The following is a 57,671-nucleotide window of genomic DNA, read 5'->3' on the forward strand; positions in this document are numbered from 1 at the left end:
CAATAGAGCGTCAATATCGTATTTTGAATGATGAAATTTTTCCAAAATTACGTGAAGAAGATATCTGCTTCTTACGTCGTGGAGAGTTGACACCTGCTCAATCCCAATGGATTAAAAAATATTTTCAGGAACAAGTTGCGCCAGTACTTACTCCAATTAGTTTAGATCCAGCACATCCATTCCCGCGTTTAGTCAACAAATCACTCAACTTTATCGTCACGCTAGAAGGCAAAGATGCTTTCGGACGACAGATTGATTTAGCTGTTGTTCCTGCGCCACGTTCTTTACCACGTGTGGTTCGTTTACCTGACGAGTTAACTGATGGTAAAGAACACCACGTGATGCTGTCAGCGATTATTCATGAGCATGTCTCTGATTTATTCCCAGGAATGACTGCGACAGGTTGCTATCAATTCCGTGTGACGCGAAATGCAGATTTAGCCCTTAATGAAGATGTCGAAGATTTGGCAAAAGCTTTAAAAGGGGAGTTAAACTCTCGTCGATTCGGACGTGCTGTCCGTTTAGAAGTGACAGAAAATTGTCCAAAACATATTTATGATTATCTTCTCAACGAATTCGACTTACATGAAGAACAATTATATAAAGTTGATGGACCTGTGAACTTGGCACGTTTAGTGTCTAATTTTAAACGTCCGCATTTGAGATATGACTCCCATACGCCGGTCATTCCTAAAGTATTAAAAAAGTCTGAAAATGTTTTTTCTGCAATGAAGAAACAAGACATCCTTTTACATCATCCATTCGAATCATTTGCCCCAGTTATTAATTTATTACGTGAGGCAGCACGAGATCCACAAGTTTTAGCGATTAAGCAAACATTATATCGAAGTGGGCCTGATTCTGAGATTGTTCAAGTTTTGGCTGAAGCTGCACGCAATGGTAAAGAAGTCACAGCTGTCATTGAACTTCGAGCGCGATTCGATGAAGAGTCAAATATTGCGGTAGCAAATGTTTTGCAAGAGGCTGGTGCTGTGGTGGTTTATGGCATCGTAGGCTATAAAACACATGCAAAAATGATTCTCGTTGTGCGCCGTGAAAATAATAAATTGGTTCGTTATGTGCACTTAGGTACAGGGAATTACCATGCAACCAATGCCCGTATCTATACCGATTACGGATTGATGACAACGGACAAAGAGCTTTGTGAAGATGTGCATCGTATATTCCAAGAGTTGACTGGAATGGGCAAAATGGCAAAATTGAAGAAATTACTTCATGCACCATTTACGTTACATACGCAGTTAATTAGTTATATTGATGAAGAGATTGCTCACGCTAAAGCGGGTAAGCCAGCTCAGATTATTGTGAAAGTGAATGCGCTGACTGAAGTGCAACTGATTAATAAACTTTATGAAGCATCACAAGCTGGTGTGCAGATTGATTTAATCATACGTTCAATTTGTTGTTTAAGACCAGGTTTGCCAGGGCTTTCTGAGAATATCCGTGTGCGCTCTATCGTTGGACGATTCTTAGAGCACACACGTGTGTATTATTTTGGAAATGCAGGGCAACCACGACTGTATTGTTCAAGCGCAGACTGGATGGATCGTAATTTATTTAATCGTGTTGAAGTTTGTTTCCCTGTTGAGGATCCAACTTTGAGAAAGCACATTTATCAACATGGTTTATTGAATTATATGAAAGATAATCAACAAGCTTGGTTGTTAAATGGTGATGGAACTTGGTCACGTGCGCAATGCGATGAAGGTGAGACTCCTCATAATGCGCAACATAAATTGCTTGAACTCTTTAAATCTTAAATGATTTTTATAAAAAAAGGAGCCAAATGGCTCCTTTTTTGTGATGACTTATTAGCAAATATCAGCAGTAATGCGCTGTAGAATTTGTAAAAGGACATCAAATTCGCTTTGCAATGGCGTACTTTTACGCGTCACTAATGACAGAATGCGTGAAGGGGCATTCTCAATTGGTCGGATCACCAATTGATCATTATTTTTCAGCATATGTGTATTTACCGCAATCTGAGGTAGTAATGTAAAGCCCAGATTAGAACTCACCATTTCAACCAAGGTTGGTAATGAGCTCGCTTTAAGGCGATGATCATTCTTGCGTTCACCGATAGGGCATACACTTAAAGTATGGTCTCTTAAGCAATGACCTTCTTCAAGCAACATGAGGTGTGTCAAATCAAGGTCTTCTAGAGATTTAGCTTGCGCCGTTTTGTGGTCAGCTTTGTTTGCAACTAAGTACAAACTCTCTTTCGCAACTTCAGCGACTTTTAAGCCACGTGTGTCGAATGGGAGCGCTAACATGATCATGTCTAAATTGCCATGTTCTAGCTTTTCAACCAAATGTTCACTCTGTGCTTCATGAAGATGTAGTTGAATTTTAGGCAGCTCTTTATGAACTTCTTCTAACAATTGCGACAAAATAAACGGTGCAATCGTTGGAATAATTCCTAAATGAAGATCACCAGTAAGTGGTTCGCTCATCTCACGGCTCAGTCGCATGAGATCTTGAGCATCAGCAAGAAGGACACGTGCTCGTGCAACCACTTGCTCACCGAGAGGGGTTAAACGTACATTTTGGCGATCACGTTCAACGAGAACGCCACCCAATAAACGCTCGAGCTCCATAATCCCGCCAGAAAGCGTAGACTGAGTAACGAATGAGCGACGTGCTGCTTCTGTAAAATGCAACGTCTCAGACAGAGTCACGAGATATGACAGCTGTCTTAGGGATGGTAATGCAGCCATAGTGTCCTAGTGTTTATCATTTAAAATGTTTTGCAAACAAACCACTCAGTTGTGGGATGAAATGCGCAGGAATATCATGCCCCATTCCTTCGATTAATTCAAACTTTGCGCCTGATATTGCTTTTGATACTGCCTTGCCGTGGCTAAAAGGGAGTAGACGATCCTTTGAGCCATGTACAACCAGTGTTGGCTTTTGAATTTGCTTATCGATAGAAACTAATGAGCCTGTACATAATATTGCTAAAAACTGTTGAAGTACACCCGCTGGATGATAACTACGCTTATATAATTTACGCGCGTTTTGAATAACTTCCAATTGATTGACGTAACCAGGTGAACCAATCGTCTGAATGACTTTAATACTATGATTTACAATACCATCTTCATCATTCGATGCAGGGCGACCAATAAGACTAAATAATTGTTTTGGAAATGGTGGCGGAAGAAATGGCTGATTATTACTGGTAAATAATAATCCTAGTTTATCCACTTTTTCTGGATATTTTGCTGCCAATATCTGAGCGATCATTCCCCCCATTGATGCACCAATAATATGCGCTTTTTCAAGACCTAATCGTTCAATTAGTAACGCTACATCTTCAGCCATATCATATAAATTGTAAGGAGAGCCTTGATTTCCTAGACCAAAAGCAAATCGACCCATAAGTTTAAATGTATTGAGGCGAGGTCCCTTGTGCTTAATTTTTGTTGAGAGGCCAATATCTCGGTTATCGAAACGAATGACTCTGAAACCTTGGTCTATTAAAGATTTGCAAAAAAAATCTGGCCAAAAAAGCATCTGCGCACCCAGTCCCATGATGAGAATAATCGTAGGATGTTCAGCCTTGCCTCCAACTTCAATATGAAGGTCGATCCCATTGCCTAGACTCACTTTACTTTCTTGCATGAATGGAGCATAAGGTGAAACTTGATATTCTAGTGCGTTATTCATTTTTATTGTGTCCAAACTAAAAGGGTACTTTCATTTGAAAATACCCTAAATCTTTGAATAATTAAACGGCAGCTGGAATTAAATCTGGGACCAGTTTGGTCAATGTTAAACGTTGCTTCGCTGCTGTTGGTCCAAGTAGCACAAATCCACGAAGCGTTGATTCTTGGTCAAGTGCTTTAGCAATCATTCCGTCATCGAGTTCTTCAGTTTCCCAAGTTGCCTCTACACCTTGAGGTACAGGTAATACAGTCAGTGGTGCAGCAGGAGTTTTCACTGCGACTGGCATCGCTGGATAATGAACTTGTGTATTTTCACCAGACAATGTTTTAGCTAAAGCACGTGCTTGTTGCATAATTGGCATGACATACGGAAGCAGTAAACCATTCACTTCTGCACAATCACCTAATGCATAAATCTCGGTTTTATTGGTTTCCATTAAAGTGTTAGTCACAATTCCACGGCTGGTATGGATTCCTGCTTCTTGTGCAACTGATGTATTGGGTTGGAGGCCAACAGCGGAAAGAACAACGTCAGCTGTAAAGCTCTGTCCATTTGTAAGCGTTACGGTATAGCTTTCGTCTGAGTTTTTACTTACACGATCTACGGTGGTGCTTAATGCAAACTGAATACCTGTTTCTTCAAGATTTTGCTGGAAAGCATGTGCGACGTGTTCTGGTAGAAGACGACCTAAAGGTTGTGGAGCAAGATCAATCACAGTCGCTTGATGACCTGTGTTCTGTAAATCGTTGGCAAATTCACACCCAATGAGGCCTGCACCTAAAATGACAACACGCTTGTCTTGTTTAAGGTCGAGCTTAGAGCGAAATTCACGATAATCAATCAGTGAGTTAACTACATGAATATCATCAGCGCCATCACCTGAAATGGCTAAACGAATAGGGTTCGCACCTACAGCTAATATTAACTTGCTGTATATAAGGTTTTCAGCTTGTCCATCTTTTGTGTAGGTCAATTGATGTTGATCTGCAGAAATTGAAGTTACAGTCGCATGATGAATAATTTGCATATTCAATTGCGCAGACATTTTCTCAGCATCACCTAAGGCAATTTGTTCTGGCGCTTTTTTACCAACAAGTGCATTAGATAAAGTTGGTTTTGCATAGTTCACCGCATCATCTGAGCAAATCATAACAAGTGCTTGTTCAGCATTCAGTTTGCGAAACTCTCGCGCTAATGTGTAACCTGCCATGCCAGAGCCAACAATGATGATCGGTTGCATAGTACTCTCCAATACTGATAATTTTTTTAATAAATAAGAAAAAAGACCATATCAAAATGGTCTTTAAAGGAAATCTGTATTAGATTTCAATCATTTCAAAATCTGCTTTTGATACGCCGCAATCTGGGCAAGTCCAATCATCTGGAATATCTTCCCATTTAGTGCCTGCAGCAATGCCATCTTGTGGCCAGCCTTCTGCTTCGTCATAAATCCATCCACAAACGATGCATTGATATTTTTTCATTTGATTCTCCAAAAATACTGACAATTCCATTTATTGGTGTCAGCCAAAATCTTTCTCACACCTAGACTCAAGTGATATGAATTTTTATCGTTCATATTCAAGCAAATTTTTACGCAGTTCGAGGTGGAAAGTAAAGTAAATAACGGAGTTTAGCTGACTAAAAGAGAAGCTGAATGGCAGATTAGGACAAAACGCATGCTAATTATGCTAATGCATGATAAGACTGAGCATTAAATCTTTGAAATATTTGCCAAAATTATATTCATTATGATTTAAAAAAAATTGTCAGACTTTTGTCGCGTATAGATTTACCAGCTATTCATATAAAATTTATACTGTTTGTGTTTTATACTTGTTATTTAATTAAAAAATGGTTTATTAAAAATCAATAAGTTATATTGGTTGGTGTTTTTGCTTGGCTCAGGTTTGCTATATTTTTTGTCAATAATTCGTTAAAATTCACGCATTCTTTTGTTTAATTCTTATCTCCTATGTCTACTTCTTTGTCTACATCATTGTGGTCACACATTCGTACGGTCCAAGATTTTCCAAAACCAGGAATTTGTTTCTTTGATTTAACTCCTTTGTTCATGCAGAGCATTGCACCTTTAACTGATGCCTTAATCGAAAGTATTCCTGCGGAACAATTGGCAGAGGTAGAGAGTTTCGTTGCTGTTGAAGCACGTGGGTTTGTTTTGGCGAGTTTGTTGGCGCAACGTACTGGCAAGGGGTTGTTGTTGGTTCGTAAAGCTGGAAAATTACCACCACCAGTAATTGGTGTGGGCTATAGCCTTGAGTATGGCATGGACCGTTTAGAAATGTCTGCGGATGTACAGGCTCAAAAAGTGATTATTGTTGATGATGTATTGGCCACAGGTGGTACATTAAAAGCAGTTAAGCAATTGATGGATAAATGTCAGCACACTGTTTTAGGGGCGAGTATTTTTCTTGATTTACCAGACTTACACGCGGATTTAGGAATGAATATTTGGTCTGTTTTGGACGATAAATCAAAACCTCAAATTTAAGTCGAAATGCCTTGTGATTCACAAGGCTTTTTTAATGTGATTGATGATTTGAGTGGCTGACTAATCCGATCAGGTAATTCAGGCGATCAGGGTTTTCCAGTTGATGACGACCACCAATAATACTTTCAACGTACATGTATGGCTCTAATAAGTCAGAGGTACTATGCATATCAATCAGTTCATCACCAAGTTCGATATAAGCGATTTGAGATGAGGTTTTGGATTGAAGCTCCTCAATTGTAATCGCTGGATAATCAGGATCAAAAGATGGCATTAGGCTCGGATTTGCAATCACAGCAGGAAGTTGAAATCGATTTGACATCTTTAATGCCCAGTAACCACCTAGACTATGTCCTACTAAAATGTCTGGTTTAATTTTCTCGATCATATCGATATAAAAACGTTCAACAGCAGCGTATTTTAAATTTCGATAATCAACATTAATGCAATATTTATTTTTAGAAAGAATTGCCTGAAACTTGGTAGATTCTCTTGAAGAATCTAATCCATGCATAAACAATACTTTAGGCTCTTGAGTGTTCATAAGTCATCATTAAATCCATTCTATTTTTTATGATTGTTGAAAGTATACTTTTCCACAATTTATAGGATGATTGTAGAGTGCTGTATTGAAAGTACAACTTAGCTTTTGGTCTAAGAAATGTTCAGACCTAGACTTTAGTAGATGAAATTAAGCGTTTTTCAAATGGCTGATTATTTTTTCTAATGCTCAAGTACTTTGAATTCTGCTATGCTATGCAACTTCTTTTTTAAATAAAATTACGAGGCAGAGATGACGCAACAAAACGCTCAATCGACTTCTGAACAAGCCATTTCCGAAAACGATTTAATCGCACAGCGTCATGCCAAGTTAAAACAGATTCAAGATAAGGCTCAAGAGCAGGGTACTAGCCCTTGGCCAAACACGTTTAAGCGTGAACATTATGCACAAGACCTTCAGGATCAGTTTGCTGATAAATCAAAAGAAGAAATTGAAGGCAGTGAAAAAGTTTATGTCAAAGTTGCGGGTCGAGTGATGTTGAACCGCGGTTCGTTCATGGTGATCCAAGACATGACCGGCCGTATTCAGCTTTATGTTGCACGTAAAGAATTATCTGCAGAGACTTTAGACATTATTAAAGGTCTTGATCTAGGTGATATTATTGCCGTTGAAGGTTACATTGGACGTTCAGGCAAAGGTGATCTTTATGTGCATATTGAACATTTTGAACTCCTCACTAAATCACTCCGTCCTCTTCCAGATAAGTTCCACGGTCTAACAGATACAGAAGTTAAATACCGTAAACGTTATCTTGATCTGATCGTTAACGAAGAAACGCGTAAGACTTTTGAAATTCGAGCAAAAGTAGTTGCTGGTATTCGTAACTTCTTGACTGAAAAACGTTATATGGAAGTTGAAACGCCAATGATGCATGTGATTCCAGGTGGTGCTTCTGCGCGTCCATTTGAAACGCATCACAATGCCTTAGACATGCCATTATTCTTACGTATTGCACCAGAACTTTACTTAAAGCGTTTGGTTGTAGGTGGTTTTGAACGTGTGTTTGAGATTAACCGTAACTTCCGTAATGAAGGTGTGTCTACACGTCACAACCCAGAATTCACTATGATCGAATTCTACCAAGCTTATGCAGACTACAAAGACTTGATGGAACTGACAGAGCAAATGCTAGAAAAACTAGCAATTGATATCTTAGGTTCGACAGATGTACCTTATGGCGAAGAAGTGTATAGCTTCAAAGGTCCATTCAAGAAAATCTCAATGTTTGATGCAATTCTTGAACATAACCCACAATTTACACCTGAAAATGTAAATGATCGCGAGTTCTTAGCTGAGTTTGTTAAGAATGAACTTAAAGAGCAAGTGAAGCCAGGTTTTGGTCTAGGTAAGCTTCAAACGATTGTATTTGAGGAAACTGTTGAAACGAAACTTCGTCAACCGACCTTCATTACTGAATATCCTGCGGAAACCTCTCCATTAGCACGTCGTAACGATGACAACCCGCACATTACTGACCGTTTTGAATTCTTCATTGGTGGTCGTGAGCTTGCAAATGGCTTCTCAGAGTTAAATGACCCAATTGACCAGGCTGAGCGTTTCCAAGCACAGGTAGCTGAAAAAGATGCGGGTGATGATGAAGCAATGCACTATGATGCCGACTTCGTTGAGGCGCTTGAATATGGATTACCTCCTACAGCAGGTGAAGGGATTGGTATTGATCGTCTGGTAATGCTATTTGCCAATGCGCCAAGTATTCGCGATGTGATCTTATTCCCACATATGCGTCACAAAAATGCGTAATAGTGAAATAAAAAAAGCCCTTCTTTGAAGGGCTTTTTTAATTTTTCTTAACATAAAATTAAATTTAAATGTTTTTTAGTGTGAGTGTATTTTGAGGTTTTAATCACAAAATATTTAATTAATGTGATAAAAAATATAGAAAATTATCATTAAGGCTAATCTGTTTAACCAGCTGTATGTTTATCAAAATATTTATACAATGTTATTAAATGTATCTAATTAAATACTTAATGTAAAGTTAATGGATTTATAAATTAAAAATTCAAATAATCAATAAGATATAATCCTAAATTGATTTGTGATGAACCCTAATAGACTTATAAAAATCCTATCATCGAGCTTACTATTTTCTAGTCCACTGGTGTTTGCCAATGGTATTCTCCTCAACGATGAAAACCTGAGAGATGATTTAAATTGGCTGAATCAACAAGGTGTGATTCAAATAAGCACCTCGACATGGCCGCTAAGTGGTGATGAAGTCCAGCGTGCCCTCACCAATGCTAAAATTAACTCCATTGAACAACAAAAGGTTATTCAGGAAGTCGAAAGAGCGATTAAGCAGCAAAATGAAACATTAAAAGTTGATGCTTTCGCGGAGAGTGATCAAAAGAAAATCCCACAATCTTTTGCCGATCATCAAAAAGCACAATATGCGCTTGGTGCAGAGTTAAATCTTGGGGGGCAAAATTGGGATGCGAAGCTCAAAGTTAGAGGTGAAAAAGACCCTCAGATAGACAATGGGCAAGATGTTAACCTAGAAGGCTCATATCTTGCGGGTAAACTTTGGAATCAATGGTTCATTGCTGGTCAGATTCCAACCTACTGGGGATCTGGACACGATGGTAGTTTGATACGTGGAGATGCAAGTCGACCAGTATATGGTTTCACTCTACAGCGTGCTGAACAGTCTGCTTTTGATCATAAATGGCTCTCATGGATCGGGCCTTGGCAATACCAAGCTTTTGGCGGCCAGTTAGATGATTATAAAGCAGTTCCTGATGCTAAAATTATTGGTTTACGTTTGACCGCACAACCACTACCTTATTTAGAGTTCGGTGCATCACGCATTATTCAATGGGGTGGTGAAGGTCGCCCTGAGGATTTAGGAACTCTCTGGGATGCTTGGATTGGTAAAGATAATGTTTACGGGGATACTGTTAATCCATCTAACCAGATTGCTGGATTTGATGCGCGTTTGAATCTAAGCTATTTATTGAACCAGCCAATCGGCGTCTATGCTCAATACGTGGGGGAAGATGAAGCAGGTGGCTTACCTGCTAAGAAAATGTATCAGGCTGGGGTGGATTATTCTTCATCTTTAAAAAAAATGCCTTATCAGGTTTATGCTGAGTGGGTAGACACCACTACAAATGGGAAGGCCCAAGGAATATCTTATAATCACAGTGTTTATACAGATGGATATTATCAACATGGCTATCCTCTTGCACATGCGATTGGGGGAGATGGTGAGATGATTTCTTTGGGTGGAAATATTCGTTTTGATGCCATGAATAGACTTTCAGGTCGCGTATTATTTTCAAAAGTAAATCAATCAAATCGAGATACCAATGCTGCATTTTCCGAAGAAGATGATATCCAAGCATTAGATTTAACTTGGACGCATTTTGTGAAGCCGAATTTGCCATTAAAGATTAATGGTTGGATTGCAGATTCAGATCGTCATGGTAATGATGCAGGTGCTTCTGTTGGTATTGAAATACCTTTAGATGTCAAAAAACTGGGACGTTAATATTCTTAGATTAGCAATTGAAAAAGCCACCTGAAAAGGTGGCTTTTTTTACATGAGACTTGTTTGTATCCGAACTTTCATTTCTAAGCTAAGTTGCGCGATATAATCCTTCATCCATGGGTAATTCTGTCCCATTGGATTTACTTTAGTGGCTGTGTCTAAAAAACTAAGCTCAGGTTGACTGAATAATTGCTTTTCTAAGCAGTCTTTAAATTGCTCAGCGTTCGCATATAAATCTGTTTCAACTACAAAAAAATGTTTTGGGTAATTGTAAAAGGCGTAGCACAAATTAAAAGCTTTTTGATTGCCTTTTAAATGACCAATACTAATTTCACTTCTATGATCTTGATTGCTATGTGTAACGCCAATCAAGAACTTTAGTTTTTGATCAGTATGTTCAACAGCAAACTGTAAGCCAATTTGATCAGCAGTTAACTCGTGCTGAACAAAAATATTTAAAGCAGAACCATTTTCAGTAAACGGTTCTTGTAACACTAGAATTTGATGATGCTGATAAATATGACCAGCAATTTGAGCTCGCTCTAAATGTTGTTTAAGAGATTCAAGGCTAAGCATGGGAGATAAAAATAACTAATTTAGAGATTTTTTATATTGAATGAATCCCGTTTCGGTTGCAACACGATTATACAAAAGTCTAGCATTATCATTGCTTTTATGGGTTAACCAATACACTCTATCATAATTATTTTTACATTCGTCATAACTAAATTCTATTAATTTCCTGGCTAAGCCCTGATTTCTATAATTTGCATCAATAAACAAATCTTGGAGATAACAATAAGGGAGTTTAGTCCAAGTGCTTGCGTGAGAAATGAGATGTACAATTCCGACGACGTTTTGATTTTTTATAATGGCATAGCCAAACATATCGGTTTGCGACGCATCAGATAATCGTTTGAAAGTCAGAGCCGCTTGTTGAGGATTCAATTCGGTCTTGTAGAATTCAAGGTAAGCTGACCAAAGGGCTAACCATTCTTGGTATTTTATATTTGAAAGGCCTGTAATTATTATCATAATTAGATTGTCTCTTTGCTTATATTCTATTTGGGTATATCAATATAAAAAAACGAGATAAAGCTCCGTTGTCTAAATCACTATAATGAATATAAATTTTCAAAAGTGTCATAAGTACACATATTCTAGCTGGTGTTGTCCATGTCATTAAATGAGGAAAGACTTACTCATCTTAAACAGCTTGAAGCTGAGAGTATTCATATCATTCGCGAAGTTGCTGCAGAATTCGAAAATCCAGTCATGCTTTATTCGATTGGTAAGGACTCGGCAGTTATGCTGCATTTAGCGCTTAAAGCATTCTATCCTGCAAAACTCCCTTTTCCACTGTTACATGTAGATACAGGTTGGAAATTTAAGGACATGATTGCTTTCCGCGACAATATGGCTAAGCAACACGGTTTCGATCTTATCGTCCACCAAAATAAAGAAGGTAAGGATGCTGGGATTAACCCATTTGATCATGGTAGTTCGAAATATACTGATATCATGAAAACTCAGGGTTTAAAACAGGCATTAGATAAATACAAGTTCGATGCTGCATTTGGTGGTGCTCGCCGTGATGAAGAAAAATCACGTGCCAAAGAACGTGTGTATTCATTCCGTGATGATAAACATCGTTGGGATCCTAAAAACCAACGTCCAGAACTTTGGAATCTTTACAATGGTAAAGTGAACAAAGGCGAAAGTATCCGTGTGTTCCCATTGTCGAACTGGACTGAGCTTGATATTTGGCAATATATTTACTTAGAAAGTATTCCACTTGTTCCATTGTACTTGGCGGCAGAACGACCTGTTGTTGAGCGTAGTGGTACATTAATTATGGTGGATGATGAGCGTATGCCTTTAAAAGAAGGTGAAGTTCCACAAATGAAATCGGTTCGTTTCCGTACTTTGGGGTGTTACCCATTGACAGGTGCGGTGGAGTCGACTGCTAACACCTTGCCAGAAATTATCCAAGAAATGTTGCTTGCAACCAGTTCTGAGCGCCAAGGTCGAATGATTGACCATGATGAAGCGGGCTCGATGGAAAAGAAAAAGCAAGAAGGTTACTTCTAGAATCTCTCTTGCGCAGCAGCGTTGCTCCTCTCTTTGTAAAAGAGAGGAGTCATCCTCCTTTTTCAAAGGGGGAACGAGGGGGATTCAAATACACCGATTTCAACATATTTGTGGAGCTATGAGCCATGTCTCATCAATCAGATTTGATTAGCCAAGATATCTTGGGTTATTTAAAACAACACGAAAATAAAGACTTATTACGCTTTTTGACTTGCGGTAACGTAGATGATGGTAAATCAACTTTAATTGGTCGTTTACTTTACGATTCAAAATTGATTTATGAAGATCAATTGCAAGCAGTAACACGTGATTCTAAAAAAGTCGGTACAACAGGTGATGCACCTGACTTAGCGTTACTTGTAGATGGTTTACAAGCAGAGCGTGAACAAGGTATTACGATTGATGTAGCTTACCGTTATTTCTCTACAGAAAAACGTAAGTTCATTATTGCCGACACTCCGGGGCATGAACAATACACACGTAACATGGCTACAGGTGCGTCTACGTGTGACCTTGCGATCATTTTAATTGATGCGCGTTACGGTGTTCAGACACAAACACGTCGTCATACGTATATTGCAAGCTTACTTGGTATTAAGAACATTATTGTTGCGATCAACAAAATGGACTTGGTTGAGTTCTCTGAAGCACGCTTTAATGAGATTCAAACAGAATACGCAGGCTTTGTTGCACAATTGGGTGACCGTAAACCATCTAACATCATCTTTACGCCGATTTCTGCGTTAAATGGTGATAACGTTGTAAACAAATCACCAAATACACCTTGGTACACAGGCGAAACTTTGATGGGTACGCTTGAGTCTGTAGAGATTAATCGTACTTCAGCTAAAGCTGACTTCCGCTTCCCTGTACAGTATGTGAACCGTCCTAACCTCGATTTCCGTGGTTTCTGCGGTACGATCGCACTAGGTGATATCAACGTTGGAGATACAATTACTGCGTTGCCATCAGGTAAATCATCTACAGTTAAAGAAATCGTTACTTTTGATGGTAACTTAGAACGTGCAGTTGCTGGTCAAGCAGTGACATTAACGTTAAACGACGAGATTGATATTTCTCGTGGTAACGTACTTGTACGTGCAGACCAAGAAGTACCGGCAATTTCTCGTTCTGTTCAAGCGACTGTTGTATGGATGGCTGACCAACCGCTTGCGATTGGTAAGTTATATAACGTGAAGATTGGTACGCAAACTGTTCCTGCTAAGGTAACAGCAATTAACTTCCGTACAAACGTAAATACGCTTGAAAAAGTTCAAGTTGAAAACTTAGAGCTGAATGCGATTGCGAATGTAACGATTGAATTTGATGCACCAGTCGTATTTGACCGTTATCAAGATAGCCGTTACACAGGTTCATTTATCTTTATTGACCGCTTAAGCAACGTTACAGTTGGTGCAGGTATGGTTGAAGAGGCAGTTGAGTGGACTGCACATAATGAGCCTGTAACATCAGAAGCACGTGCGGCGCGTTTGGGTCAAAAGCCTGCTGCGGTAACTGTATCAAATGCTGCAATTGTGAATGCACAAGTATTAGAAAGCTTATTGATCCAACAAGGTGTTGTCGCGATTGCTAAAGCTGGTTTAACTGCTGAGCAAGTTGCATTATTACGTGAAACTGGAGTGGTGGTCATTACTGATACTGCAACAGGTACGGATGCAAGTTTTGAAGTAGAAGCTGCTGAAGAATTGGCTGAGAAGATTGTGGAATTGGTTCGTCTTTAAGATTAACTGATTTAAAAAAACCCGCCTGATGGCGGGTTTTTTTATTTAAAAGTTAATAACGACCACACTAGTCTTAATGAGCTAAGATAGGGTAAACATTAACGATAAATTCGAGATATGATGAAATAATAGCGTATTTGCTTTTGATGCTCTTAACGGCGTGTGTTAATGCTCCGATACAACAAAAACACCCTAGTAAAGCTTGTTTAGAATACCAACAGATGATGACAGCGCCTATGCCTAGAGAAGCTATGCAAAAACTGAAAAAAAGTGCTTCGAATCTAAAGAATAGAGATTAACGGTAAAATTGAACTAAAAACTTAAAACATTTTCATAGAGTAGAAAAGCTAAAAAATAAAATCATCGTTTAAAGTTAAATATTTTTTTATTGCTCATGAGTCTTGATTAAGATGGAAACTAATCCATTCTATTTAATATACATTTATTAAGAAAAAATATTAAATCATGCCTCAAGGTTCAAAATTTTAACGATATTGGATTAGTTTTGTGTGCTTGAAACTTGAAAAATATAGGAATAGTGATTGCATTGGTGCTAAATTAAATGAGATGAAATGATTAGGCGCTACAATGAATAAAGCACTCCCAAAATTTCACCCCAAACATCTCAATTGGCTGATGCCGTTAATTTTGTCATGTTTGATGAGTGGTTCAATTTCTTTAATTAATATTGTAATGAATCGTGGATTTTTTGATGGGATCTGGGTGGTCTGGATAAAGACGTGGGCAATGTCTTGGTTAATCGCATTTCCATTGATCTTAATATTTTTACCTGTGGTAAGAAAAATCTTAATGCGGTTTGTAAAAACGATACCATAGCCCTTGAAAGAAAGGTTTGATTAGCATTTAAAACAACAATTATAAAATTCTATGATCTTGCAACTGTTAAAAAATCGGGATAATTTTGCAAGTCGATAAAAATTACAACCTAAGGATTGGCATGACATATAACTCAGTATTCAAGGAAAACTTATTTCAGAATCAGGTCATCATTGTGACAGGAGGTGGTTCTGGTATTGGACGTTGTACAGCTCATGAGCTTGCATCATTGGATGCACAAGTGATTATTACAGGGCGTACCCAAGAAAAACTCGATAAAGTTGTTGCTGAAATCATGGAAGATGGTGGTAGAGCCTATGGCATCGCTTGTGATAATCGTGATGAAGCACAAGTGAAAGCCATGATTAGCGAAGTAACTAAAAAATTCGGACGAGTTGATGGCTTGGTGAATAATGCAGGCGGACAATTTCCAGCGCATTTAGAAAAAATCTCAGCCAATGGATTTGATGCTGTCATTCGAAACAATCTACACGCTACATTCTATCTTATGCGCGAAGCTTACAATCAGTGGATGAATAAGCATGGTGGAAGTATTGTCAACATGACTGCTGATATGTGGGGAGGTATGCCGAATATGGGACATTCAGGCGCAGCTCGTGCAGGGGTCGATAATCTGACCAAGACAGCTGCTGTCGAATGGGGTAAATCAGGAGTTCGCGTGAACGCCGTAGCACCTGGATGGATTTTGTCATCAGGTATGGATACATATACTGGTGAAATGGCTGAAAAAGTGATTCCAAGTATGGCGGAGAAAGTTCCTTTGCAACGCATGGGAGCGGAAGCTGAGGTGTCATCAGCGATCGTCTATTTATTGTCTGAAGCATCTAAATTTATATCGGGTGTCACGATACGGATTGATGGCGCAGCTTCTCAAGGCACACGTATATTTCCATTAAGTCCGGCTGAGAATAATCAAGCCTATGATGGATTTCACCGTTCTTTTTTACCCGAAGTGATCCAAAATTTAAAAAAATAAGAAATGCCCAATTGAAGCTTTAAACTTAACAATTGGGCATGTAAATTTAAAGTTTCTTACTGAATCGTGACTGTGACGGGTTTACCGTACAGGGTGTAGCTATAATTCGGAGCAATCGTGTATTGATAGCTCGGCATGACATAGGCTTTGCCTTTTTCACTAAACGTAATCGACTGACCATTTTTACTATATTTGGCAGAACCAGGCAGAACAATCATTGAATTAAAGTTTTGTGCTGAAGCCTTACCTATTTGAGTAACTTTTTCTCCACTAAAAACAACAGGCTGTCCCACTTTCGCAGTAATTTGACCTGGAGTATTGATCTTGACGACTAAATCAGAAGATTCATGAGCATAATCGGTGGTTAAGCCATGTGTTCCTTGTACATACATACGATTAAAATCATCTTTATTGGTACGGAATGTCCAAGGCCAGAAAGTTACGCCACGTAAGCTCGCCATTGACATTAACTCTTTGCTTAATCCTGCAAAAGACGGGTTAAATGTAGAAGAATATTTTTGAGTCGCGTCTAATATTCGACGTGTGTTTACAATATTGCTTTGTGCGTTCGGCGTACTCGTTAAGAAGCCTGTAGAAACACCCGGTAAGGTATTTTTCATCTGTAAGATTTGATCACCATTAAAACTAATAACAATCGATTGATCATAGGCATTATGCTTATCTAAAAGCTCTTTAATCTTCGCTACAATTTCAGGCTTAGCACTTTTAATTTCGATGAAATTGGTCACATGGGGGTATTTTTTGACTGCAGCCAAAACCTCATCCATGGTTGGAACTGGACGACCATTGGGAATCGTACGTAACTGACGAATTTCAGCTAAGGTCAGATCTTCAGTGTTTCTGCTATCACCTGTGGTACGTTTTAGCGTCCCGTCATGCATCAAGAAAACATGTCCATCTTTCGATAGATAAACATCATATTCAACTGCATCAGCACCTACCTCAATAGCTTTGATTGTTCCTTCTAAAGTATTTTCATCCTCTAAAGCTGGAATACCACGATGGCCTGTGATGAGGGGTTTTCTTAACAAGGTATTTGGTGCCATCTGCTTCATAATGTTTTGGAAAACATCTGGCTGTTGAGTATAGATCCCATTAATCCCAGTGCTTAAAATATCAGCTGCTTTGAATGCATCAATGCCATCTTTTTGATCTGGATGAAGTGTGCTTGCCCAGGGTGTTATTAATAAGCGTTGTAGATGAGATACGACTTCTGATTGCACTAAGTGCGGCGGTAAAATGACAATTTTTGATAAAGAAGAGTTGGTATTATGCGCAATTTTTACAATATCTAATTTACTATTGGTTAAACCAGATTGTTTTGAATAGTCGAGTGCTGTACGCAATACAGGGATTTCAACACGAGCTTTACGTAAGAGTTCAGGCTGATCCGACACCAAGGTGATATCAGCGAGATCATAGTTTTCTGTCAACGTTTTCAGATTACGAATTGTTTTTTCTGAATTGATCGTTAATAGCGGAATATGACGTCGTGTTGAATCATTTAAATAATCTTTTAAATGAGTAATTTTCTTTTGATCTTGGTTAAGAAGATTGAGTTGCTCATCCAGTTGGTAGGCAACATGAGTTGCTAATGGAGCTGAGTTCAGTGTAGTTGCGCCAGCAGGCTGAGCGAGTGCTGGTGCCATAGAGACTGGCAATTGCTGATCGATTAGATCTGTAACTCGATTAGACTCTGGTAGGGCTTCAAGTTGCTCAGTCACTTTAATTGAATCTACACGCATCAAAGCGCCAGCTGTAGAAATGCCAATGCCACCCTGATTTAAATTGTAAGGTAGCGTGCTATCGAGTACGAGTTCATCATTAATATAATGGCGTACGCGTTGGCCATGTACAATGACTGTTGCTTTGTAGGTTTTATTTAACTCAAAATTCTCTTTATATGCAGATTTCTGTAAAACATTCCATGTGTTGTTAGGTTGACGCATAGAAAGTTCAAGACCACTTGCAGCGGTTGCATCAACCCGAAATGCGAATTGATAGTATGGAGTAAAAGCTGGATCAGCATATTGATCAGCGGCACGATAGATGATGCTACCCCAACGCCCGCCATTGTTATTTTCTAAGAAAGCAAAATCCATATCGATACGATAATTACGATGTTGCTGTAGTTCGTTTGGCAACATGATGGTCGTCATTTGTGTATCGTGCGCCGTACCATTGATGAATAGTGCTCCATCTTTAACTTCAATATTCCCTGGATTGCTACGAAGTTGAGTCCAATCGTTTGGAATAGCAATTAAAGCATTGAAATTTTCTTCAAAAAGTATTTTGGGTACAGGAACTTCAATTTCTGGTGTTTCAGGTTCTGGAGATGGATTAGGATTTTCTGTTTGATCTGGATTTGATACAGCATTTTTTTGATCATCATCGGAGCAAGCCGTTAAGCTTAATGTTAATAATATTGCTGACGTCAGTGTTGTAAATTTCATCATTAAAAAGTACTCGAAAAGTATGTCCCTAAGCGAGACACAATCTAAGTACATAAAATGACAATTCTATGGATTTGTCATAAAGTAAAAAAAATATTACATATTAAATATTTATGAAATTCATCAGTTTTAAATACTGTCGTGTTTAAGCGGTGAACATCATTAAAAATCCAGTTGAAATCTTATGAAAAGATGAGGGAAAATGCGATTTTCGAAAAAAACCAACTCAGCGAACTGAATTGGTCTCCAAATATCAATGTGATGTGCTTATTGAATGGTCACAGTCACGGGTTTTGCATAGATGGTATAGGTGAAATTGGGTGCTATGGTGTATTGGTAGCTTGGCATGACATAGGCTGTACCACGTTCACTGAAACTCACAGATTGACCATTTAGACTATATTTTGCAGAGCCTGGTAGTACGAGCATCGTATTGAAGCTTTGGTAACTAGATTGACCCAGTTGCGTTAATTTTTGCCCAGCGATTTGTAAAGGTTGACCAACAGTTGCTGTTATTTGTCGTGGAGTTTTAATTTTGACCACAAAATTTGATGCATCTTGTGCATAATCTGTGGTCAACCCATGTGTACCTTGAATGTACATACGATAGAAATCATTTTTTATTAAACGGAACGTCCAAGGCCAGAAGGTTACACCACGTAAACTTGCCAGATACATGACGTCCTGATTCAAACCACTATAATTCGGATTAAATGTTGAAGAAAATTGTCGTGTTGTTTCCAAAATTCTTCGAACGTTTAGAAAAGTAGTTTGTTCCTTTGGTGGATATACCAATAAACCCGTTGATACACCTTTTAGAGTGTTCTTCATTTCAAGAATTTGTTGCCCATCAAAACTTATGACAATCACTTGACCATATGCATCATATTTATCAAGTAAATCTTTAATTTTTGAAATTATTTCGGGTTTTGCACTCTTAATCTCGATAAAATTGGTGACATGTGGGTATTTTTCAACTACTGCAGCCAATACTTCATCCATCGTCGGTATGGCAAGTCGCTGCCCGGTCGTTTTAAGTTTACGAACCTCTTCGAGCGTCATGTTCTCAATATTTTTTGCGATACCCGTTGTGCGTAAAACCGATTTATCATGCATTAAAACGACATGGTCATCTTTCGTCAGATAGACATCATATTCCACGGCATCAGCGCCAACTTCTATCGCTTTAAGAATACCTTCAAGGGTATTTTCATCAACTTGAGATGGAATTCCACGATGACCTGTAATGAGCGGTTTACGAAGTAGGGTGTTGGGCGCCATTGAGCGCATGATGGAATGAAATAATTCAGGCTGAAGCGTATAAATGCCATTCACTCCTGTCGTTAATATCTCAGCAGCTTGATAGGCATCAAGTTTAGGACTGGTCTGTCCAGAAGTATTGTGGGTAAAACCTGCCCAAGGTGTGATCAATAAACGTTGCAAGTGTGCAACCAGATGAGATTGAACCAAATGGGCTGGTAAAATCACAATTTTAGAAAGTGATGTATTGGTTGCCTGTGCAATTTTCACAACACTATTTTGATCTGAAATCAAATTGTACTTTTCAGACCAATCCAATGCTGTACGGATTTCTGGAATCTCCACACGCGCTTTTCTTAATAGATATGGATCATCAGAGACTAGCGTGACATCACTAAAATCATAATCTGAAGACAAAGATCTTAATTCAGCCAGTGTGTTTTCAGAGTCGATATGCAGAAGAGGAAGTGTTCTTTTTGTTTGATCAGAAAGAAGACTTCTGAGGTGCATCGAGGCCTTATTGTCGAAATCTTTTAAAAATAATTGTTCATCAAGTTGGTACGCAATATAAGTGGCGGTATGAGCGTTATCATTTGTTGATGAGTCGGCTGGTTGTGCTAAAGCGGGCGCCATTGCAACTGGATATTTGTGATCAATGACATCTGTGATCCGATCTTGAGTAGGGAGAGTATCAAGTTGTTCAATCACCCGTATTGTGTTGACCTTCATCAGCAATCCTGCTGCTGAAAGTCCAATGGCACCTTGGTTTAGGTTGGTGGGTAATTCACCATCAAAAACCAATTGATCATTTAAGTAATGACGAACACGTTGATTATGAACAACAACTGTAGCCTTATAAGGCGTATTTAGAGCGATGTTTGATTCAAATTTGGATGTATTGATGACATTCCATGTGTTATTCGAACGTCTAAGTGCGAGTTCTAGACCATTATAAGCAGATGCATCTGCACGAATAGCAAATTGGTAGTATGGTGTATATTCAGGTTGAGCAAACACATCTGAAGCTCTATAAATAATACTTCCCCAACGAGTACCGTTATTACGCTCAAGGTATTCAAATTCTAACTCAATTTTATAGTTGCGAAGCTTTTGAAAATCCGAACTTAACATGATGGTGGTGGGTTTGGTTAAATCTTTGCGACCATCAATCAGTAAGGCACCCTCTTTAAATTGAATGCTACCTGGATTTGAAGGCAGAATATTCCAATCAGAAGGTATTGAATAAAGTTCAGTAAAATCCAGATTTAAATAAGTGTTTGGTTGTGGAACATTGATCGGTGTTTCAGGTTCGAGATCTGGTGGTAGGGGTGGTTTTGGATCTTCAGGCTGAATTGGTATGGTTGGCTCAGGAGTATTTGGTAAGGTTGATTTAGCTTGATCTTCCCCAGAGCATCCTGCTAAACCGAGCATGAGCGATAGTGTGACAACTAGAGTCTGCTTTTTCATTTTAAAATTCTCGAGTGTACGATCCATGACGACCTTAAAATCTATGAAATTATGGTTACAATTCCTTTGTAAATCAGAAAAATACGAAGCTTTGTATATATTATTGAGTTATTTTAATATTCGTGTCTGAGGCAAGGTTCAAAATAAAAGATTTAAAACTTGCCATCCACCAATAATGACACGAATGATCCCCAAAGCGACGAACAATATCATTTCAAAAAAACAGAAAACTAAAAAAGTCCAACCTGCTGCACCATCCACTTTGCTCGCATCGTATTCAATGTATAGCAATAACAACACCAGCCCAATTTGGAAGTAGATCATCGCAATTACTGCTGAATCCCATGGAAAACTTAACAAAAAAGTCCAACAGATGATGACCAAGGCAGCAAAACTGCATGGCAAAATAAATTGCAGCAAGTAACGCATATTATTTTCCCCAAAAAATAATGATTCGTTTTCATCCTTATACATAAGTAATACAGGACTTTATCAATGCGATCAACTATGATGAAATTGATTGAAATGAATGAAAAGTATTGTAAATAAAGGATTTGATTATGGCACAAAGCATGCAACATGTGATCATTACTGAACCAGGCGGCGTTGAGAAGTTGGCTTATGAAACGGTTGATATTCCGCAACCTAAAGACAATGAAGTCTTGGTGAAAGTACATGCTTTCGGCATTAACCGTCCTGATATTTTACAGCGCCAAGGTTTATATCCAATGCCTAAAGGGGTCACACCTGTACCTGGGTTAGAGGTATCAGGGGAAGTCGTTGCAGTAGGGGCTGAGGTAAACGCCTATCAGGTGGGGGATCAAGTGTGTGGACTCACCAATGGTGGTGGTTATGCGGAATACTGTGTGGTGCCTGAATCTCAGCTGATTAATATTCCTGCAGGGGTGAGTCATATTCAAGCTGCTGCAATTCCAGAAACATTTTTTACCGTTTGGGCGAATATTTTTCAAATGGGCAAAGCTAAAGCGGGGGAAACGGCTTTAATCCATGGCGGAACCAGTGGGATTGGAACAACAGCATTAATGTTGTGTAAAGCATTTGGCTTAAAAACTTTTGCGACTGTTGGCTCAGATGAGAAAGTAAAAGCAATTCAAGATTTGACGCATGCAATTAATTATAAAACGGAAGACTTTGAACAGGTCATTCAGCAAGCGACGGAAGAAAATGGCGTAGATATTGTCTTAGATATGGTTGGAGCGCCTTATTTAGCCCAAAACTTGAATGTATTACGTCGTGATGGGCGTTTGGTTTATATCGCATTTCTTGGAGGAGCTAAAGCTGACGGCGTAAAATTAGGTCAAATCATGATGAAGCGTTTAACCATTACTGGCTCAACCATGCGTGCACGTACCACAGCAGAAAAAGCCAAAATCGCTCAAGATTTAAAGACACATGTTGCGCCGTTATGGGCAAAAGGTGAATGTCTACCGATGATTTATAAAACTTTTAATTTTGATGAGATTCAAGCGGCTCATTTGGCAATGGATGCAGGTGATCACATTGGTAAAATTGTGGTGAAAGTCTTGGATTAATCTCAACCACCTATGTTCGATTGAGTCAGCGCTGAGGATGAATAATCTGCTTCGTCCCAACAGACTTTAGATTATTCATCTGCTAACCAATTCTTAGACTGTTCATTGCTTGCGTCCAATCTTGGCAAGAACAGCGCGGACAATCTTGAAGTGGTTGTTGAAGTTCAGTACAGAATCCACAATGTGTACACGCATATATTACGCTAGGTTTTACCTTGTATATTGATTGAGCTTGATCTGGAAAAATTGGTAAGCCATATTTAACTTGCTCATCGGGATAAAACAAAATACTGAAATTCCCATCGGACTCTAATAGACCGACTCGAATTTGACCTAAATGCTCAACGGATTGACGACGCATTTCCGAAAAGAACTCATCATGCGACATATTACCTCGCTTGAATGCTTCAAGGACGAGCATGCCATCTTTTACGATGTAACAGGATTTACCTTCGACTAAGTCTTCGAAAGGCTGATATTTCATCATTAACCACGTTGTGGTGCGGTAAAGCAAGATGATCACACTCATGACGACTACGGCTTGAATTAAGGGTAAATCCTCCGTAAACATTGGATCTCCAGCAATCGATCCAAGACAAAGAATAATGGCAACTTCAAAGATGGAGAGTTGTCTAACCCCTCGCTTGCCAGTCAAACGAAGAAAAAGAATGATGAGTAAATACATCACCACACATCGGATTAAAATTTCGAAAACAAATACCCATGTGGTGTCGTAAAAAAAGATAGAAGCAAAATCCATTTGTTCCTCAATTTTCTAGGTGATTCTACTTAAGCTATCAAGCGCCAAAAAAAAGAAATACAGAATTATTGTCGAATTATTATGACTTTATGTAGATGTGGTGCGTGACTTGAATATTAAATCATGTTGTTTAAAAGATAGGGAGTGGAATTACAGTTGTTAATGTTAATCAGGATTTTGAATATATGAGATAAGGTTGGCATTTTTTATTCATTACGATGATCCGAAATGTTTGTTATGTATTTGTAATATTCTGTTATATTCTTATGGTTGCATGTTTCGGTGTTTAACCAAGAGTTAAGGTGTATTTTGGATTCATTCCGTAATCGCGTTCTGTTCATATTTGCTGGATTAACCATTATCCTTGGGATATGCGTATCGCTGTATATTGGAAATATCGCATCTCAGCACTTGGCTAAAGCCAGTGGACAGACCCTACATGTCGCAGCAAAAAATATCAGTAATGCCTTGGCAGCTTCTCTTGCCGAACGCGAGCGCGAAATGGTGCTGCTCAGCCAATCTCCATTCTTTTCAGAAGCAAGTCTAGATGATCCACGTGTTCGTACACGCTTGGAACAAGTCAAAAATGCGTATGTCTATTATGCTTGGATGGGGGTAACAGATTTAAACGGTGATGTTCAAATTGCTGCGGATGGTATTCTTGAAGGTGAAAACGTTTCTTCACGGCCATGGTTTAAGGCAGGTTTACAGGGTACATACTTAGGTGATGTGCATGAAGCTGTGTTATTGGCAAAAAAAATTCAAGCTTTAAATCCTCATGAGCCGATGCGTTTTATTGATTTCGCAACACCAATCTATGATCCAAATACTCAAAAATTAAAAGGAGTGTTAGCTGCACATGCAGATTGGGAGTGGGCACGTCATATTCTCAATAAAGCATTATCTCAAACAGCATCTCAGCGTGGCATAGAAGTCTTTATCTTAAACAAACAGGGTGAACTGCTGTATCCATTTAAAAGTATTGGACGAGTCAAGCCACCTCAACTTAAAGTCAACGATGCACTTTATTATATTGATGATTGGAATGAAGGGCAGGATTTCTTAACCGCAAATATTGCGGTGGAGTCCGAGACTAAAAGTGATATTGGTTGGCATGTGGTAATTCGTCAACCTTTGGCGATTGCTTTGGCAGATATGCGTGATTTGCAGTTCAAAATCTTCCTGATTGGTTTATTCGTCTCGCTGTTTATCTTTTATGTGATTTATCAACTTGCCAATAAATTGAGCAGACCCATTGAGGCTTTAGCTAAATCGGCTTATGCGGTCGAACAGGGAGACGTGCATACGGCATTTCATAGTCAAAGCAGCATCCGTGAAATCCAAGGATTATCACATTCTCTACAAAGCATGACGCAAACCTTATTGGAACAGAAACAACAATTGCTTGAGGCAAACCAATCTCTAGAGCGTAAGGTTCAAGAGCGCACTCGAGCACTTGAATTGGCTAATCTTGAGTTGATTCGATTGTCACGACATGACGCATTAACAGGTTTACACAATCGCCGTGCTTTAAACGAACAACTTGAATACTTATTTGGTCAACATAAAAGAAATCAAATTGGCTATGCAGCACTTATATTGGATGTCGATTATTTTAAGCAAGTCAACGATCAATATGGTCATGATCAAGGGGATCAAGTGTTACAACAAGTAGCAAAAATCCTTGATCAAGCAACGCGTGAAACCGATTTTGTGGCACGTTATGGTGGTGAAGAATTTGTAATTTTATTGCCTGCAACACATCTGATGGGTGCGCAAGTTTTGGCAGAGAAAATTCGTACATTGGTGGAACAAGCTGTTATTTTGGCAGAGAAAACTTTGACCGTCAGTATTGGTGTCAGTGTGACTGATCTCAACGATGCTGATGCTTATGCCATTCTTAAACGAGCAGATCGACATCTTTATCAAGCAAAAGCCAATGGTCGAAATCAAACTGTGATCGATGCTTAAATAATGCATCCACATTTTGTTGAACTCAGTATTCTCTCATTGGACTAAACACCTGACGTGACTTCATTCGAAATTCAATCCAGTTCTTCTGCACAACTTGTTCAAGATCATAAGCTACGGGTTTTGATTAATCAGATTGAGCAGCAAAAATTACAATTATCCGCATGGCAACACGCCCAAGAAGAAATTCGTACCTACACGCAGAAGAAACTTATTCCTGTCTATCGTGATGTTTATCAAGTGCTGTTTCAGCAATTACAAAGTCTATGGAATAGCCTAAGTCAAATTGATTTAAATAAGTCGTCTCAAAAGGTTGTGGAAGAGAAGTGTTTTAACTTGACCCAAATGTTGAGCAAATCAAATATGCTCAATGAAACTCAACTTGAGACAGTTGAAAAATTACATATTTATTTCGAACAGGTGTTTGCTCAACCACGAAATAAGCAAGATAAAAAGAACAACTTCGAATCTAGTCAAGCACCAGATGCTCATGGTGAACAAAATGATTCAACGATTGATGACGATTCATTGTGGGACAAAGCGCAGTATCAGCAAGCAAGGCAGCAAGCCAAACTTAAACGGCAGCAAGATAAACAAGCCGAAGCAGAAAAGTTAGTGAATCAATCCCTGAAAACAGTATATCTCAAAACAGCTTCTATCATTCATCCAGACCGTGAACCGGATGAATCCAAGAAGGCTGCAAAGACGGCATTATTACAACGTGTTAATGAAGCTTATGAACAAGAGGATTTATTCACGCTATTGAAGTTACAACTTGAAGTCGAGCAACTTCAAGTCGGTATACAGAAAGCTATTCAGCAAGATCAATTGAAGTACTATCAACAAGTATTGCAAGCACAGAGTTTAACTTTAGAAAAGCAAATCCAGATATTGATTAATAGCTTAGTGTGGTCAAACAAGGCAAAAATTGAAGTACAAAAAACTCAAGGTGCTTTAAATATTCAAAAGCTCTATCAACAGATTGACCAAGATGTTTCATCGTTAAAACAACAACTCAAATTGGAAAAGCAGCGTTTAATGGAAATGTCAAAAGCTTCCGGGTTAGCATTTTTGATTGAACATTCACTTCTTTGAATCCAAAACATACGAGCTATAAATAGCTGTTACTGACATCTACTCATTCCGTATTTCTCAATGATTGATTGTCCTATTATTAAAAAATTAATATTATAATTTATATAAAATGTGTATTTTGTCGCATTTATTTGATGTATTGACCATAATATAACGATAATGTTCTAAAAACTAAAACTAGGAATAACATGAAAAGTAAAAAAGTCTCAGACATTATGATTGAAGTGTTGGAACAAGTCGGCGTAAAGCACTGTTACGGCATTGTTGGAGATACGCTTAATCACTTTACCGATTCTTTATCGCGTAGTTCTATTCAATGGATCAATGTTCGCCATGAAGAAGTAGGTGCATTTGCAGCAGGTGCAGATTCATTGATGAGTGGCAATTTAACAGTATGTGCTGGCTCATGTGGTCCTGGAAGCTTGCATTTTATTAATGGTCTGTACGAATCACACCGTAATGGTGCGCCTGTGGTTTTGATCGCAAGCCAACTTTCAACCGAACAAGCAGGCTATTTAGATTTTCCCCAATATGTCGACTTTAAAGAAATTTATAAAAGTTGTTCTGTATATTGCGAGGAGATCAAAGCAGCCAGTCAAGTCAGACATGTGATGACATTGGCCTGTCAGGCAGCACTGAATAAACGTGGCGTAGCGGTGGTCATTATGCCAACCAATATCAGCAATCAATATATTCAGGAATCATTGGATTTCAGGGTACATCATCCGCAGCCTGAAACTACGCCTAATCCTGCTGAACTTCATCAGATTAAAAACTTCATCAATGCTCATCAAAAAGTCACGATTTATGCGGGTATTGGAGCTCAGCATGCTCACGATGAAGTAGTTGAACTTTCGAAAAAATTAAATGCACCCGTTGTGCATACCTCACGTGCGAAACATTTTATTGAATATGATAATCCTCATAATATGGGGATGAATGGTATGTATGGTAATAAAGCAGCCTTACATGCGATTAATCATAGTGAGGTATTGTTACTGCTTGGAACGGACTTTGCGTGGCCACAGTTTTATCCTAAACACGCGAAGATTATTCAAATCGATGTCGATGCTACTCATTTAGGTCGTCGCTATCCTATAGATTTTGGTGCTGTTGGACATATTGCACCAACGCTGCGTGCATTAATCCCTTTAGTTGAAAACAAGCAGAACCAACACTTTATTCAAGAGTGCTTAGATTTAAAGAAAGTTGCAGATGCAGCTCGTTTGAAAGAAGAGCGTATAGGTAAAGATGGTTTGATCCACCCGCAATATGTGGTGGCGCTTCTCAACAAATATGCAGATGATGATGCATTTTTCACTGGAGATGCAGGCTCATCGAAACTATGGATGCTTCGTCACATCGATACCAATGGTAAGCGTAAATTGCAATGTAGTTTACTGCACGGTACGATGGCAAACTCGATGCCTCAAGCACTCGGGATTAAAAAAGCCTTTCCTGAACGTCAGGTGATTGCGCTATGTGGTGATGGTGGTCTGAGTATGCTGTTGGGTGATCTCATGACCATCGTACAGGAAAAGTTGCCGATCAAAATTGTTGTCTTTAATAACCATTCGCTCAATTTTGTAGAGCTTGAACAAAAAGTTGATGGCTTACTGGATAATTTTACCAAATTAGCGAACCCTGATTTTGGCAAAGTCGCTGAAGCGATCGGGATTTATGGCATGACTCAAAAAGATGGTCATGGTTTGGAAGCAGCTATTCAGAAATTTTTAGCTCATGATGGTCCTGCACTAATCGATATTCATACCAACCCTGTAGAGTTGGTGATGCCACCAGAACCAAAATTTGAGCAAGTGAAGGCGACTTCATTGTATGCGATGAAGGCGGTTTTAGCTGGTCGAGGAGATGAGGTTAAAGATCTAATCGTGAATAATTTTATTAAATAAAATCGTTCGTCTCTTTAATCATTTTTTATGACAGTTTCTTCAAGTACTCACGCGATATTTATATCTGCTAGTCTTGAAGAAGCTTTTTTTATACCGTTAAGTAAAATTATAATAAAAAATACAGTAAATTTACAATAAAAATTATCTTAAAAAATAAGTATTAATCCTTCATAAAATCATTTTGATCAATATCGTCATTGTTCAAACTGCTCATATTTTCTATAACTGTGTTCCATTTTTGATTCAGTCATGATCAAGATGTGGAGTTCATTTGATCTATGAGAATATCAAATAGATCAAAATAATAATGGTAAAAATCACATAAATTAATGAACGGTTCGCGTATTAAGGTTTAATGATGAGAAGTTTTTTTCAAGTATTTTCACTTTCTATTCTTTCTTCAAGTGTATGGGCAGGTGCAGATTGGGATTATCACCACCCTGAACAATGGAACACACTGAGTCCCAATTTTGCAGCCTGTTCTGGTCAGAATCAGTCACCAATTAACATTGAGCGTTCTGTAAAAGCGGATTTGAAACCATTGCAGTTTAGCTATCAAACTTTGATTCAACGTATTCATAACAATGGTCATACGGTTCAAGTCGACTTTAAAGAGGGCGGAGAGTTGATGCTGGATGGTGATCGTTTTCAACTCAAACAATTTCATTTGCATACCCCGAGTGAAAATAAAATTCATGGGAAGCAATATCCGTTAGAAATTCATTTTGTACATGCCAATGCCAAAGGAGAGCTGGCTGTTGTGGGTATGATGTATGCACAAGGTGCCGAGAATCCGCAGTTGGCAAGAATATGGAATTCATTACCGAAGCTAAAAGGGCAAACTGTTGTGTTAAAACAGCCCCAGTCTGTTAATCATTTATTGCCAAAGAATTTGAATTATTATCGTTTTAGTGGGTCGCTTACTACACCACCATGTTCTGAGGGTGTTCGCTGGCTAATTTTAAAAGAGATCCAAACAGCCTCAGTCAAGCAGATTGAGGACTTTGCCAAGTTGTTAGGACACCCGAATAACCGACCTGTTCAGCCTACAAATGGTCGCGTGGTGGTGGAGAATTGATTTAAAGATAAAGACTTAATTTATGGGAAGGGAGTGGGAAATGTTGTTGGAGTTTAGAGTGCTTATACTTTTCTCCCTCTCCCTATGGGATGAGAAACAATGCTTCGCAAGGAGATGAGGGATAAAGCAATAGTTAAAATCTGAAAAGCAAAGGTTGATGTATATGACGGAAGAGAGTGGTATCGGGATGTTGTTGGAATGTGGGATATTTTAGTTTTTGGCTCTGTTTTAAGAATACGTTGATTTAGTAAAGAAAACTATGATTTTTTAGTTGCAAAGTTCATGGTTTATTTATAAATTTTTTTACAAAACAATTGCTTATAATGCATAAAGCCTAGTCTATGAAAATTTTCCAAATCCATCTAAATATATTTCCAATAATATTTGGAAATAAATAACCGATAATAAAGCAGGAAATTACGGTGATAATAACTATTTTAACTGAACTAAATGAGGTGCTTAGATAAAATGATATAAAAATTGCTAAACCAAGCCCAAGAATAACCCCACCTATTGAGTAATATAGTGCTGTTATTAAGCGTTCATAATTATTCATTCTTCAACCTCAGAGTATTTTTTATATTAATAATAACATTCCAACAGCTTCATTTATTCAAACTACATCAAATTGGTATAGGTGGTCTTTTTGAGATGTCAATGAATTTACTTGAGCAGATAGTATTTCTAATAAATTCAATTAAAATTGAATGCTTATTCTGAATCGTATCTTTAGAGAAATTTACGAAATTATGATAAACAAGATAGTTATTTAAATATTTTGTTGCAACCCCTTTAAATATATTAATAATCATATCTTTTAGGCGACTATGATAATTATTAATGGTTTGAATATTAAATATACCTTTAGAGCGTTTATTGGTGTCAATTCGTATATGATTCAGATGCATATCATTTGATATCTTTTGATATGGGCGCAGTGAATCAGTAACAAATACTGATTCAGTTTTAATTTTTCCATCTAAAACCTTTTGTAAATCAGATAGAGTCGGACGACCTAAATTAGATATTTTAGCAATAGACAGTCCACTTAGATTTACACTACAGGTAACACAAACCTGTTCTTTAGATATTCCACGTTTAGTTGCTTTTGTCCCACGATGATGTGATGGGCGTGGCAAATTAAAGTGTTTATGATTGCCTTTATAAGATACTGTTGTATATGTTTCATCTGCCTGTACCACTCCATATAATTCAACTTCATCCATCATTTTTTGTAAGGCATCAAGTATTTTATGTCGCCAAGCAAATGCTGTTGCAATGTTAATTTCACAAATTCGAGCACATTTGCGAATTGAGTATTTCTCTAAAAAGCACTCAATATATTTATCCCAAACATCCATATTTTTATGAGTCTTATATAGAATAGTACCTGTATGTTCTACAAAGGATTTCTTACAAGACCTGCATAAATAGCGTTGGTTATTATTTTCTTTTCCATTTTTTACAAAATGTGTAGATTCGCAATGCAAACATTGAGAAATCTTTTTAGGTTGAATAACTTTTTTAATGTTATCTTGCACTGATACAGACAATAAGAAAGCTCGTTTATCATGCTCAGAAAGATTGCTAAATAGTTGCTTTATAACATCTATGTCTTTAGTAACATCCATTACGCATCACCTTGCTAAGAATCGCTTAACACCAACTGTATCGTACAAATATTATGCAATCAACGATTGCTTAAAACAGAGCCTAGTTTTTTTATTTTTAGTTTGAATAAGTACAGTAAGGTACGTTATTTTAAAGATGACAAGACTTATATCTAAATTAAATGTTCAGTCATTTTTTATACATACAAAAAAGAGAAAAAGAATAAATGAGTTTTTTCATCATCTTAGCTTTTATTGTGTTTGCAATATTATTCACAGCTTATAAATTATTTGGTTCAAATTTAACGCAGAGCGCCGTTGTCGAAGCTCAACAGGAGATTCAAGAGCCTAAGAGTCGGTCAGGTTTTGTTAAAGTGGATTTAACTGATGCTTCAACAGTAGTCATCTCATTGGCACAAGATAGTTTCATTCGTTTTAAAAACCAAAATCGTGTAAAGGGTGTTGAAACCGTACAAGAACCCAAAAATAATCGATATTGTTATTATGCTTGTAATTTTGGTGATGATCCTTATGAAAAGAATATTGAGCTGAATTTAGAACTGAATGGTAAGAGTTTCCAATTTGAAAAAGTCTATGATCTTTCCCTTAAACAAACCAATGAGATCATTGAAGGAATTGAGTTCGAGCAAAGGTGGTCGAAAGCGAATAGTTCATTAGAAGATGCTTTCCAAGATTACAAACGCTTTATGCAAAAATTACTTGATTTAGGTTGTCAAAACTATTTTGCTCTAGATGATATTCGTTATAAAAAAGAGGATTACAACAAAATTCTAGCTTCTGGTGATCATACTTGTCTCGCCCCTGATCTCATTCAATTTGATGAATTTAAATCTGTATTAGAATCCGAAGACTTTTTATCACTCGATAGTTACTTTTATGTGGAAGATTTTGAAATTTCTATTTTTTATAACCGTGATTACTCAGCCACATTTGAGATAAGGTACTTAGCTTCAATATACAGTGCTTTGAGTTTTTATGGTGCTGATGATTTATATCTAGATGAATTATCAATCAATGAAAAACAAATAAAACTAGAAAAATACAGAGAAGAATGTTTGTTGGCTCGTAAGGAAGAAGAAGAGGAGATCAAGCAAGCAGGATTTAAAGTTGATCAAGGTTATAAAGATCCTTTCATTCAGTTTAAGATATAGCTTAAATCAAGCAACAATAATTAAAATCACAATGAAAAGTGCTCTCTCCCTATGGTAGAAGGAAATAAAAATGAAATTAGATCCCCAATTATTAGAATTTGCCAAATCCATGCGCCACACCGCCACAGATGCAGAACATCTGATGTGGCAAATTTTACGTGCCAAGCGATTTACTAATTTGAAACTTGAATATCAGCACTGAGCGGACCAGATAAAAAAATATGATGTTGAGCTGGAAAAAACTTAAAGCTTTATGCTTAAGACCTATGCTAAGTAAAACAATCTACTTTAAAGTAACTTTAAGCCGAGAATTGGCTACGGAATCGACAATCAGAAGAATTGAGTATGAATTACATCTTGAGTAGGCCTAGACTGTTTTTATTGTCAAGAAAAGGTATGAGTAAGTAAAAATTGACGTCATACCTGAAATAGATTATTACTGAAATACTATTCATATATTTCTACAATAAATGATTAGCTAATCGTTGTAGATTGATACTATTTTCTATAACTTTTATATTTTTTTCACAAAGTTTATGAACCCGTTACGTTCATGAAACAGCCATTGATCGTTTTGGTAAATAATTTTATCTTTGAATCCACCGACAACAAATATTTCTAATGATTCGGAATCATTACCACTAAATAGCAAAATTTGACTTTCAGCGAAGATGAGATCATCCGTTTGTTGATTTAAAAAAACATTGCCTACAATGTGTTGAGTTATTTTTTTTGGACGGCTATTGAAAGAATCTAAAATATCTGCATGGCCTATAATAATTTCATTAGGTTGGCTAGGCCGTGAGTATTTTGCATGAGGAGTAAATAATTTAATGAGCTCTTTATATCGTTTTTGGTCATTTAGATAAGCAAAATACTTAATTAGGTGCTCTATTTCACTTTGAATACTAAGGGTCGGTTTATTATTGGTCATTTGATAGAATCCATTTATCTAAACTTGTATTGATCTGGTCGGCCGCCTCAAGTGGTGACATGTGCCCACTATTTTCATAAATATGCAGGTCAGCATTTGGATTAATCTCAAGCATGGCCTCATGTTGAGCTAAAGTACTCCATTGATCTTGGCGGCCAACGCCTAAGTAAAGCGGGATACGAATACACTTAAATACATCAACTACTTCAGGGCGTGTCAAAAGAGCATTAATTTGTGCTTCAAAGCTCTCAATCGTTTGCCCTAAAACCATTTTCTGCATAGGCGAAAAAATATCAATCTGAGCGATATTAGGTAAATAGACCATTGGTTCCAACCAATGAGGGATTAAATACTGCATGCCGTGTCTGCGAACAGCATCTATAAGTTCAAAGCGTTTTTCGGTTTCACCTGTTTTCACAGCATGTATTCCAAAATCAATTAAAGCTATTTTGGAAACCAGTTGCGGAGCCAAGCGAAAAACTTCTAAGGCAACGCGAGCCCCCATTGAATGACCAACAATAATTGAGCGGTCATGCAAATTAGATATAACTTTTTTCGCCATATCTTGAATGCTTGAAAGATGGCTAAATTCAAATGTTTCAACACAATATTGAGGCGAGAAATATTCGATTTGTTTTTGCCAAACTGTATGATCACAGAGTAAGCCCGACAAAAAAACAATTTTAGTTTTCATTGGCTTGCCCTTATTTTAATGTAGGAACCTGACGCGTTTTTAGAAACTCTTCTAAAGATTCACCACGCATAATGGCATAGACTTCCATATTACTTTTCTTCGCCACTCGAGCAAATTTCTCTAACACGAAAAAGTTTACGCCATGTTGTACTAAGCCCAACCAATCCTCATTCAGGATCATCTGCTGTTCATCATGAGTTAGACCAGCTTCATCCATGAGTGCTTTGGGATTTAAATGATAACGTTCACGCCAATTTAGCTTGGTCATATACCAAAAAAACGTATTAATTTTAAGGTTTCGATTACTCACGATGAGATCAAATACATAGGTGCCAGGCACAGTTTCAATTCCATTGAGCTGTTGATTCATTTAACATTCCTTATCTAAATAACTTCGTAAAGTACCGCAGTCATGGCTGTAGTTGTTGCTAGATAATAGTTGAGATGTTTTTTCTCAATATGATCTCCAAGTGCACCACGCATGGCCAACCACATGATTTGTTCCACACTTTCAGCACCGCCACGCTCGATATAATCTTTATGCGTTAACTTGGTGAGCGCTACAGGATCATGTTCGAGTAATTCTAGAAATTCATGATCCCACTCTGTATTGTTGAAGCCCGTACGTTCACCATGAATTTGATGAGAAAGTCCGCCTGTACCAACAACAGCAACATTGATATCTTCAGGATAAGTCTCAATTGCTTTTCTGATCGCTTGGCCTAACTTATAACAGCGTAATCCTGTAGGTAGTGGATATTGCAAGACATTGATTGCAATTGGAATGACAACGCCTGGCCAGTCTGGTGTTGGTGACCATAACAGTGGTAATGGTGCGGCACAGCCATGATCAAGGGCTTTATTTTGAAATATTGTTAAATCAAACTCATCATTGACTAAGCAATCGGCAATATGAGCCTGAAGTTTTACATCGCCACGAATGTCAGGCAGGTTTCGTGGTCCAGCCCCTTCATCTGCAATAGGGAAAGACTCGCCAACCCCTAAGGCAAATGTTGGGTAGAAGTCAAAAAAGAAGGTAGAGCAGTGATCATTGTAAAAAAATACCAATGCATCAATTTTTTTATCGATTAGCCATTGTGCGATCGGTTTATAGCCATCAAATAAAGGTTGCCACGCAGGGTCATTTTGTTTGCCTTTGTCGTAAGCAAGACCAATTGTGGGTACATGAGAACTGCCAATTCCACCAATAATTTTTGCCACTTTAATATCCCTATATGTCTTTCCATTGAACAAATTATTGGGTTTTATATATGAGATGGCTAATCATATTAGTTAAACAAGGTATGATTTTTACTTATATACTCCCCCAAAAAATTAACTTCTGATTTTAAAGATTTGCCGTCAAAATTGCTGCAAAGAAAGTATAATTATTACGCAATTAAGCATGCTTATATTTTGGGGTAAATGTTAAGATTTGATCCAAGAAAATTTGCGTTGCTGTACTTAAAATCGCATGTTTCCGATAGCTAATGCCGATTTTCCTATCGGTATCAGGGAGTTTAATTGGTAACTCCACAATAGATCCATGTTGTAATTCATGTTGCATCTGCGAGCGCGACACAATTGCGATGAGATGAGATGTTTGAAGGAGTCCTCTGATCAGAGCATGATCGCCTGTTTCGACGGTTGGTAATGGTGCCTCAAAACCTAGTTGTTCAAAGCTTCTTTGAATCATTTCACGTGAGGGCGTATGTGCACGTGGCAATATCCATGGAAATTCCAGTAATGCGTTCAGTTGAATATGGTTCAGTGAGTTCTGTAATAGCGGATGCTGCTTACCCAGCACAATAATCATATCTTCCGAAAAAAGAATATGTTGTTTGAAATCAGGAATACTTTGATCAGGGCGTATGGCACCAATAATAAAATCGATATCGCCAACGCGTAATTGGGCACTTAAGATTTCATAAGCACTTTCATTGGTGACGAAATGAATACCTGGATGTGCGATAGTCATGTGCCCCATGACTTGGGGTAAAATATCTGCACGAATCAAAGGCAATGCGCCAACATGTACAACCCCCTGCAATTGACCTTTAAATGAAGAAATCTCATCTCGTAAAGGTCTAAACTCATTGAGACATAATTGAACCTGCGTTTTGATTAATTGGCATAACGGAGTTTCCTTTATGCCTGTTGTACTTCGTTCAAATAATTCAACTTTTAAAGATTGTTCTAAAATTTTAATGGCTGCACTGACTGCGGGTTGCGTGATTTGTAAGAGCTGTGCTGTACTTCGCATGCTTTTAGTCAGGCATAGAGTCAAAAATATTTTTAGTCTTTGTTGGTTGTAAAGGAAAAAGGGTTCTGATGAGCCATGAACTTTCGTGTCTTTCAAACTCTCTTTCAGCAGGGCAGGAATCTGTTGTAAGTAACATATACCATTTTGCACACGCGCCAAAATGTAATGCCCAGTCGCACTGAGTAAGACGCCTTGAGGGTGACGCTCAAATAGTTGCACTTCTAATTGTTTTTCAAGTTCTTGTATCCCTCGTGTTATTGCAGATTGAGTCCGAAATAGATTCTCCGCAGCTTTAGAAATATTTTGATGTTTAGCGACCTCAATGAAGAATCGCATTTGCATGATATTTATTGAATTTATGTCTTTCAAAATCTAATTCTAACTATTGTGTGATCTTACCCTATAAATAAAACTCATGTGCTGAAAAGTCAATTGAATTGTTCACTGCCTACCTTCCCATGCCACGATGTAAACATATGGAAATGTTCAAAGGATTAATCATGACTACGCAGAAAACAGGTTTAGTAATTAGCGCACATTCGGCAGATTTTGTATGGCGTGCAGGCGGAGCAATTGCATTACATAAAGAACAGGGCGTTCAAATGCATATTGTGTGCCTTTCATATGGAGAGCGTGGTGAGTCGGCGAAATTGTGGCGTCAACCGAACATGACTGAAGATAAAGTAAAAAAAGTACGTGAACAAGAAGCAAGAGATGCCGCAGAAGTACTTGGAGCGAGTATTGAGTTCCTCGATTTAGGGGACTATCCATTAAAAGCTGATCATGACATTTTATTTAAGCTTGCTGAAATTTACCGTCGTCTCCAGCCGAGCTTTGTTTTAAGTCACTCTTTAAACGATCCATATAATTATGATCATCCACGTGCTGCACATCTTGCGCAAGAAGCACGCATTATAGCGCAGGCAGAAGGTCATAATCCTGGAGAAAAAGTGATCGCTGCACCACCATTTTATTGCTTTGAACCGCATCAACCTGAGCAATGTAATTGGAAGCCAGATGTTTTATTAGACATCACAAGCGTATGGGACACCAAGTACAAAGCTATTCAATGTATGCAAGGTCAAGAACATCTTTGGGAATACTACACACGTGTTGCATTACAACGTGGGGTTCAAGCTAAGCGCAATATTGGTATTACAGCTGCTAAAAATATTATCTATGGCGAGGCTTATCAAAGTATCTTCCCGCGTGTGACGGAGAGCCTTGAATGAAATCACTCGGATTAAAAGGTGTCGTTGTTCGTCATATTGATCGTGCGCCCCAAGCGGTGATTGATCAAATGGCACATTGTGGCGTCGCAACGGTACATGAGGCGATGGGGCGCATTGGTTTAATGGCACCCCGTATCAGACCTATACAGCAAGGGGTGTGTATTACGGGTTCTGCGGTAACGCTTTGGGTTGCACCTGGAGATAACTGGATGTTTCACGTTGCGGTTGAGCAATGCAAGCCGGGAGACATCATTGTGGTTGCACCGAGTTCACCTTGCCAAGACGGTTTTTTTGGAGATCTTTTGGCGACATCTATGAAAGCGCGTGGCGTCATTGGATTGGTCGGAGATATCGGAATTCGTGATAGTCAGGTTTTGCGTGAGATGGGATTTTACGTGTGGTCACGTTCAATTTTCTCGCAAGGCACGATCAAAGAAACCTTAGGCTCAGTCAATGTACCTATCATTTGTGCTGAACAATTGGTTTGTCCGGGGGATGTCATTGTTGCCGATGATGACGGTGTCGTTGTTGTTCCAAGAGAACAGGCTGAAGACATTTGTGAGAAAAGTTTAACGCGAATGGAGCTTGAAGAGGCGAAACGCCTGAGAATGGCTCAGGGCGAACTTGGCTTAGATATCTACGGGATGCGACCGCGTTTAGCAGAAAAAGGTTTGTGCTATGTCGATCGCCTAGAAGATCTGGATGTTTAAAAATGCAGACTCCAATTCGATGTATGTTGATGCGAGGGGGAACCTCTAAAGGGGCGTATTTCCTTTCGCAAGATTTACCTGACGAGCCAGCGTTACGTGATCAAGTTTTACTTGCCGTAATGGGCTCGCCAGACACGCGTCAAATTGATGGTATTGGCGGTGGCAATTCACTCACGAGTAAGGTTGCCATTGTCAAAAAATCTGAGCGCAGTCATACAGATCTCGATTATTTGTTCGCTCAAGTGAGTGTGGATCAAGCAAAAGTAGATTATGGGCAAAATTGTGGCAATATTCTGGCCGGCGTGGTGCCCTTTGCAATTGAACGAGGTTTGATTGTTCCACAAGATGGTCAAACTGTTGTCACAGTATTTATGGAAAATACTCAACAATTTGCAAAGGTTACTGTAAATACACCAAACGCTGAACTTGATTATGCTGGCTCGACTTATATCGATGGTGTACCTCAGCCAGCCGCAGAAATCATTTTAGAGTTTGAAGACATCGCAGGTTCGACCTGTGGAAAACTATTACCTACAGATAAACGCATTGATTGTATCGATGGCATACAGGTGACATGTATAGACAATGGAATGCCGGTTGTTTTGATCAATGCAACAGATCTGGGCTGTACGGGCTATGAGAGTAAACAAGAATTAGATCGAAACGAAGATCTTAAGCAACAACTGGAAAGAATTCGTTTAAAAGCAGGAAAATTGATGAATCTGGGCAATGTGAGCCATAAAACCATTCCCAAGATGTGCTTGATTTCTCCTGCACAGACTGAAGGATGCATCAATACGCGATTTTTCATTCCGCATCAATGTCATAACAGTATTGGTGTATTTGCTGCAATCAGCGTCGCGAGCGCTTGTGCCATGAGCGGAAGTGTTACCGAAGGAATCGCGAAATTACCTCAGGAAACCAAAGAAAAACGCATGGCGATCTTACACCCATCGGGTCATTTTGATGTGCTACTGCGATTAGATCACACAGGAAAAATTAAAGGGAGTGGGTTTATCCGAACGGCAAGAGCTTTGTTTGATGGCTTCGTATTTATTGCTGAAAAAGTATGGAAAAAGAACTGAAATAAGTAAGCGTAAAGATTTTGTCTTTAAATCTTAATGGTTTACTTAGTTGTCAGAATGGAATGATGACTAGAATTTCTCAGCTAGGCTGAGGTTTACATAGATGTAAAAAAATAGTTCAAGGAATGGAAGATGGATTTAAAAACACAATTAGCACAGAAAAAAATGAACGCATATCAATGGTTCATTGTTGGTTTATGTATCTTACTCAATATTGTAGACGGCTATGACGTTATGGTCATGGCTTTTACTGCCGCAGCTGTTTCAGCAGATTGGCAATTATCAGGATCAATTCTAGGTTTATTGCTGAGTATTGGTTTTATTGGAATGGCTTTAGGTTCATTCTTAATTGCGCCCAAGGCAGATAAAATTGGTAGACGTAATCTGATCTTGATCTGTTTAGCAATTTGTAGCATGGGTATGCTACTCAGTGCACTGACGCAAAATCCGTATCAGTTGGCAGCATGCCGATTACTAACAGGTTTAGGTATTGGTGGTATTTTGACCAATGCCAGTGTGGTTGCAAATGAATTTTCATCACAACGATGGAAAAGCTTATCTGTAAGTTTGTTATCTATGGGTTATGCGCTTGGTGCAGTATTAGGTGGCATTGTTGCGTACCATCTTACAGCTTCACATGGCTGGCGCAGCGTATTCTTATTTGGCGGTTTACTTACCACTTCAGTGTTGGTGATCTGCTTATTCGTTTTGCCAGAGTCTTTAGAGTACTTAGTTGTAAAACAGCCTAAAAAAGCCTTAGAAAAAATTAATCAGTTAAGCAAAAAAATTGGCTTACCAGCTTTAACTCAATTGCCTGTCATTTCAACAACGCAACAGAAGACTTCGTTCAAAAAGTTATTCTCACCTGAGTTGGCAAGTCAAACAATCTGCATTTGGGTGGCATTCTTTACAGTCATGGCTGGCTTCTATTTCATTTTGAGTTGGACGCCAAAAATTTTAGCTATGGCTGGCATGAGTGTTGAACAAGGTGTGAATTTGGGAACCTTCCTAAATATTGGAGGAATTCTTGGTGCGATCTTAATGGGTACCATTAGTTCTAAGTTCCAAATTCATAAAATTCTTGCAATCTTCTTATCTGCGACTGCAGTCAGTATCTTGATCTTCATTTCATTTGCTCATGTATATAGTTATGCACTTTGGATTGGTGTGTTAATCGGCATGATGGCCAATGGTTGTATTGCGGGTCTATATGCACTTTCAACGGTTACATATTCAACTGAAATTCGTGCCACAGGCGTAGGACTTGCAATCAGTATGGGACGTATTGGCGCAATCATGGCACCTTTACTTGCAGGCTATTTCTTAGACTTAGGCATTTCACCATTAAATCTATACCTTGTTGCAGCAATGCTATTTGGTACTGGATTCATCATGTTACTCATCAGTTATCGTCAATATAAAAGAGCGAGATTGGTGACAGCTTAATTTTTGAATCAAATTCAAATGAATGAAGCGCTGTGCATTTCTAAAGCAGCAATCAATTCTTAAAAAAGAAGGTTTAGTTATCAATGGCTTGGGGTTCATCACCCAAGTCAATGAGGCAGATGACCCTTCAAAATCACAAACATTATTTGAATATTCAACTAATTTATAAATCTAAGGAAAATAGCATGAAATTATCTGTTCTATTTTTAGGGGCGATTGCATCTGGTTTTTGCTATACCGCACATGCAAATTCTTTTATTGACGACTCATCTGTAAACTTAACTGCACGAAATTTTTATTTTGATCGTGATTATAAAGAAAATGACCCTGTAAATGCTGCACGTGATTGGGCACAAGGTTTTATTTTAAAAGCAAATTCAGGATACACGCCAGGTCTAGTGGGTGTAGGTCTAGATATTACAGCGCTTGCTGGTTTTAATTTGGCGGGTAGTCGAGCTGATGACTATGCAGGCTCTGGATTATTACCTGTAAGTTCATCTGGTAAAATTGATCAATACGGTGAAATTCGTTGGACAGCGAAAGCCAAAGTAGGCAATTCAACTGTTCATACTGGTACCTTAACCCCGATGTTCCCTGTGCTGTTTTCATCTCCTGCACGTTTATTTCAACAAAACTACCGTGGTACACATCTACAAATAAATGAAATCGAAAACTTAAAACTGCATGGCTTATATGTAGATCGCGTCAATCAGCGTGACTCAACTGACTTTGAAAAAATTCGTGTAGGTAATCCAAACGGTCGTTTCGATCAAGCCGCCGCATCTTCGGGTTTATATATGTTAGGTGGTGAATATAAGCTGCGTGAGAACATCAATACTCAGGTCTTCCATGCCAATCTTCACGATGTCTATCAGCAAAGCTTTGTTGGCACTAAAATGAAGCACGATATAGGCTTTGCTCATTTGGTGAGTGACCTACGTTTGTTTGTGAGTGAAGATTCTGGTCAATCCCTTGCAGGTAAAATCGACAATCAACATCTAGGCGGTTTATTTGGATTCCAGCGAGGTAACGGTATTCTAAGTCTTGGATATATGCAGTCTTTTGGTGATACTGCTATGCCTACATTAGCTGGAAGTGAGCCAGCAGTATTCTTAGACTCGATGAGTGCTGATTTCAGTAATAAAGATGAACGTGTTTATAGCGCACGTTTCGATTATGACTTCAAAGATACACCATTGAGTGGTCTTAAATTTATGACTCGTTACTCCAAGGGTATTGATATTGATCTTTCAAAACTAGTTGATGAGGATTACAAGCAAAGAGCTTTAGATACTGAATTGAGTTATCATTTTAATGAAGGAGCATTGAAAGGTTTGAATCTGCGTTTACGTCATACACGTTATCGCAGTGATCTACCATTAGTAGGTCAAGCATTTCGTCCTGGTGATGAAACACGTTTGAATGTTGATTACACATGGAAATTTAAATAAATCTATGTGGACTCGAATAATAAAGAATTTCTAATGGTGGGTTCTTGATAACGATTATACATTTCCTTAATTGAAGCGAGGAGAGATGAAGCCAGCAGATACGTCAACATAATGAGCCTTTCTGTTCTGGAGCTCTCCATCTCCGGAACATATATTGGTAGATTAATGCGGATGTGTCTGCTGCGAAGAAACAGCTGAAAGCGGAAAAGCAGAGACTCATGTATATGGGGAAAGAGCGTGGGTTGGACATGTTGTTGGGGCATCAAGTTTTATAGTCTACCTCTCCCTAACTCTCTCCTAAAAGGAGAGGGAGCCCTAATGTGAAAATCCTGCAGATATTAAATCAAATGATGCTTCCTCTCCCTATGGGAGAGAGCTGGAGTGAGGGTTTCTATGATCGTAAACTCTCAATTTCCTTTAAAATCCATGTTTTAACTTGATCATTCTTAGATAAAGAAAATTCTAAAGCAGGAGAGTCACTTGAAACATCCACATTTCCTTCATAGGGGGAAATAATGAGTAGTTTTTCATCGAAAAGCATAAAGAAGTTCCAGTGAAATTTGGTGCTATAAATGATTTTTATCGTTCCTTTCTTGTTCACTTTTTTATGGATGCCATCCAATTTTGTTTTACAGTTGTTAATTTTAGTTTTTATATCCATAGGAGACTTATTGAAACGGCTAGCTATAATTTTAAGATGTTCATTATTGTTTTCATCGGGAAGGATAAATTCTAATTCACCTCCTTTTTTTAAAAAAGCCTCTAATGTCTTTGAGTGACTAGATATCCAAGAATCAAAATAATGCGTGACGACCGTAACCTTTTTATGATGTTGAAATAAGAGTTTCCAATTTTTATTTTTGAAGAAATCTTGAGTTTTCCAATCATTATTAAAGTATGGTTTGACTTCATCTAATGTTCTTCGAGCGATATCATCAATTAATTTTTCATCACGTTGATTTTCAAAAAAATCTGTTAATGATTTTAATAGCAATAAAGATACAGACAAAATTATTCAAGTTGGGATTAATGCATTTGATACATCTTTTCCTAATGAGTAAAAAGTCTTAGACCATGAAAAAGGATCAGAACTCAGAAGATATGAGAAAAATAAATAAAGACAAATTAGAACTATTGCCGAAATAAAACTAATAATCCCTAAAAATTTTTGAACTGTTTTTATAAATTCTGAATTCATACGCCTCTTTGTTAGATTAAATTTTTAGAGAGGTTATTTTATAGGCTTTAATATGTAATGCAATCGATATTAAAAATAAAGGGCTGAATAATCAGCCCTTTATACTAAAATTAAGTTAAATATTCATCTAATTAAAGCGCCGCAATCTGCTCCATATTCGCTTTAATCTTCGCTAATTGGTCAGCAAACTCAGCAAGTTTTACTTTCTCGCCTTCAACCACAGCAGCAGGTGCTTTCGCCACAAAACCTTCGTTAGAAAGTTTGTTGGCAATTTGGTCATGCTGTTTCTGAACTTTGTCTAAGTCTTTTTGCAAACGACCCAATTCCGCTTTAGGGTCAATTAAGCCCTTCATTGGAACGAATACAGACACATGACCTACAACAGAAGAAGATGACAATGGCGGTTGTTCAGCATCGCTTAGGAAGGTAATGCTTTCAACTTTAGCCAATGCTTTAAACAACGGTTCAATACGTGCGATTTGCGCTTTCTCGCTATCCGTCGTGTTTTGAAGCAGAACAGGCAACAAGCGAGCATTACCTAAGCCCATCTCACCACGGATATTACGTACCGCCCCAATCAAACCTTGCAGCCATTGCATATCTGCTTCAGCTTGTTCATTGATAAGCGCTTGGTCAGCAACAGGGTACTGTGCAAGCATAATTGTTTCGCCAACGATGTTCAGTTTTGGCGCTAGTGTCTGCCAGATTTCTTCTGTTAAGTACGGCATCAACGGATGAGCCAAACGTAAAGACGCTTCCATTACTGAAAGAAGCACACGACGTACTTCAGCTTTACGCTCAACCGATACATTTTCATCATTTAGAACAGGCTTAGTCAGCTCGACATACCAGTCACAGTATTCATTCCAAATGAACTCGTAAATCGCTTGTGCAGCCAAGTCTAAACGGTAGGTTGCAAATGCTGTTTGCACTGCTTGTTCCGCTTTTTGTAGACGGCTTACGATCCATTGTTCAGGCAATTCCCAAAGATCTTGGCGAACTTCCTGACCAATCACTTGCTCTTCGCAGTTCATCATCACGAAACGCGTTGCGTTCCAGATTTTGTTGGCAAAGTTACGGTAACCTTCAACACGTTTCATGTCGAACTTAATGTCACGGCCGGTGTTTGCAAGCGCACAGAATGTGAAACGAACCGCATCTGTACCGTATGATTGAATGCCTTCAGGGAATTCTTTACGGGTTGATTTTTCAATCTTCGCCGCTTGCTTCGGGTTCATCAAACCTGTAGTACGTTTTTGTACTAGAGTTTCAAGATCAACACCGTCAATCAAATCGAGTGGGTCAAGTACGTTACCCTTAGATTTAGACATCTTCTGACCTTCGCCATCACGTACCAAACCGTGTACATACACAGTTTTGAACGGCACTTGTGGCGTACCATCTTCATTTTTCATGAAGTGCATCGTAAGCATAATCATACGAGCAACCCAGAAGAAGATGATGTCAAAACCTGTGACCAACACATCAGTCGGGTGGAAGGTATTTAAGAAGTAGTTTTCTTTATCTTTCGCTTCGTCACCCGTCCAACCTAAAGTTGAGAATGTCCAAAGCCCAGATGAGAACCATGTATCCAATACGTCTTCGTCTTGGTTCAATTCAACTTCAGGAGCAATACCGTTTTTCGCACGAACTTCGTCTTCGTTGCGACCTACGTAAACATTACCTTCTGCATCGTACCAAGCAGGGATACGGTGACCCCACCACAATTGACGAGAGATACACCAGTCTTGAATGTTGTTCATCCAAGCCATGTACATGTTGCTGTACTGCTCAGGTACGAACTTGATACGGCCATCTTGAACTGCTTCAATTGCAGGTTCAGCAAGTGGCGCAATCTTCACATACCATTGGTCTGTTAATAATGGCTCAACGATTACACCTGAACGGTCACCGCGAGGTGGCTTCAATGTGTACGGTTGAATTTGGTCTAACCAGCCTTCAGCTTCCGCTTGCTCTACTAACTTTTTACGCGCTTCAAAACGCTCTAAACCAACATAGTCCGCAGGTGCAGGGATAGTTTTAGAAATTTGCTCGCCGGCTTTCGCAATGTATTCAAACTCAGCCAACACTTCAGCATTTTTGTTGAAGATGTTGATGATTGGCAATTCGCAACGTTTACCTACTTCATAGTCATTGAAGTCATGTGCAGGGGTGATTTTTACACAGCCTGTACCGAATTCTTTGTCAACATATTCATCTTTAACGATTGGAACAGCACGACCTGTAATCGGTAGGATAATGTTCTTACCAACTAAAGCTGCATAGCGTTCATCATCAAGCGCAACAGCAACCGCTGTATCACCTAATAATGTTTCAGGACGAGTCGTTGCCACAACGATATGATCTTTACCATCGTGCGTGCGAAGTGACTTATCTTCAAAGAAGTATTTGAAGTGCCACAATGAACCTTGTTCTTCTTTATCAGACTCAACTTCAAGGTCAGAAAGGGCAGTTTGTAATTTAGGATCCCAGTTAACAAGGCGTTTACCACGGTAGATCAAACCATCTTCGTGAAGTTTTACAAACACTTCTTTCACAGCATTTGATAAACCTTCATCCATGGTAAAGCGTTCACGTGACCAATCAACAGACGAACCTAAACGACGAATTTGACGGGTAATATTACCGCCAGATTGTTCTTTCCATTCCCATACTTTTTCGATGAATTTATCACGACCCAAGTCATGACGGCTTACGCCTTGCGCACCTAACTGACGCTCTACAACCATTTGCGTTGCGATACCCGCATGGTCAGTACCTGGTTGCCAAAGCGTGTTAAAACCTGACATACGCTTATGACGTGTCAAAGCATCCATGATGGCATTGTTAAAACCATGACCCATGTGCAAGCTACCAGTGACGTTTGGTGGCGGAATCATGATACAGAAAGACTCGCCTTTTTCAGACGGCTTAAAGTAACCGCGTTCTTCCCAAGTTTGGTACCATTTTTTCTCGATCTCGGTCGGATCGTAGGTTGTAGCAATATTTTGCGCTGAATCAGTCATAGTTCGAACAGATCAAAAGTAGATAAAAAATTGCATCTATTGTAGCAAAAAAAATGCATGGAGAGGCACGTTAAGCAAATGCATTCTCGTTTCAAATCCCACACAATCGAACAGTAATTGATTTTGAATAGCACTAAAGCCAGCGTCAACTCGCGGAATCGGCCTGACAATAAAGGATAACAATCGCATGACCTATACTATTTCTTTGCGCTTACAACCTGAAACTTATCAGCAATATCAAACCATTCACCAAAAACTCAATGCAGGAGATCGTGAAGCGCAAGCTAAAATTCTTGGAGATAATCTGTCCAAAATTGCTTGTGAGATTATTGATCAAGCCTTTGGCACACTGGTCAAAGATTCTAATGCAAAGGATCAAGACTCAGCAAAAGTATTGAAACAAGTGCAAGATGCAATCTTGAAATACATGCCTTGGTCAGTATCTTTTTTTGGTAATGATCGCTTAACGCCTATGGTGAATCATGTACAAAGTTTGATGTATGAACAAGATGGAAAATACTATATTTCATACCCAGTTGAAAAAGTTATTGTGAATGAGTTACTGGGCTGTGCAGAACGTATGCGTGAAGGTCAAAATCAATATGTTGCTCCCGGCTTAAAAGCCTTCACTAAAGTGGTTGATCAAGGCGTTACGAGCTTAATTCGTGAACCTAAAAAAATGCTGAAATTTAATATGGTGGTGGATAAAACCTTAAATGGTGTGATCAGTTTGACCACAGGATTAGGGTATAAGCGATTTGAAAATTTAAGCAAAATTCATGATGCACAAAGTATCGTGAAGTACTTTGACCATTTTTTGGTTTTTCTTGATAATGAAGGACAGCAAAAAGCAAAATTAAATGCTTAAACCATAAGGATAAAGGGAATGGCAAAGTTGGAACAGCTTGATCAGAAAGTGGTGTGGATTACAGGTGCATCATCGGGTCTTGGTAAAGCGTTGGCTGCTGAATGTGCCAGCTTAGGGGCACAGGTTATATTGACGGCTCGTCGTTTTGAAGAGCTGGAAACGGTAAGACAGTCTTTGGCACACCCAGAACGACATATTTCCATTAAAGCGGATATCACAGATGAATCACAAGTTCGTCATGCTTATGAACAAGTTCTCCAACAAAAGGGACGTATTGATTGGTTAATCAATAATGCAGGTCTATCACAACGTGCATTAATTAAAGACACGACCATGCAAACTGAACGTGCGATCATGGAAGTTGACTATTTCTCTCAAGTTTTTTTAACCAAAACGGTTTTACCGACTTTTCAGCAACAAAAGTCAGGACGAATTGCCTTTATCTCAAGTGTAGCTGGGTTATTGGGCACACAATATCGTGCGACTTATTCGGCAGCCAAAGGTGCGATTCATATGTGGGCGAATAGCTTACGTGCTGAAGTTGCGCAAGATGGTGTGGGTGTCTCGGTAATTTTCCCGGGATTCGTGAAAACCAATGTATCCTTTAACGCTTTAAACGGTGAAGGAAAGCCCCAAGGTTATCAAGATGAGGCTATTGAAAATGGTTTAGAAGCAGAGGAATTTGCTAAACAAACCGTACAGGCATTATTGAAAGGGGATGAGTATATTATCGTGGGTGGGGCAAAAGAAAAATTAGGCGTCTTTATTTCACGATTATCACCAGCAATACTGTATCGAATGATCCGAAAAATGAAAGTAAAGTAATTTTTAATGATCGTGACCCGCGTATCGATGAGAAAAATTTTATCAACTATGTCTGGTTTTCTATCTCAATGATCATGCGAGCGATAAGGGGTTTGAAGACTCCTCAAATAAAGTATAGGGCTTGAGTGACTACTACATACCTGTAAAGAAAAAGAGAGACTTTTAGTCTCTCTTTTGTATAGCAGTTCCGTAAGCGAATACTTCAACCATTCCACCTTGAAGTCCTAAATCTGTGGTGCTGAGTCTTAACCCTAAGATTTCAGTTGCGCCCATTTTTTCAGCTTCAAGTTTAAGTCTAACAATAGCTTCACGTCTTGCACGTTCAACAATACTTTCATAACTACGTAAGCGTCCACCAAAGAAATTTTGGATTTGCGCAAGTACAAACTTAAAATAATCATGCGAAATCACAACATTACTGCTGATCATTTGTCCATGGTTTTCAGAAGTTTTAAAACGCTGACTATCTAACTTGATATAAGCTAAGCGCGCTTCTTGTTCATCAAGTTGCTTAAGATGCTTTTGTTCATTATAGCGACCAAATCCAAATCCAATACAAAATAGGATGAGAAAGATAACCACCTGAAAAATGATACCATCCATAACGAATCCTTAAGAGGTGAATGGATCAGGAATTTTAGGTGCATTCGGTGTGACATACACAGCTGTGCCATAAACAAATAATTCGGAAGCACCTTGGGTAATATTGGAAGTCGAGAAACGAATTCCGACAATCGCATTCGCCCCTAAGCCACGCGCTTTATCAATCATACGGTTCATTGCTTCTTGACGAGACTCTTCAAGTAATTCCGTGTATGCGGTAAGTTCTCCACCGACGATATTCTTAAGTCCTGCGAGTAAATCACGTCCAACGTGTTTACTTCTGACGGTACTACCATATACCACGTCAAATTGTTGTTGAATTTGATGACCAGGTACAGATTCTAAATTACTTAACAGCATGTGATTGAAGTCGTTATAAAAAGGATAATTAATGACAAAATATCAGTATTTGGGACAATAAAAAAGCCCACCGAAGTGAGCTTTATTCAAACAAAAAATTACTTCTTGTCGTATTTTAAATCTGAGCTTGAAGGCTGATAAATCACTTGATCCGTAGTATTAGTTTTTAAGCCACCACCGAGTGATTTATAGAGCTCGATTTGGTTGTTAAGGTTCGCTTGTTCAAGCAGCAATAAACCTTGCTCAGCACTATACGATGTACGTTGCGCATCTAGTACAGTTAAGAAACTGTCAATACCAGCGCGGAAGCGGGCATTTGAGAGTTTGTAGGTTGTATTGGTCGCATCAACTAAACGGCGTTGTGCAGTTAAACGTTCACCGATATTTTGACGCACTGCCAAAGCATCATTCACTTCACGGAACGCAGATTGAATTGATTTTTCATAATCAGACAATGCGATCTGTTGCTGTGTTTCAGAGACTTTAATATTGGCACGACGTGTACCCCAGTCAAAGATTGGTATATCTAGACTAGGACCAACAGACCAAACAAAAGCGCCAGACTTGAATAAATCACTTAAGTCTGTTGATGCATAACCTGCTGAACCTGTGAGGCTAATGGTTGGGAATAAACGCGCTTTTGCAGCACCGATATTCGCACCAGCCGCACTTAGCTGATATTCAGCCGCTTTAACATCTGGACGGTTGTTGAGTAGATCACTTGGCAAACCAGCCGCAAAAGCAGTGGTTGATGTCACACGTGTGATTCTCTCTTTAGGCAATAAATTGTCAGGTAGTGGTTGACCTACAAGGAGGTTTAACGCATTAACCGCTTGTGCAATTTGAGTCTTGTATTCAGCAACATCACCACGTGCCGTCTCAACAGAAACTTGAGCCTGACGAAGCGGAACTTCACTGTCGATTCCCACATCAAAACGTTTTTTGTTGAGATTGTAAGATTCAAGTTGAGCTTTTAGCGTCTGTTCAGCGAGCTTAAGATTCGCTTGCGCATATGAGTAAGCCAACCAAGCTTGAGCTGTTTGGCTAATCAAGGCAATTTGAGTGGCATCACGTGCGCTTGCAGTTGAAAGATAAGTGTCTAGGGCATTGTCTTTCAAGCTTCTAACACGACCCCAAAAATCAATTTCATAAGCCGTTAAACCTAAACCTACATTATAGGTTGTTACTGGGCTTGGCGAATTGACCGTGTCTTGTCGTAAAACACCACCACTTGCACCAATCGTAGGCAATTGATTGTTTTGGCTGATTTGAAATTGTTGACGTGCTAATTCGATATTTAGCGTCGCTTTACGAAGATCACGGTTATTTGCCAAGGCTAAATCCAAAACTTGGATTAAGCGTTGATCTACAAAAAAATCCTTATAACCTTGCTCCGCAATAGATGGACCAGAAGCATTGCCAAGATAACTTCCTGGAATATTGGCTTGAGTGACCGGTTCTGGACCACGCATGCTTTGACATGCTGTCAAAGCAAGCGCAATTGCAGATACCGCAATGCTACGACCTGTAATAGACCATACGTTTTGCATCACGAAATTTGCTCCTGTTTATTTTGTTTTGGTTTTGTTTTAAAGATACTTCGGATCCATACGTAGAACACTGGAATAAAGAAGATCCCTAAAAGTGTTGAGCTGATTACACCACCAAGTACACCATAACCCACGGAATGTTGACTTCCTGCACCTGCGCCAGAAGCGAGAGCTAGAGGAAGAACACCAAAACCGAAAGCCAATGTGGTCATAATGATTGGACGCAAACGCATTTTCGCGGCATGCAAGGTTGCTTCGAAGAGTTCTTCACCTTGATCTTGAAGCTCTTTCGCAAATTCTACAATCAAGATCGCATTCTTCGCGGACAAACCAATCACGGCAATAATCGCCACTTGGAAGTAGATGTTATTTGAAAGGTTTGGATCTTTCAAAATAATCATTCCCAAGAATGTTAAAGCAAGTGCACCAACAATACCCAATGGCACAACCATGAGTACAGAGAATGGGATAGACCAACTTTCATATAAGGCTGCCAAGCAGAGGAAGACAATCAATAACGAAAGAGCATAAAGGAATGGTGCTTGTGCGCCAGACTCACGTTCTTCAAGAGATAAACCAGTCCATTCGTAATCGAAGCCTTGTAAGCCCATTGAAGGAAGCTTCGCAATGATTTCTTCAACCGCTGCCATTGCATCACCCGAACTCACACCTGGAGCTGGAGTGCCTGTAATGTTCATGGAAGAAACGCCGTTATAACGCTCTAAACGTGGTGAACCATAAGTCCATTCGCCTGTTGCGAATGCTGAGAATGGAACCATCGTACCTTGGTTATTGCGGACATACCACTTGTCTAAGTCTTCAGGCATCATACGAGAGCTCGCTTCACCTTGAACATACACTTTTTTCACACGGCCACGATCGATGAAGTCATTAATGTATGTACCACCCCATGCCATACCCATCGTACTATTGATTTCAGCAATGCTGACTCCCATAGCACCTGCTTGAGCATGATCGACGATGACACGATATTGAGGCGTATCTTCTTGTCCGTTAGGACGAACACCTGTTAAACGCTGATCTTGAGAAGCTAAGCCGAGTACAGCATTACGTGCTGCTAATAATTGCTCGTGACTTTGACCTGCAGCTGCTTTTAACTGTAGGTTAAAGCCTGCACTCACGCCCAACTCCGGCATTGCTGGAAGTTGAAGAGGCATGATATAGCTGGCATCTTTCACAATCATATTCAGTGCCATACCACGTTGGATAATGGCACCGACCTGAGATTCAGGAGAGGTACGGTCTTTCCAGTCTTTCAACTTAATGAAGGCAAGACCCGCATTTTGACCAATACCCGTGAACGAGAAACCAGCAACACTAAATACAGATTCAACATGTTCTTTCTCGTTGTTGAGGAAGAAGCCTGTCATTTGATCAATTGTTTTACCTGTTCGTTCAAGCGTTGCATTCGGTGGAAGCTGAACGAGAGTCATCACCACACCTTGGTCTTCATCTGGTAAGAATGAAGAAGGAAGGTTGACAAATAACCAGCCCATCACAGCAATCACAACACCATAGACCAATCCTGCAAATAGCTTGGCATGTGTTAAACGGTTTACGCCGTTTTGATATTTCACCGAAATTTTGTCAAAACCATTGTTAAACCAACGGAAGAAACGGGCAAAAATGTTATTGCTTTGAGGTTTGTTGGCATCATGTTTTTTCAACATGGTCGCACACAATGCAGGGGTAAAGGTTAATGCAACAATCAATGAAAGGATCATTGCTGTAACGAGTGTGATAGAGAACTGACGATAAATTACACCTGTGGTACCCCCCATGAATGCCATAGGTACGAATACTGCAGTTAAGACAGAGGTAATACCAATCAATGCACCAGAGATCTGTCCCATCGACTTTTCAGTCGCTTCCACAGGCTCAAGATGCTCTTCTGTCATCACACGTTCAACGTTTTCTACGACGACAATCGCATCATCCACCAGAAGACCAATGGCGAGAACCATAGCGAACATGGTTAATGTGTTGATCGAGAATCCGAACATGTTGATCACGGCAAATGTACCCAATACAACCACTGGAACAGCCATTGTTGGAATAATGGTTGCACGCCAGTTTTGTAGGAACAAGAACATGACCAAGAATACGAGGATAATCGCTTCAATTAAGGTTTTCACAACACTTTTAATTGAGAGCTCAATAAATGGTGTTGTATCAAATGCAAGTTTGTCCACCATACCTGTTGGGTAATTTGGACGTAATTCTTTTAAACGATCTTCAATCGCTTGGGCTGTATCTAATGCGTTTGCACCCGTTGCCAAACGAATCGCTACACCACCTGCAGGTTGACCATTAAATTTAGAGTCAAATGCATAGTTATCTGCACCTAATTCAATTTTAGCGACATCACCTAAACGAACTTGTGCACCATTTGGTGAGTTCTTAAGGAAAATATTTGAAAATTGTTCAGGTGTTTGTAAAAGACTTTGAGCAGTTACAGTCGCATTTAAAACTTGACCTTGTACAGAAGGTGCACCACCTAACTGACCTACCGCCACTTGCGCATTCTGAGTTCTTAATGCATTTGCAATATCACTTGGTGTAACTTGCAAGTTGGCCATTTTGGATGGGTCCATCCAAATTCGCATAGCATATGAACCACCAAATACTTGCACTTCACCAACACCAGTCACACGGCTAAGTGGTTCAGAGATATTTGAGTTTACATAGTCTTTAATGTCATTTGCATCTAATGCATCTGACTCAGAATAAAACGCAATAACTTGTAAGAAGCTTGCGCCAGACTTGGTAACTTTTAAACCTTGACGTTGTACGTCTTCAGGCAAAAGTGCAGTCGCTGATTGAAGTTTATTTTGAACTTGTACCTGTGCAATATCAGGATCGATACCTTGTTCAAAGTTTAGAGTAATGGAAGCTTGTCCATTACCAGCACTGTTAGATGAGATGTAACGTAACCCATCCAAGCCATTCATTTGTTGTTCAATAATTTGCGTTACTGTGTTTTCTACAGTTTCAGCAGATGCACCCGGATATGTTGCAGAAATCGATACCGTTGGTGGTGCAATCGTTGGGTATTGCGCAATTGGCATCTTGGTGAGGGATAAAATACCCGCCAACATGATGACCAATGCAATCACCCAAGCGAAAATTGGGCGATGGATAAAAAAGTGAGCCATTCAGTCTACTCCTTATGCATTTGAAGTAGCTTTTTGTTCAGATTGAGCTGCTGGCTTTGCTTGTTGACCATCTTTGCCGGCTTGAGGTGCTGCAGCTTGAGGTTGGTAAGGTTTAGCTACAACTTGTTGTTCGGGTTTAACTTTCGCCACACCATCTACAATGACCTTATCACCCGTATTTAGACCTTTGGTCACAATCCAATCTTTACCTTGCACACCTGCAGTCTCAATTGGACGTACTTCAACTGCACCTTTCGCATTCACGATCATCGCAGTCGCTTGACCTGTTGGTGTACGGGTCACAGCCGCTTGAGGCACTAAAATCGCATTAGGAATTACACCTTGCACAATTTGAGCATTAGTGAACATTCCTGGCAATAATAATTGGTTCGGATTTGAGAACACAGCACGTAGGGTAACTGTCCCTGTTTCTGGATTTACACTTGCATCAGAGAATGCAAGATTACCTTCAATAGGGTAGATGCTGCCATCTTCAAGTTTTAAACGAACTTTAGTATTGTTGCTGCGGTCGATGCTGCCTTGACTCAACTGTTGACGTAAACGAAGAAGCTCAGCACTTGATTGGTTGATATCGACATAGATTGGATCAAGCTGTTGGATTGTTACCAATGCTTCAGGTTGATTAGCCGTTACCAATGCACCTGCAGTCACACTAGAGCGACCTGATTGCCCTGAAATGGGTGAGCGAACAGTAGAATAACCTAAGTTAATCTGCGCATTTTTCACCGCTGCTTCTGAAGCTGCAACATCTGCTTGTGCCAATTTAACTTGTGCTTGTAGATCATCAAATTCTTGCTTAGACACAGCATTGATACCGACAAGTTGGCGATAACGGTCAGCTTTAACTTGAAGCGCATTGAGATTGGCTTTTTGACGAACTAAGGCTGCTTTTGCACTGTCTAAGTTCGCACGGTTGGTATTTGCATCAATTTCGTACAGAGGTTGTCCTTCACGCACAAAACTACCTTCAGCAAACAGACGCTTTAAAATCACACCGCTTGCTTGCGGACGTACTTCAGAAATTTGATAGGCTGAAGTTCGACCCGAAAGCTCGACAGTTTGTTCAACACTTTGTGGTTGAGCAACGATGACACCAACTTCAGTTGGCGGCATTTGCTGTTGTGCAGCGGCTTGCTCTGCATCTTTTGGATCTTTGCTACAACCCACAAGTGCAATACTTGTTGCAAGAGCACAAGCAGTGAGGGCAGGGGCCCAAAGCTTTGCCGACATCATTATTCCACCTCGTTAGATTTTTCTCTAAAAATAATTGTTTGCTTTGCTATCCGTTGTGATAGGACTAACCACAGTATAGTCAGCCATATCAACGCAATACTCCAACCTGCAACAACATCTGTCGGGTAATGAGCACCGAGATAAACCCGTGAAAAACCCATGCCAACAAACCATATACAGGCAGCGACGAAAATGATTCTACTTTGATGATGGTTTCGAAAGATCATGATCATCAAACCAGCAATCACTGCTGCATAGAGACTATGTGCGCTTGGAAATGCGGCTCCATAAGTTTCAACGATTTGATAAATTGCATTTGGACGAGGTCGGTCGAAAGCATATTTGAGTAACCAGCCAAGACAGGCACCACCAACGAGACCAAGTGAGATAAATAGACAGTTAGCATATTGTTTTAATCGCCATTGCTGTAAGGTCCAAATCGCCACGCACATCAGCATGATCGGTAAACCGCCAACATGAGACAATAAAACCGCAATTCCATCTATGAGGGGATTGCGGTGTTGACTCATCCATGAAACAGCAGTGAGATCGAGCTGTTGTATCGTTGGAATATAGATTCCTATACTACTTATCGTTATTCCTAAACAACCTATTAAAATCAGTAAGTAAGGCATATAAAATAACCTGAGTTATATTATAGTCGCATACATTTATTGCATGAATGCGTCAAAGTGTACTCGCCAGTACACTTTTTTTCAAGTCAGTGTAAAAGCATAATTTATAGTAATTTCATTACAATGTGCATCTTATTTTTAGCACAAAAAATAACACTAATATCTAATGAGAAGATTTCTTTGGTGAAATTGGATCTTCGACCTCTAAAGGTTGTTTGGGGGGCCAGAAAAAGTCCATTGGTCGTGTAACAAAGTGAGTAAATACTAATTTTGCCAGAGGTTTCCATTGTTCAAAACGAACACGTCTTGCGCGTAATGCCACAATAATAGTGAGACTAAAGCTGACAAATAAGTTGGTCAAACCAATTAATAATACACCAAGGAATGAAACAATAATGAGCCCTATTTCAGGCGTGCCATTGATACTCAATAGGCCCTGCATAAAGTTTGCTGAAGCAAAGGCAATATGACGAATATCTAAAGGCAGACCAAGAATAAAGCCAATTGTCCCCATGCTGCCTAGCATGATTCCGAACAGGAAATTCCCGGCTAGTGCTCCTAAATTACGTTCAATATAGTTTGCAAACTTTTCCAGTCTGTCAGCACCTAGCCAGTTTTTTAAGCGATGATGTGCTTTTAAGCGAGGTCCGACTTTACGATACACTGCCATGTTGTCGAAGTAACCTGCGATCAAACCAGATAAAAATAGACATACACCTGCAATAGCTGCATGTGGGACTGCTAGGGATGTAAAAGGATTTAAACTATGAAGTAAATATGTTGCTTTACTGTGATTGAGTAATTGTTCACCCAAAATCAACGGCCACATCATGGTGATCAATGCTGCAACCGGGATTGCAATGGAAATATTGCCGAGAATAGCGACAAACTGCGTACGGATAATATTGATAATCAGTGCAGCAAGTTCTGCGATTTGTGCAGTTCGAGACCCTTTCTTTTGTTGAACTGTCGCGGCTAGGGCAGCTGCAGTCATAGCAGGTTGTTTGGTTGCAACCGTAAAATGGAGTACATGGATCAACATGAAACCTAATGCATAGTTCATGCTATACGCGAAGGCTTGCATGATAGGTGCCATGGCGATGCGCGCAGTGAGAATCTTCAAGGTCGCCATGATAGCGATAATGACGCCTGCACCTGCGGCTGATTTGTACATACTGAAGAAACCAGCTTTATTGGTACTTACATAATGTTCGCCAGTTTTACTGGCATTTTCAGTGACTTGTAATGCGATTAATTCACTGTTTGTTTTTAAAAGCTCTCGAACACTTCGCTCCTCATAGTGAGCCGCAACTAAATCTTGACATAACTCAGCGAGTGCTAAGTATTGAACTTTTCCAGTTTCAGTCAATAAGTTCAGTAATAGTTCAATACGATCTAAACATTGCTCAAGCAAAGACAATAAATAAGTGAGACTTAAACTCACCCCAATTCTTTTCGTAGCACGACGAATCTTCAAAACGACATCGCGGCACTGCTCGATCATCACCAAAGCCTGGTTGGCGTCGGGTACGACCATTTCAGTAAGATCATCAGCTTCACTATAATGTTTTTTGTATAGCTCAATAAATTCAATGATTTCACGATTCTGCACCAAAAAAGGTGACTCATATTCAGTCAGTTCTGGTTGTGCATTAATAAACTCAGGATAAAGTCCAATACCGCTGATACGGTAAGATAAAACTGTAATGGCTTTAATCATGTCGCGTTTGATGCCAAATTTTGCATCTAAGCTGCCATTACTTTGATTGACAATCTGAAAAAACTGAATCCATTGCTGATCTTCAATATTTTCTAGCCAATATTTATCGCTACGTAAATGAAAGACACGGAAGACTAAATCTTTTAGATCAGTTTCATCGGTCAAAAGGGGAAGAACATGCGCTCCCATTCGTTGACCCAACTGATTCCAAAAACCATCTAGAGAAAGAATCCCACTGTCCGCATAAATAGTGGTTTGTTTATAGCGATTGATCAGATGAACGATATAGGCTTGAAAAGTGGTGGCAGCAGTCGGCGTAATTAATAACGCTTGTATCAACGCCTGAAAT

The 57,671-nt window shown here is 39.1% G+C and carries 47 protein-coding genes and 1 pseudogene (2 of these 48 cut by a window edge); 22 read left to right on the top strand and 26 right to left on the bottom strand.

Annotated features, from left to right (window positions below; translation table 11 throughout):
* On the top strand, window positions 1–1,781 hold the 3' portion of the coding sequence (gene ppk1, locus AC1M9J_RS04090) for a polyphosphate kinase 1 (RefSeq protein WP_035266707.1). The gene continues 298 nt to the left of window position 1, outside the view; 1,781 of the gene's 2,079 nt are visible here — the last part of the coding sequence; the start codon falls outside the window, past its left edge; its stop codon occupies window positions 1,779–1,781.
* Window positions 1,782–1,832: 51 nt separating this feature from the next.
* On the opposite strand, the gene oxyR is transcribed toward ppk1, so the two are convergent.
* The 4 genes from oxyR to rubA form a co-directional block, all read right to left on the bottom strand.
* On the bottom strand, window positions 1,833–2,738 hold the full coding sequence (oxyR, locus tag AC1M9J_RS04095) for a LysR family transcriptional regulator OxyR (protein WP_035266662.1): 906 nt from the start codon (window positions 2,736–2,738) through the stop codon (window positions 1,833–1,835).
* A 16-nt stretch (window positions 2,739–2,754) separates the two neighbouring features.
* A complete protein-coding gene (locus tag AC1M9J_RS04100) occupies window positions 2,755–3,690 on the bottom strand; it encodes an alpha/beta fold hydrolase (RefSeq protein ID WP_092766881.1) in 936 nt (311 codons plus the stop codon).
* Window positions 3,691–3,751: 61 nt separating this feature from the next.
* Window positions 3,752–4,930, bottom strand: a complete 1,179-nt coding sequence (locus AC1M9J_RS04105) for an NAD(P)/FAD-dependent oxidoreductase (protein WP_481595820.1) — start codon at window positions 4,928–4,930, stop codon at window positions 3,752–3,754.
* A 79-nt stretch (window positions 4,931–5,009) separates the two neighbouring features.
* Complete coding sequence (rubA, locus tag AC1M9J_RS04110; RefSeq protein WP_000760495.1) at window positions 5,010–5,174, bottom strand: rubredoxin RubA; 165 nt, start codon at window positions 5,172–5,174, stop codon at window positions 5,010–5,012.
* Between the two features lie 491 nt (window positions 5,175–5,665).
* Between rubA and AC1M9J_RS04115 the strand changes: the two genes are divergently transcribed.
* The gene (locus AC1M9J_RS04115; protein WP_035266671.1) at window positions 5,666–6,202 is read left to right on the top strand and encodes an adenine phosphoribosyltransferase; all 537 of its coding nucleotides are present in this window, start codon (window positions 5,666–5,668) and stop codon (window positions 6,200–6,202) included.
* A 31-nt stretch (window positions 6,203–6,233) separates the two neighbouring features.
* On the opposite strand, the gene AC1M9J_RS04120 is transcribed toward AC1M9J_RS04115, so the two are convergent.
* Entirely contained in the window at window positions 6,234–6,746 is a 513-nt protein-coding gene (locus tag AC1M9J_RS04120; RefSeq protein ID WP_179997703.1) for a YqiA/YcfP family alpha/beta fold hydrolase, read from the bottom strand.
* Window positions 6,747–6,995: 249 nt separating this feature from the next.
* Between AC1M9J_RS04120 and lysS the strand changes: the two genes are divergently transcribed.
* The gene (gene lysS, locus AC1M9J_RS04125) at window positions 6,996–8,525 is read left to right on the top strand and encodes a lysine--tRNA ligase (protein WP_481951945.1); all 1,530 of its coding nucleotides are present in this window, start codon (window positions 6,996–6,998) and stop codon (window positions 8,523–8,525) included.
* A 301-nt stretch (window positions 8,526–8,826) separates the two neighbouring features.
* The gene (locus AC1M9J_RS04130) at window positions 8,827–10,275 is read left to right on the top strand and encodes a capsule assembly Wzi family protein (RefSeq protein ID WP_481951946.1); all 1,449 of its coding nucleotides are present in this window, start codon (window positions 8,827–8,829) and stop codon (window positions 10,273–10,275) included.
* A gap of 48 nt (window positions 10,276–10,323) precedes the next feature.
* On the opposite strand, the gene AC1M9J_RS04135 is transcribed toward AC1M9J_RS04130, so the two are convergent.
* Together AC1M9J_RS04135 and AC1M9J_RS04140 are read right to left on the bottom strand one after the other, a co-directional pair.
* Window positions 10,324–10,851 carry a hypothetical protein gene (locus AC1M9J_RS04135; protein WP_481586517.1) on the bottom strand — a complete coding sequence of 176 codons (528 nt, stop codon included), beginning with the start codon at window positions 10,849–10,851 and terminating at the stop codon, window positions 10,324–10,326.
* Window positions 10,852–10,866: 15 nt separating this feature from the next.
* Window positions 10,867–11,310: a GNAT family N-acetyltransferase gene (locus tag AC1M9J_RS04140; RefSeq protein WP_481951947.1), complete on the bottom strand. Its 444-nt coding sequence runs from the start codon at window positions 11,308–11,310 to the stop codon at window positions 10,867–10,869.
* Between the two features lie 141 nt (window positions 11,311–11,451).
* Here AC1M9J_RS04140 and cysD point away from each other — a divergent pair, with 141 nt between their 5' ends.
* From cysD to AC1M9J_RS04160, 4 genes are all read left to right on the top strand, one after another.
* Complete coding sequence (cysD, locus tag AC1M9J_RS04145) at window positions 11,452–12,366, top strand: sulfate adenylyltransferase subunit CysD (RefSeq protein ID WP_035266686.1); 915 nt, start codon at window positions 11,452–11,454, stop codon at window positions 12,364–12,366.
* 125 nt (window positions 12,367–12,491) lie between these two features.
* The gene (gene cysN / locus AC1M9J_RS04150) at window positions 12,492–14,108 is read left to right on the top strand and encodes a sulfate adenylyltransferase subunit CysN (RefSeq protein ID WP_481590615.1); all 1,617 of its coding nucleotides are present in this window, start codon (window positions 12,492–12,494) and stop codon (window positions 14,106–14,108) included.
* Window positions 14,109–14,696: 588 nt separating this feature from the next.
* Complete coding sequence (locus AC1M9J_RS04155) at window positions 14,697–14,945, top strand: DUF2798 domain-containing protein (protein ID WP_481609825.1); 249 nt, start codon at window positions 14,697–14,699, stop codon at window positions 14,943–14,945.
* A gap of 121 nt (window positions 14,946–15,066) precedes the next feature.
* On the top strand, window positions 15,067–15,942 hold the full coding sequence (locus AC1M9J_RS04160) for an SDR family oxidoreductase (RefSeq protein WP_481951948.1): 876 nt from the start codon (window positions 15,067–15,069) through the stop codon (window positions 15,940–15,942).
* 56 nt (window positions 15,943–15,998) lie between these two features.
* Here the strand turns inward: AC1M9J_RS04160 and AC1M9J_RS04165 are convergent, their stop codons facing one another.
* From AC1M9J_RS04165 to AC1M9J_RS04175, 3 genes are all read right to left on the bottom strand, one after another.
* Window positions 15,999–18,419 carry a glycerophosphodiester phosphodiesterase family protein gene (locus AC1M9J_RS04165; protein WP_481951949.1) on the bottom strand — a complete coding sequence of 807 codons (2,421 nt, stop codon included), beginning with the start codon at window positions 18,417–18,419 and terminating at the stop codon, window positions 15,999–16,001.
* Between the two features lie 264 nt (window positions 18,420–18,683).
* Complete coding sequence (locus AC1M9J_RS04170) at window positions 18,684–21,143, bottom strand: glycerophosphodiester phosphodiesterase family protein (protein WP_481951950.1); 2,460 nt, start codon at window positions 21,141–21,143, stop codon at window positions 18,684–18,686.
* A gap of 138 nt (window positions 21,144–21,281) precedes the next feature.
* Window positions 21,282–21,572, bottom strand: coding sequence for a hypothetical protein (locus AC1M9J_RS04175; protein WP_155756968.1), 291 nt, complete (start codon window positions 21,570–21,572; stop codon window positions 21,282–21,284).
* A 131-nt stretch (window positions 21,573–21,703) separates the two neighbouring features.
* Between AC1M9J_RS04175 and AC1M9J_RS04180 the strand changes: the two genes are divergently transcribed.
* The gene (locus AC1M9J_RS04180) at window positions 21,704–22,696 is read left to right on the top strand and encodes an NAD(P)H-quinone oxidoreductase (RefSeq protein WP_481593898.1); all 993 of its coding nucleotides are present in this window, start codon (window positions 21,704–21,706) and stop codon (window positions 22,694–22,696) included.
* Between the two features lie 82 nt (window positions 22,697–22,778).
* Here the strand turns inward: AC1M9J_RS04180 and AC1M9J_RS04185 are convergent, their stop codons facing one another.
* Window positions 22,779–23,456 (bottom strand): YetF domain-containing protein, encoded by a 678-nt coding sequence (locus AC1M9J_RS04185; RefSeq protein WP_035266694.1) that lies wholly within the window; start codon window positions 23,454–23,456, stop codon window positions 22,779–22,781.
* Window positions 23,457–23,765: 309 nt separating this feature from the next.
* Here AC1M9J_RS04185 and AC1M9J_RS04190 point away from each other — a divergent pair, with 309 nt between their 5' ends.
* From AC1M9J_RS04190 to AC1M9J_RS04205, 4 genes are all read left to right on the top strand, one after another.
* On the top strand, window positions 23,766–25,427 hold the full coding sequence (locus AC1M9J_RS04190) for a sensor domain-containing diguanylate cyclase (RefSeq protein WP_481593897.1): 1,662 nt from the start codon (window positions 23,766–23,768) through the stop codon (window positions 25,425–25,427).
* Between the two features lie 57 nt (window positions 25,428–25,484).
* Window positions 25,485–26,522 (top strand): molecular chaperone DnaJ, encoded by a 1,038-nt coding sequence (locus tag AC1M9J_RS04195; RefSeq protein ID WP_481609819.1) that lies wholly within the window; start codon window positions 25,485–25,487, stop codon window positions 26,520–26,522.
* Between the two features lie 188 nt (window positions 26,523–26,710).
* Window positions 26,711–28,432 (top strand): thiamine pyrophosphate-dependent enzyme, encoded by a 1,722-nt coding sequence (locus AC1M9J_RS04200; RefSeq protein WP_481951951.1) that lies wholly within the window; start codon window positions 26,711–26,713, stop codon window positions 28,430–28,432.
* A gap of 358 nt (window positions 28,433–28,790) precedes the next feature.
* The gene (locus AC1M9J_RS04205; protein ID WP_481951952.1) at window positions 28,791–29,510 is read left to right on the top strand and encodes a carbonic anhydrase; all 720 of its coding nucleotides are present in this window, start codon (window positions 28,791–28,793) and stop codon (window positions 29,508–29,510) included.
* A 623-nt stretch (window positions 29,511–30,133) separates the two neighbouring features.
* Here the strand turns inward: AC1M9J_RS04205 and AC1M9J_RS04210 are convergent.
* Window positions 30,134–31,141: an IS1595 family transposase gene (locus AC1M9J_RS04210; RefSeq protein ID WP_481607012.1), complete on the bottom strand. Its 1,008-nt coding sequence runs from the start codon at window positions 31,139–31,141 to the stop codon at window positions 30,134–30,136.
* Between the two features lie 236 nt (window positions 31,142–31,377).
* Here AC1M9J_RS04210 and AC1M9J_RS04215 point away from each other — a divergent pair, with 236 nt between their 5' ends.
* Together AC1M9J_RS04215 and AC1M9J_RS04220 are read left to right on the top strand one after the other, a co-directional pair.
* A complete protein-coding gene (locus tag AC1M9J_RS04215) occupies window positions 31,378–32,292 on the top strand; it encodes a hypothetical protein (protein ID WP_481951953.1) in 915 nt (304 codons plus the stop codon).
* A gap of 70 nt (window positions 32,293–32,362) precedes the next feature.
* Window positions 32,363–32,491: pseudogene (locus AC1M9J_RS04220) on the top strand (DUF559 domain-containing protein); the annotation flags it as partial.
* A gap of 315 nt (window positions 32,492–32,806) precedes the next feature.
* Here AC1M9J_RS04220 and AC1M9J_RS04225 read toward each other — a convergent pair.
* The 5 genes from AC1M9J_RS04225 to AC1M9J_RS04245 all read right to left on the bottom strand — a co-directional run bounded on the left by AC1M9J_RS04225 (window position 32,807) and on the right by AC1M9J_RS04245 (window position 36,525).
* Entirely contained in the window at window positions 32,807–33,226 is a 420-nt protein-coding gene (locus AC1M9J_RS04225) for a nuclear transport factor 2 family protein (RefSeq protein ID WP_481612928.1), read from the bottom strand.
* The gene (locus AC1M9J_RS04230) at window positions 33,216–33,920 is read right to left on the bottom strand and encodes an alpha/beta fold hydrolase (protein ID WP_481612929.1); all 705 of its coding nucleotides are present in this window, start codon (window positions 33,918–33,920) and stop codon (window positions 33,216–33,218) included. The genes AC1M9J_RS04225 and AC1M9J_RS04230 overlap by 11 nt, the downstream gene beginning before the upstream one ends.
* Before the next feature lie 10 nt (window positions 33,921–33,930).
* Window positions 33,931–34,290, bottom strand: a complete 360-nt coding sequence (locus tag AC1M9J_RS04235; RefSeq protein ID WP_163171837.1) for a protocatechuate 3,4-dioxygenase — start codon at window positions 34,288–34,290, stop codon at window positions 33,931–33,933.
* 14 nt (window positions 34,291–34,304) lie between these two features.
* Window positions 34,305–35,141, bottom strand: coding sequence for a gallate dioxygenase (locus AC1M9J_RS04240; protein ID WP_481951954.1), 837 nt, complete (start codon window positions 35,139–35,141; stop codon window positions 34,305–34,307).
* Window positions 35,142–35,319: 178 nt separating this feature from the next.
* On the bottom strand, window positions 35,320–36,525 hold the full coding sequence (locus AC1M9J_RS04245; protein WP_163172745.1) for a LysR family transcriptional regulator: 1,206 nt from the start codon (window positions 36,523–36,525) through the stop codon (window positions 35,320–35,322).
* Between the two features lie 158 nt (window positions 36,526–36,683).
* Between AC1M9J_RS04245 and AC1M9J_RS04250 the strand changes: the two genes are divergently transcribed.
* From AC1M9J_RS04250 to AC1M9J_RS04270, 5 genes are all read left to right on the top strand, one after another.
* On the top strand, window positions 36,684–37,415 hold the full coding sequence (locus AC1M9J_RS04250) for a PIG-L deacetylase family protein (protein ID WP_163171833.1): 732 nt from the start codon (window positions 36,684–36,686) through the stop codon (window positions 37,413–37,415).
* Window positions 37,412–38,125, top strand: a complete 714-nt coding sequence (locus AC1M9J_RS04255) for a 4-carboxy-4-hydroxy-2-oxoadipate aldolase/oxaloacetate decarboxylase (RefSeq protein ID WP_163171831.1) — start codon at window positions 37,412–37,414, stop codon at window positions 38,123–38,125. Before AC1M9J_RS04250 ends, AC1M9J_RS04255 begins: the two co-directional genes overlap by 4 nt.
* A gap of 2 nt (window positions 38,126–38,127) precedes the next feature.
* The gene (locus AC1M9J_RS04260) at window positions 38,128–39,210 is read left to right on the top strand and encodes a 4-oxalomesaconate tautomerase (RefSeq protein WP_163171829.1); all 1,083 of its coding nucleotides are present in this window, start codon (window positions 38,128–38,130) and stop codon (window positions 39,208–39,210) included.
* Between the two features lie 132 nt (window positions 39,211–39,342).
* A complete protein-coding gene (locus tag AC1M9J_RS04265) occupies window positions 39,343–40,656 on the top strand; it encodes an MFS transporter (protein WP_163171827.1) in 1,314 nt (437 codons plus the stop codon).
* A 185-nt stretch (window positions 40,657–40,841) separates the two neighbouring features.
* Window positions 40,842–42,107 carry an OprD family outer membrane porin gene (locus AC1M9J_RS04270; RefSeq protein WP_481612931.1) on the top strand — a complete coding sequence of 422 codons (1,266 nt, stop codon included), beginning with the start codon at window positions 40,842–40,844 and terminating at the stop codon, window positions 42,105–42,107.
* A gap of 391 nt (window positions 42,108–42,498) precedes the next feature.
* On the opposite strand, the gene AC1M9J_RS04275 is transcribed toward AC1M9J_RS04270, so the two are convergent.
* A complete protein-coding gene (locus AC1M9J_RS04275) occupies window positions 42,499–43,116 on the bottom strand; it encodes a hypothetical protein (protein WP_481951955.1) in 618 nt (205 codons plus the stop codon).
* A gap of 320 nt (window positions 43,117–43,436) precedes the next feature.
* Window positions 43,437–46,331: a valine--tRNA ligase gene (locus tag AC1M9J_RS04280; protein ID WP_481951956.1), complete on the bottom strand. Its 2,895-nt coding sequence runs from the start codon at window positions 46,329–46,331 to the stop codon at window positions 43,437–43,439.
* A gap of 187 nt (window positions 46,332–46,518) precedes the next feature.
* Here AC1M9J_RS04280 and AC1M9J_RS04285 point away from each other — a divergent pair, with 187 nt between their 5' ends.
* Window positions 46,519–47,199: a hypothetical protein gene (locus tag AC1M9J_RS04285; protein ID WP_035266700.1), complete on the top strand. Its 681-nt coding sequence runs from the start codon at window positions 46,519–46,521 to the stop codon at window positions 47,197–47,199.
* Between the two features lie 18 nt (window positions 47,200–47,217).
* On the top strand, window positions 47,218–48,024 hold the full coding sequence (locus AC1M9J_RS04290) for an SDR family NAD(P)-dependent oxidoreductase (RefSeq protein WP_481595833.1): 807 nt from the start codon (window positions 47,218–47,220) through the stop codon (window positions 48,022–48,024).
* Between the two features lie 162 nt (window positions 48,025–48,186).
* On the opposite strand, the gene AC1M9J_RS04295 is transcribed toward AC1M9J_RS04290, so the two are convergent.
* From AC1M9J_RS04295 to AC1M9J_RS04325, 7 genes are all read right to left on the bottom strand, one after another.
* On the bottom strand, window positions 48,187–48,627 hold the full coding sequence (locus AC1M9J_RS04295) for a YbjQ family protein (protein ID WP_092766865.1): 441 nt from the start codon (window positions 48,625–48,627) through the stop codon (window positions 48,187–48,189).
* A 9-nt stretch (window positions 48,628–48,636) separates the two neighbouring features.
* Window positions 48,637–48,987 (bottom strand): YbjQ family protein, encoded by a 351-nt coding sequence (locus AC1M9J_RS04300; RefSeq protein ID WP_092766864.1) that lies wholly within the window; start codon window positions 48,985–48,987, stop codon window positions 48,637–48,639.
* 98 nt (window positions 48,988–49,085) lie between these two features.
* Window positions 49,086–50,537, bottom strand: coding sequence for a multidrug efflux RND transporter AdeIJK outer membrane channel subunit AdeK (gene adeK, locus AC1M9J_RS04305; protein WP_035267849.1), 1,452 nt, complete (start codon window positions 50,535–50,537; stop codon window positions 49,086–49,088).
* On the bottom strand, window positions 50,537–53,713 hold the full coding sequence (locus AC1M9J_RS04310) for an efflux RND transporter permease subunit (RefSeq protein WP_481595834.1): 3,177 nt from the start codon (window positions 53,711–53,713) through the stop codon (window positions 50,537–50,539). Before AC1M9J_RS04310 ends, adeK begins: the two co-directional genes overlap by 1 nt.
* 12 nt (window positions 53,714–53,725) lie before the next feature.
* Entirely contained in the window at window positions 53,726–54,967 is a 1,242-nt protein-coding gene (locus tag AC1M9J_RS04315) for an efflux RND transporter periplasmic adaptor subunit (RefSeq protein WP_035267853.1), read from the bottom strand.
* The gene (locus AC1M9J_RS04320; protein WP_035267854.1) at window positions 54,967–55,602 is read right to left on the bottom strand and encodes a phosphatase PAP2 family protein; all 636 of its coding nucleotides are present in this window, start codon (window positions 55,600–55,602) and stop codon (window positions 54,967–54,969) included. Before AC1M9J_RS04320 ends, AC1M9J_RS04315 begins: the two co-directional genes overlap by 1 nt.
* Before the next feature lie 163 nt (window positions 55,603–55,765).
* On the bottom strand, window positions 55,766–57,671 hold the 3' portion of the coding sequence (locus AC1M9J_RS04325; protein WP_180027964.1) for a site-specific recombinase. It continues 146 nt past the right edge of the window; only the last 1,906 of its 2,052 coding nucleotides appear in the window; its start codon lies off the right edge, out of view — the gene reads right to left on this strand; the stop codon is at window positions 55,766–55,768.

This window comes from Acinetobacter sp. ANC_7588, from assembly GCF_056783995.1.

Coding starts and splice junctions, on each gene's coding strand:
- AC1M9J_RS04170 (WP_481951950.1), bottom strand. CDS start 21,143: ATGAAAAAGCAGACTCTAGTTGTCACACTATCGCTCATGCTCGGTTTA.
- AC1M9J_RS04260 (WP_163171829.1), top strand. CDS start 38,128: ATGCAGACTCCAATTCGATGTATGTTGATGCGAGGGGGAACCTCTAAA.
- AC1M9J_RS04295 (WP_092766865.1), bottom strand. CDS start 48,627: ATGGATGGTATCATTTTTCAGGTGGTTATCTTTCTCATCCTATTTTGT.
- cysD (WP_035266686.1), top strand. CDS start 11,452: ATGTCATTAAATGAGGAAAGACTTACTCATCTTAAACAGCTTGAAGCT.
- AC1M9J_RS04250 (WP_163171833.1), top strand. CDS start 36,684: ATGACTACGCAGAAAACAGGTTTAGTAATTAGCGCACATTCGGCAGAT.
- AC1M9J_RS04130 (WP_481951946.1), top strand. CDS start 8,827: ATGAACCCTAATAGACTTATAAAAATCCTATCATCGAGCTTACTATTT.
- AC1M9J_RS04245 (WP_163172745.1), bottom strand. CDS start 36,525: ATGCAAATGCGATTCTTCATTGAGGTCGCTAAACATCAAAATATTTCT.
- AC1M9J_RS04115 (WP_035266671.1), top strand. CDS start 5,666: ATGTCTACTTCTTTGTCTACATCATTGTGGTCACACATTCGTACGGTC.
- rubA (WP_000760495.1), bottom strand. CDS start 5,174: ATGAAAAAATATCAATGCATCGTTTGTGGATGGATTTATGACGAAGCA.
- AC1M9J_RS04200 (WP_481951951.1), top strand. CDS start 26,711: ATGAAAAGTAAAAAAGTCTCAGACATTATGATTGAAGTGTTGGAACAA.
- AC1M9J_RS04280 (WP_481951956.1), bottom strand. CDS start 46,331: ATGACTGATTCAGCGCAAAATATTGCTACAACCTACGATCCGACCGAG.
- lysS (WP_481951945.1), top strand. CDS start 6,996: ATGACGCAACAAAACGCTCAATCGACTTCTGAACAAGCCATTTCCGAA.
- AC1M9J_RS04310 (WP_481595834.1), bottom strand. CDS start 53,713: ATGGCTCACTTTTTTATCCATCGCCCAATTTTCGCTTGGGTGATTGCA.
- AC1M9J_RS04285 (WP_035266700.1), top strand. CDS start 46,519: ATGACCTATACTATTTCTTTGCGCTTACAACCTGAAACTTATCAGCAA.
- AC1M9J_RS04300 (WP_092766864.1), bottom strand. CDS start 48,987: ATGCTGTTAAGTAATTTAGAATCTGTACCTGGTCATCAAATTCAACAA.
- AC1M9J_RS04155 (WP_481609825.1), top strand. CDS start 14,697: ATGAATAAAGCACTCCCAAAATTTCACCCCAAACATCTCAATTGGCTG.
- AC1M9J_RS04270 (WP_481612931.1), top strand. CDS start 40,842: ATGAAATTATCTGTTCTATTTTTAGGGGCGATTGCATCTGGTTTTTGC.
- AC1M9J_RS04205 (WP_481951952.1), top strand. CDS start 28,791: ATGAGAAGTTTTTTTCAAGTATTTTCACTTTCTATTCTTTCTTCAAGT.
- AC1M9J_RS04165 (WP_481951949.1), bottom strand. CDS start 18,419: ATGATGAAATTTACAACACTGACGTCAGCAATATTATTAACATTAAGC.
- AC1M9J_RS04105 (WP_481595820.1), bottom strand. CDS start 4,930: ATGCAACCGATCATCATTGTTGGCTCTGGCATGGCAGGTTACACATTA.
- AC1M9J_RS04160 (WP_481951948.1), top strand. CDS start 15,067: ATGACATATAACTCAGTATTCAAGGAAAACTTATTTCAGAATCAGGTC.
- AC1M9J_RS04225 (WP_481612928.1), bottom strand. CDS start 33,226: ATGACCAATAATAAACCGACCCTTAGTATTCAAAGTGAAATAGAGCAC.
- oxyR (WP_035266662.1), bottom strand. CDS start 2,738: ATGGCTGCATTACCATCCCTAAGACAGCTGTCATATCTCGTGACTCTG.
- cysN (WP_481590615.1), top strand. CDS start 12,492: ATGTCTCATCAATCAGATTTGATTAGCCAAGATATCTTGGGTTATTTA.
- AC1M9J_RS04265 (WP_163171827.1), top strand. CDS start 39,343: ATGGATTTAAAAACACAATTAGCACAGAAAAAAATGAACGCATATCAA.
- AC1M9J_RS04230 (WP_481612929.1), bottom strand. CDS start 33,920: ATGAAAACTAAAATTGTTTTTTTGTCGGGCTTACTCTGTGATCATACA.
- AC1M9J_RS04315 (WP_035267853.1), bottom strand. CDS start 54,967: ATGATGTCGGCAAAGCTTTGGGCCCCTGCCCTCACTGCTTGTGCTCTT.
- AC1M9J_RS04210 (WP_481607012.1), bottom strand. CDS start 31,141: ATGGATGTTACTAAAGACATAGATGTTATAAAGCAACTATTTAGCAAT.
- AC1M9J_RS04140 (WP_481951947.1), bottom strand. CDS start 11,310: ATGATAATAATTACAGGCCTTTCAAATATAAAATACCAAGAATGGTTA.
- AC1M9J_RS04185 (WP_035266694.1), bottom strand. CDS start 23,456: ATGGATTTTGCTTCTATCTTTTTTTACGACACCACATGGGTATTTGTT.
- adeK (WP_035267849.1), bottom strand. CDS start 50,537: ATGCAAAACGTATGGTCTATTACAGGTCGTAGCATTGCGGTATCTGCA.
- AC1M9J_RS04100 (WP_092766881.1), bottom strand. CDS start 3,690: ATGAATAACGCACTAGAATATCAAGTTTCACCTTATGCTCCATTCATG.
- AC1M9J_RS04255 (WP_163171831.1), top strand. CDS start 37,412: ATGAAATCACTCGGATTAAAAGGTGTCGTTGTTCGTCATATTGATCGT.
- AC1M9J_RS04175 (WP_155756968.1), bottom strand. CDS start 21,572: ATGCGTTACTTGCTGCAATTTATTTTGCCATGCAGTTTTGCTGCCTTG.
- AC1M9J_RS04290 (WP_481595833.1), top strand. CDS start 47,218: ATGGCAAAGTTGGAACAGCTTGATCAGAAAGTGGTGTGGATTACAGGT.
- AC1M9J_RS04320 (WP_035267854.1), bottom strand. CDS start 55,602: ATGCCTTACTTACTGATTTTAATAGGTTGTTTAGGAATAACGATAAGT.
- AC1M9J_RS04235 (WP_163171837.1), bottom strand. CDS start 34,290: ATGAATCAACAGCTCAATGGAATTGAAACTGTGCCTGGCACCTATGTA.
- AC1M9J_RS04180 (WP_481593898.1), top strand. CDS start 21,704: ATGGCACAAAGCATGCAACATGTGATCATTACTGAACCAGGCGGCGTT.
- AC1M9J_RS04135 (WP_481586517.1), bottom strand. CDS start 10,851: ATGCTTAGCCTTGAATCTCTTAAACAACATTTAGAGCGAGCTCAAATT.
- AC1M9J_RS04120 (WP_179997703.1), bottom strand. CDS start 6,746: ATGAACACTCAAGAGCCTAAAGTATTGTTTATGCATGGATTAGATTCT.